Source organism: Synechococcus sp. C9 (genome assembly GCF_022984075.1).
GTDB lineage: Bacteria > Cyanobacteriota > Cyanobacteriia > Gloeomargaritales > Gloeomargaritaceae > Gloeomargarita.
The window spans coordinates 2177104-2232692 of sequence record NZ_JALAAD010000001.1; the positions used below are offsets into that span (position 1 = coordinate 2177104).

62 protein-coding genes, 3 tRNA genes, 2 pseudogenes and 1 riboswitch (2 of these 68 only partly in view) are annotated in these 55589 nt (G+C 52.0%); of the genes and pseudogenes, 31 read left to right on the plus strand and 36 right to left on the minus strand.

The window, feature by feature from the left end:
* Positions 1 to 141, minus strand: the 5' portion of a protein-coding gene (locus MLD66_RS10690) for a DUF456 domain-containing protein (protein WP_247217716.1). The gene continues 849 nt to the left of window position 1, outside the view; the window shows 141 of its 990 coding nt (coding positions 1–141); its start codon is at positions 139 to 141; the stop codon falls past the left edge of the window.
* 169 nt (positions 142 to 310) lie between these two features.
* Between MLD66_RS10690 and MLD66_RS10695 the strand changes: the two genes are divergently transcribed.
* From MLD66_RS10695 to rimI, 3 genes are all read left to right on the plus strand, one after another.
* Positions 311 to 820, plus strand: a complete 510-nt coding sequence (locus MLD66_RS10695; RefSeq protein WP_247217718.1) for a nucleotidyltransferase domain-containing protein — start codon at positions 311 to 313, stop codon at positions 818 to 820.
* Positions 780 to 1250 (plus strand): HEPN domain-containing protein, encoded by a 471-nt coding sequence (locus tag MLD66_RS10700; protein WP_247217720.1) that lies wholly within the window; start codon positions 780 to 782, stop codon positions 1248 to 1250. The genes MLD66_RS10695 and MLD66_RS10700 overlap by 41 nt, the downstream gene beginning before the upstream one ends.
* 389 nt (positions 1251 to 1639) lie before the next feature.
* Positions 1640 to 2089, plus strand: a complete 450-nt coding sequence (rimI, locus tag MLD66_RS10705) for a ribosomal protein S18-alanine N-acetyltransferase (protein WP_247217722.1) — start codon at positions 1640 to 1642, stop codon at positions 2087 to 2089.
* A 209-nt stretch (positions 2090 to 2298) separates the two neighbouring features.
* Here rimI and dprA read toward each other — a convergent pair whose 3' ends face one another.
* Both dprA and MLD66_RS10715 read right to left on the minus strand, forming a co-directional pair.
* The gene (gene dprA / locus MLD66_RS10710) at positions 2299 to 3378 is read right to left on the minus strand and encodes a DNA-processing protein DprA (protein ID WP_247217724.1); all 1080 of its coding nucleotides are present in this window, start codon (positions 3376 to 3378) and stop codon (positions 2299 to 2301) included.
* Entirely contained in the window at positions 3378 to 3917 is a 540-nt protein-coding gene (locus MLD66_RS10715; RefSeq protein ID WP_247217726.1) for a peroxiredoxin, read from the minus strand. Before MLD66_RS10715 ends, dprA begins: the two co-directional genes overlap by 1 nt.
* Positions 3918 to 3976: 59 nt before the next feature.
* Between MLD66_RS10715 and MLD66_RS10720 the strand changes: the two genes are divergently transcribed.
* Positions 3977 to 5539 carry an NAD(P)H-hydrate dehydratase gene (locus MLD66_RS10720; RefSeq protein ID WP_247217728.1) on the plus strand — a complete coding sequence of 521 codons (1563 nt, stop codon included), beginning with the start codon at positions 3977 to 3979 and terminating at the stop codon, positions 5537 to 5539.
* Here the strand turns inward: MLD66_RS10720 and ilvC are convergent.
* Positions 5525 to 6520, minus strand: coding sequence for a ketol-acid reductoisomerase (ilvC, locus tag MLD66_RS10725; protein ID WP_247217730.1), 996 nt, complete (start codon positions 6518 to 6520; stop codon positions 5525 to 5527). The genes MLD66_RS10720 and ilvC overlap by 15 nt on opposite strands.
* 197 nt (positions 6521 to 6717) lie before the next feature.
* Between ilvC and MLD66_RS10730 the strand changes: the two genes are divergently transcribed.
* Entirely contained in the window at positions 6718 to 6924 is a 207-nt protein-coding gene (locus tag MLD66_RS10730) for a hypothetical protein (RefSeq protein ID WP_247217732.1), read from the plus strand.
* Between the two features lie 519 nt (positions 6925 to 7443).
* Here the strand turns inward: MLD66_RS10730 and MLD66_RS10735 are convergent.
* Positions 7444 to 8583 (minus strand): adenylate/guanylate cyclase domain-containing protein, encoded by a 1140-nt coding sequence (locus MLD66_RS10735; protein ID WP_247217734.1) that lies wholly within the window; start codon positions 8581 to 8583, stop codon positions 7444 to 7446.
* 163 nt (positions 8584 to 8746) lie between these two features.
* On the opposite strand from MLD66_RS10735, the gene MLD66_RS10740 reads away from it, so the two are divergent.
* The 7 genes from MLD66_RS10740 to dnaG all read left to right on the plus strand — a co-directional run bounded on the left by MLD66_RS10740 (position 8747) and on the right by dnaG (position 12747).
* On the plus strand, positions 8747 to 9199 hold the full coding sequence (locus MLD66_RS10740; protein WP_247217736.1) for a YbjN domain-containing protein: 453 nt from the start codon (positions 8747 to 8749) through the stop codon (positions 9197 to 9199).
* Between the two features lie 27 nt (positions 9200 to 9226).
* Complete coding sequence (locus tag MLD66_RS10745; RefSeq protein WP_247217738.1) at positions 9227 to 9487, plus strand: NINE protein; 261 nt, start codon at positions 9227 to 9229, stop codon at positions 9485 to 9487.
* A 60-nt stretch (positions 9488 to 9547) separates the two neighbouring features.
* Positions 9548 to 9808, plus strand: coding sequence for a TM2 domain-containing protein (locus MLD66_RS10750; RefSeq protein ID WP_247217740.1), 261 nt, complete (start codon positions 9548 to 9550; stop codon positions 9806 to 9808).
* Positions 9809 to 9819: 11 nt separating this feature from the next.
* A complete protein-coding gene (locus MLD66_RS10755) occupies positions 9820 to 10128 on the plus strand; it encodes a hypothetical protein (RefSeq protein ID WP_247217742.1) in 309 nt (102 codons plus the stop codon).
* 48 nt (positions 10129 to 10176) lie between these two features.
* Complete coding sequence (locus MLD66_RS10760; protein ID WP_247217743.1) at positions 10177 to 10380, plus strand: hypothetical protein; 204 nt, start codon at positions 10177 to 10179, stop codon at positions 10378 to 10380.
* Positions 10381 to 10591: 211 nt separating this feature from the next.
* Entirely contained in the window at positions 10592 to 10717 is a 126-nt protein-coding gene (locus tag MLD66_RS14540) for a hypothetical protein (RefSeq protein ID WP_281438455.1), read from the plus strand.
* A gap of 32 nt (positions 10718 to 10749) precedes the next feature.
* Positions 10750 to 12747, plus strand: coding sequence for a DNA primase (gene dnaG, locus MLD66_RS10765; RefSeq protein ID WP_247217745.1), 1998 nt, complete (start codon positions 10750 to 10752; stop codon positions 12745 to 12747).
* Positions 12748 to 12793: 46 nt separating this feature from the next.
* On the opposite strand, the gene MLD66_RS10770 is transcribed toward dnaG, so the two are convergent.
* Positions 12794 to 13000: a hypothetical protein gene (locus MLD66_RS10770; protein WP_247219171.1), complete on the minus strand. Its 207-nt coding sequence runs from the start codon at positions 12998 to 13000 to the stop codon at positions 12794 to 12796.
* On the opposite strand from MLD66_RS10770, the gene MLD66_RS10775 reads away from it, so the two are divergent.
* Positions 12915 to 14060 (plus strand): type IV pilus twitching motility protein PilT, encoded by a 1146-nt coding sequence (locus MLD66_RS10775; RefSeq protein ID WP_247219084.1) that lies wholly within the window; start codon positions 12915 to 12917, stop codon positions 14058 to 14060. The two genes, MLD66_RS10770 and MLD66_RS10775, sit on opposite strands and share 86 nt — an antisense overlap.
* A 6-nt stretch (positions 14061 to 14066) precedes the next feature.
* Here the strand turns inward: MLD66_RS10775 and MLD66_RS10780 are convergent, their stop codons facing one another.
* Positions 14067 to 14591, minus strand: a complete 525-nt coding sequence (locus MLD66_RS10780) for a dCMP deaminase family protein (RefSeq protein ID WP_247217747.1) — start codon at positions 14589 to 14591, stop codon at positions 14067 to 14069.
* A gap of 6 nt (positions 14592 to 14597) precedes the next feature.
* Positions 14598 to 15284 (minus strand): hypothetical protein, encoded by a 687-nt coding sequence (locus MLD66_RS10785; protein WP_247217749.1) that lies wholly within the window; start codon positions 15282 to 15284, stop codon positions 14598 to 14600.
* A gap of 106 nt (positions 15285 to 15390) precedes the next feature.
* Here MLD66_RS10785 and MLD66_RS10790 point away from each other — a divergent pair.
* From MLD66_RS10790 to MLD66_RS10815, 6 genes are all read left to right on the plus strand, one after another.
* Positions 15391 to 15463 (plus strand) — tRNA-Arg (locus MLD66_RS10790).
* Between the two features lie 397 nt (positions 15464 to 15860).
* Positions 15861 to 16868, plus strand: a complete 1008-nt coding sequence (locus tag MLD66_RS10795) for a stage II sporulation protein M (protein ID WP_247217751.1) — start codon at positions 15861 to 15863, stop codon at positions 16866 to 16868.
* A gap of 26 nt (positions 16869 to 16894) precedes the next feature.
* On the plus strand, positions 16895 to 17779 hold the full coding sequence (locus MLD66_RS10800; RefSeq protein ID WP_247217753.1) for a Tic22 family protein: 885 nt from the start codon (positions 16895 to 16897) through the stop codon (positions 17777 to 17779).
* Entirely contained in the window at positions 17779 to 18621 is an 843-nt protein-coding gene (prmC, locus tag MLD66_RS10805) for a peptide chain release factor N(5)-glutamine methyltransferase (RefSeq protein WP_247217755.1), read from the plus strand. The genes MLD66_RS10800 and prmC overlap by 1 nt, the downstream gene beginning before the upstream one ends.
* Positions 18621 to 19181: an L-threonylcarbamoyladenylate synthase gene (locus tag MLD66_RS10810; RefSeq protein ID WP_247217757.1), complete on the plus strand. Its 561-nt coding sequence runs from the start codon at positions 18621 to 18623 to the stop codon at positions 19179 to 19181. The genes prmC and MLD66_RS10810 overlap by 1 nt, the downstream gene beginning before the upstream one ends.
* A gap of 265 nt (positions 19182 to 19446) precedes the next feature.
* Positions 19447 to 20700 (plus strand): hypothetical protein, encoded by a 1254-nt coding sequence (locus tag MLD66_RS10815; RefSeq protein ID WP_247217759.1) that lies wholly within the window; start codon positions 19447 to 19449, stop codon positions 20698 to 20700.
* Positions 20701 to 20845: 145 nt separating this feature from the next.
* Here MLD66_RS10815 and MLD66_RS10820 read toward each other — a convergent pair whose 3' ends face one another.
* From MLD66_RS10820 to MLD66_RS10835, 4 genes are all read right to left on the minus strand, one after another.
* Entirely contained in the window at positions 20846 to 22582 is a 1737-nt protein-coding gene (locus MLD66_RS10820) for a penicillin-binding protein 2 (RefSeq protein ID WP_247217761.1), read from the minus strand.
* A gap of 2 nt (positions 22583 to 22584) precedes the next feature.
* Complete coding sequence (locus MLD66_RS10825; RefSeq protein WP_247217763.1) at positions 22585 to 23007, minus strand: hypothetical protein; 423 nt, start codon at positions 23005 to 23007, stop codon at positions 22585 to 22587.
* A 365-nt stretch (positions 23008 to 23372) separates the two neighbouring features.
* Positions 23373 to 25115, minus strand: a complete 1743-nt coding sequence (locus MLD66_RS10830; protein WP_247217766.1) for an ABC transporter ATP-binding protein — start codon at positions 25113 to 25115, stop codon at positions 23373 to 23375.
* A 503-nt stretch (positions 25116 to 25618) separates the two neighbouring features.
* The gene (locus MLD66_RS10835; protein WP_247214935.1) at positions 25619 to 26569 is read right to left on the minus strand and encodes a transposase; all 951 of its coding nucleotides are present in this window, start codon (positions 26567 to 26569) and stop codon (positions 25619 to 25621) included.
* 517 nt (positions 26570 to 27086) lie between these two features.
* Here MLD66_RS10835 and MLD66_RS10840 point away from each other — a divergent pair.
* The 7 genes from MLD66_RS10840 to MLD66_RS10870 all read left to right on the plus strand — a co-directional run bounded on the left by MLD66_RS10840 (position 27087) and on the right by MLD66_RS10870 (position 33123).
* Positions 27087 to 27171 (plus strand) — tRNA-Tyr (locus MLD66_RS10840).
* A gap of 5 nt (positions 27172 to 27176) precedes the next feature.
* Positions 27177 to 27248, plus strand: a tRNA-Thr gene (locus MLD66_RS10845).
* A gap of 143 nt (positions 27249 to 27391) precedes the next feature.
* Positions 27392 to 28546, plus strand: coding sequence for a site-specific integrase (locus tag MLD66_RS10850; protein ID WP_247217767.1), 1155 nt, complete (start codon positions 27392 to 27394; stop codon positions 28544 to 28546).
* Between the two features lie 5 nt (positions 28547 to 28551).
* Positions 28552 to 29391 carry a hypothetical protein gene (locus MLD66_RS10855; RefSeq protein ID WP_247217769.1) on the plus strand — a complete coding sequence of 280 codons (840 nt, stop codon included), beginning with the start codon at positions 28552 to 28554 and terminating at the stop codon, positions 29389 to 29391.
* 414 nt (positions 29392 to 29805) lie between these two features.
* Complete coding sequence (locus MLD66_RS10860; protein ID WP_247217772.1) at positions 29806 to 32199, plus strand: DUF3987 domain-containing protein; 2394 nt, start codon at positions 29806 to 29808, stop codon at positions 32197 to 32199.
* A complete protein-coding gene (locus MLD66_RS10865; protein WP_247217774.1) occupies positions 32184 to 32894 on the plus strand; it encodes a hypothetical protein in 711 nt (236 codons plus the stop codon). Before MLD66_RS10860 ends, MLD66_RS10865 begins: the two co-directional genes overlap by 16 nt.
* A gap of 55 nt (positions 32895 to 32949) precedes the next feature.
* Positions 32950 to 33123: a DUF2281 domain-containing protein gene (locus MLD66_RS10870; protein WP_247217775.1), complete on the plus strand. Its 174-nt coding sequence runs from the start codon at positions 32950 to 32952 to the stop codon at positions 33121 to 33123.
* A gap of 985 nt (positions 33124 to 34108) precedes the next feature.
* Here MLD66_RS10870 and MLD66_RS10875 read toward each other — a convergent pair.
* The 6 genes from MLD66_RS10875 to MLD66_RS10895 form a co-directional block, all read right to left on the minus strand.
* Positions 34109 to 34309: a hypothetical protein gene (locus MLD66_RS10875; protein WP_247217777.1), complete on the minus strand. Its 201-nt coding sequence runs from the start codon at positions 34307 to 34309 to the stop codon at positions 34109 to 34111.
* A 66-nt stretch (positions 34310 to 34375) separates the two neighbouring features.
* Positions 34376 to 34762, minus strand: a complete 387-nt coding sequence (locus tag MLD66_RS10880; RefSeq protein WP_247217780.1) for a hypothetical protein — start codon at positions 34760 to 34762, stop codon at positions 34376 to 34378.
* Between the two features lie 112 nt (positions 34763 to 34874).
* Positions 34875 to 35060, minus strand: a complete 186-nt coding sequence (locus tag MLD66_RS10885) for a hypothetical protein (RefSeq protein ID WP_247217782.1) — start codon at positions 35058 to 35060, stop codon at positions 34875 to 34877.
* 13 nt (positions 35061 to 35073) lie between these two features.
* Positions 35074 to 35196 (minus strand): hypothetical protein, encoded by a 123-nt coding sequence (locus tag MLD66_RS14545; protein ID WP_281438456.1) that lies wholly within the window; start codon positions 35194 to 35196, stop codon positions 35074 to 35076.
* Positions 35197 to 35252: 56 nt separating this feature from the next.
* Complete coding sequence (locus MLD66_RS10890; RefSeq protein WP_247217784.1) at positions 35253 to 35735, minus strand: hypothetical protein; 483 nt, start codon at positions 35733 to 35735, stop codon at positions 35253 to 35255.
* A 62-nt stretch (positions 35736 to 35797) separates the two neighbouring features.
* The gene (locus MLD66_RS10895) at positions 35798 to 35983 is read right to left on the minus strand and encodes a hypothetical protein (protein WP_247217786.1); all 186 of its coding nucleotides are present in this window, start codon (positions 35981 to 35983) and stop codon (positions 35798 to 35800) included.
* A gap of 238 nt (positions 35984 to 36221) precedes the next feature.
* Between MLD66_RS10895 and MLD66_RS10900 the strand changes: the two genes are divergently transcribed.
* A complete protein-coding gene (locus tag MLD66_RS10900) occupies positions 36222 to 36629 on the plus strand; it encodes a hypothetical protein (protein WP_247217787.1) in 408 nt (135 codons plus the stop codon).
* Positions 36630 to 36847: 218 nt separating this feature from the next.
* Here the strand turns inward: MLD66_RS10900 and MLD66_RS10905 are convergent.
* The 3 genes and pseudogenes from MLD66_RS10905 to MLD66_RS14550 form a co-directional block, all read right to left on the minus strand.
* Positions 36848 to 36928 (minus strand): annotated as a pseudogene (locus MLD66_RS10905) (IS5/IS1182 family transposase); the annotation flags it as partial.
* A 336-nt stretch (positions 36929 to 37264) separates the two neighbouring features.
* Positions 37265 to 38521, minus strand: a complete 1257-nt coding sequence (locus tag MLD66_RS10910) for an iron uptake porin (protein ID WP_339396984.1) — start codon at positions 38519 to 38521, stop codon at positions 37265 to 37267.
* A 118-nt stretch (positions 38522 to 38639) separates the two neighbouring features.
* A pseudogene (locus MLD66_RS14550) lies at positions 38640 to 39104 on the minus strand (iron uptake porin); the annotation flags it as partial.
* Between the two features lie 667 nt (positions 39105 to 39771).
* Here MLD66_RS14550 and MLD66_RS10915 point away from each other — a divergent pair.
* A complete protein-coding gene (locus MLD66_RS10915; RefSeq protein ID WP_247217789.1) occupies positions 39772 to 40092 on the plus strand; it encodes a DUF1815 family protein in 321 nt (106 codons plus the stop codon).
* Here MLD66_RS10915 and pdxA read toward each other — a convergent pair.
* The 4 genes from pdxA to MLD66_RS10935 form a co-directional block, all read right to left on the minus strand.
* Positions 40089 to 41081, minus strand: a complete 993-nt coding sequence (gene pdxA, locus MLD66_RS10920) for a 4-hydroxythreonine-4-phosphate dehydrogenase PdxA (protein ID WP_247217797.1) — start codon at positions 41079 to 41081, stop codon at positions 40089 to 40091. The two genes, MLD66_RS10915 and pdxA, sit on opposite strands and share 4 nt — an antisense overlap.
* A 51-nt stretch (positions 41082 to 41132) precedes the next feature.
* Entirely contained in the window at positions 41133 to 41537 is a 405-nt protein-coding gene (locus MLD66_RS10925; protein ID WP_247217799.1) for an AbrB family transcriptional regulator, read from the minus strand.
* Between the two features lie 157 nt (positions 41538 to 41694).
* On the minus strand, positions 41695 to 42213 hold the full coding sequence (gene ilvN, locus MLD66_RS10930) for an acetolactate synthase small subunit (RefSeq protein ID WP_247217807.1): 519 nt from the start codon (positions 42211 to 42213) through the stop codon (positions 41695 to 41697).
* An 84-nt stretch (positions 42214 to 42297) separates the two neighbouring features.
* Positions 42298 to 42507: a hypothetical protein gene (locus MLD66_RS10935; protein WP_247217809.1), complete on the minus strand. Its 210-nt coding sequence runs from the start codon at positions 42505 to 42507 to the stop codon at positions 42298 to 42300.
* 188 nt (positions 42508 to 42695) lie between these two features.
* Between MLD66_RS10935 and MLD66_RS10940 the strand changes: the two genes are divergently transcribed.
* Entirely contained in the window at positions 42696 to 44006 is a 1311-nt protein-coding gene (locus MLD66_RS10940; protein WP_247217810.1) for a PP2C family protein-serine/threonine phosphatase, read from the plus strand.
* On the opposite strand, the gene MLD66_RS10945 is transcribed toward MLD66_RS10940, so the two are convergent.
* The 6 genes from MLD66_RS10945 to tgt form a co-directional block, all read right to left on the minus strand.
* Entirely contained in the window at positions 44003 to 44326 is a 324-nt protein-coding gene (locus MLD66_RS10945) for a DUF3007 family protein (RefSeq protein ID WP_247217812.1), read from the minus strand. The genes MLD66_RS10940 and MLD66_RS10945 overlap by 4 nt on opposite strands.
* A gap of 262 nt (positions 44327 to 44588) precedes the next feature.
* Positions 44589 to 45041, minus strand: a complete 453-nt coding sequence (locus MLD66_RS10950) for a type II toxin-antitoxin system VapC family toxin (protein WP_247217814.1) — start codon at positions 45039 to 45041, stop codon at positions 44589 to 44591.
* Positions 45038 to 45406, minus strand: a complete 369-nt coding sequence (locus MLD66_RS10955) for a UPF0175 family protein (RefSeq protein ID WP_247217815.1) — start codon at positions 45404 to 45406, stop codon at positions 45038 to 45040. Before MLD66_RS10955 ends, MLD66_RS10950 begins: the two co-directional genes overlap by 4 nt.
* A gap of 243 nt (positions 45407 to 45649) precedes the next feature.
* Positions 45650 to 46420: an ABC transporter ATP-binding protein gene (locus tag MLD66_RS10960; RefSeq protein WP_247217817.1), complete on the minus strand. Its 771-nt coding sequence runs from the start codon at positions 46418 to 46420 to the stop codon at positions 45650 to 45652.
* Positions 46421 to 46478: 58 nt separating this feature from the next.
* Positions 46479 to 46745, minus strand: coding sequence for a hypothetical protein (locus tag MLD66_RS10965; protein WP_247217819.1), 267 nt, complete (start codon positions 46743 to 46745; stop codon positions 46479 to 46481).
* Positions 46746 to 47236: 491 nt separating this feature from the next.
* Positions 47237 to 48367, minus strand: coding sequence for a tRNA guanosine(34) transglycosylase Tgt (tgt, locus tag MLD66_RS10970; protein WP_247217821.1), 1131 nt, complete (start codon positions 48365 to 48367; stop codon positions 47237 to 47239).
* A 72-nt stretch (positions 48368 to 48439) separates the two neighbouring features.
* Here tgt and typA point away from each other — a divergent pair, with 72 nt between their 5' ends.
* Complete coding sequence (gene typA / locus MLD66_RS10975; RefSeq protein ID WP_247217823.1) at positions 48440 to 50230, plus strand: translational GTPase TypA; 1791 nt, start codon at positions 48440 to 48442, stop codon at positions 50228 to 50230.
* Here typA and MLD66_RS10980 read toward each other — a convergent pair.
* The 4 genes from MLD66_RS10980 to MLD66_RS10995 all read right to left on the minus strand — a co-directional run bounded on the left by MLD66_RS10980 (position 50227) and on the right by MLD66_RS10995 (position 54764).
* Entirely contained in the window at positions 50227 to 51258 is a 1032-nt protein-coding gene (locus tag MLD66_RS10980; RefSeq protein WP_247217826.1) for an aromatic ring-hydroxylating dioxygenase subunit alpha, read from the minus strand. The two genes, typA and MLD66_RS10980, sit on opposite strands and share 4 nt — an antisense overlap.
* A gap of 25 nt (positions 51259 to 51283) precedes the next feature.
* Positions 51284 to 52210 carry a hypothetical protein gene (locus MLD66_RS14555; protein WP_281438459.1) on the minus strand — a complete coding sequence of 309 codons (927 nt, stop codon included), beginning with the start codon at positions 52208 to 52210 and terminating at the stop codon, positions 51284 to 51286.
* Positions 52211 to 52269: 59 nt separating this feature from the next.
* Entirely contained in the window at positions 52270 to 53889 is a 1620-nt protein-coding gene (locus tag MLD66_RS10990; RefSeq protein ID WP_247217828.1) for a cation:proton antiporter, read from the minus strand.
* Between the two features lie 98 nt (positions 53890 to 53987).
* A riboswitch (Fluoride riboswitch) is annotated at positions 53988 to 54075 on the minus strand.
* A 194-nt stretch (positions 54076 to 54269) separates the two neighbouring features.
* Positions 54270 to 54764 carry a YqeG family HAD IIIA-type phosphatase gene (locus tag MLD66_RS10995; protein ID WP_247217830.1) on the minus strand — a complete coding sequence of 165 codons (495 nt, stop codon included), beginning with the start codon at positions 54762 to 54764 and terminating at the stop codon, positions 54270 to 54272.
* A 52-nt stretch (positions 54765 to 54816) separates the two neighbouring features.
* On the opposite strand from MLD66_RS10995, the gene MLD66_RS11000 reads away from it, so the two are divergent.
* On the plus strand, positions 54817 to 55215 hold the full coding sequence (locus tag MLD66_RS11000; protein ID WP_247217832.1) for a diacylglycerol kinase family protein: 399 nt from the start codon (positions 54817 to 54819) through the stop codon (positions 55213 to 55215).
* On the opposite strand, the gene MLD66_RS11005 is transcribed toward MLD66_RS11000, so the two are convergent.
* On the minus strand, positions 55212 to 55589 hold the 3' portion of the coding sequence (locus MLD66_RS11005; protein WP_247217834.1) for a hypothetical protein. Its footprint extends 123 nt past the window's final position; the window shows 378 of its 501 coding nt (coding positions 124–501); its start codon lies off the right edge, out of view; its stop codon occupies positions 55212 to 55214. The two genes, MLD66_RS11000 and MLD66_RS11005, sit on opposite strands and share 4 nt — an antisense overlap.

A 55589-nucleotide genomic window follows, 5' to 3' on the forward strand; every position in this document is an offset into this window, starting at 1 on the left:
TAGGTTGTGTTGCGCCTGGGTCGCCCGCTCCTGTAAGGCATTCATGGTCTCCGCAATCTGCGTTTGGGTCTGCTCGGCGAGCTTTTGCAAATCCTCTAAGGTCTGGTTGAGCCAGGGGAATTCAGGCTTGGGGAACATCATGGCACGTCTAGAAAATATAGTTTAATTCATAATATTTTAGGGAACTAGGCTAGGGACAGCTTTATTTCACGGAAATGCTACAACTTCCACAAAGCGATGAAATAAACCGTGAGATATGCTATGATTAGATTATTATCCATAAGATTGACGTAACTACGACCTATTAAAAATGTTACCTCAGCAAGAATCTACTATTTTTCGGGATAAGGTCAGAACAGGAATATCTACAATCCAAGCTCAACTTATCGAAGAGGAAATTCACGCTTTATTCGGCGCTGATCTATGGGCTATAGTTGTGTACGGTTCCCGTGTTCATCATTTATGGGTCAATAGCTCTGATCTCGATTTATTAGTCATTGCTGAAAATATACCAGATTGCAAAAGCAGAGATGATTTATTGTTGAATACTTGTATGAAGTTGGAAAAATTATTTGGTTTTGAAGTAAATTTTACTTTACTAAAACCAATGGAGTTATGCAGACCAAACAGTTTAACTTACGAAATGGCTATCAATCACTATATAATTTATGAAAAATCCAACTTTATTACTCAGATTAGTGATACAGTAAATCAATTAATTCGTGAAGGTTTAATTAAGCGTAAAATATGTCGAGGGATTCCGTATTGGGTGAATAATAATGAGAAAGAAATTAGCAAGAGATTCCTATCAAAGGGCTAACTATCGCATACAAGCATTGTCATTCTTTTATGATGTTGGTGATTATGCCGATGTGGTTCGGATGTGCCAAGAAATTATTGAATTACTGATCAAGGCTTGTTTAATCATTAAGGGAATTAACTACGGCAAAACCCACGACCCAGGCGGTCAAATCGCCGAAAATAGAGAACGGTTCCCAGAGCTTTCTGATCAGGAAATAACCTTGATAGAAGATATATCGTTTGAGATTCGTAAAGATAGGGAATTGGCTTTCTATGGGGCGGTAGATATTATTCCCTTGGAATACTACAAACGAAAAAATGCAGATAAGGCTATTGCCTATGTTAATCAGATCAAGTCTTTTGTTGAAAAATGTTTTGGTTCAGAGGTGGGAATTGATATTAATCTCGATATGATCAACTTTATGAATGAGAGTGAAGCGATGGAATAGACAATAAATCCTATCTTGGCTTTGGTGTATTAAGATTATGAATTACAGTCTTTTTGTTGATTACAGGGTACAAATCGAATCCTTCCCATCAGTGTATGGACAACTCCCCCATACCCCAAAATCCCTGAAAAGACTGTAATAATAGCATATATAGCAATCCTACTTGATTAGTGAACAGAGATTTCCCAGAACCAAGGATGGGGTTGGTACCCCGGCGACCCCTGTGCTAAATTCATTTAGGATTGCTACAGATAGGAATCATGCTGTAAATTAACAGAAAACTATCGTGTTGGTACACAAGGATTACCAAGAATCAAAAATGAGGGTAGTGCCCCGGCGACCCATTTTTAGAGGTACCCTCGAGAATGTTTCCTGAATACTAATTCCCCATGTTGCGTCGTTTAACCCATCTGGATTTAGAAGCTGTAATTGAGTTGGATCATTTGGCTTTGGGGGGGTGGTGGTCTCCGGGGCAATATGCAGAAGAATTGCAAAAATCTCACACTTTATTTGTTGGTTGCCCCCAGGAATCCACCCTGCTCAGTATGGCAGTCGCCTGGCTCATTTTGGATGAAGCCCATATCGTCCTTTTGTCCGTACATCCTGACCACCGGGGTAAAGGTTTGGGGCGGTTAACCCTCAATTATTTAATAGAACAATTCCCCCCTGAAATTTGCCACATTACCTTGGAAGTGCGGTCGCAAAATAGCATTGCCCTCAATTTGTATCAATCCCTGGGTTTTGCTATTCTGGGTCGTCGTCCCCGCTATTATCAAAACCCTGAAGATGATGCGTTGATTCTGTGGCGGCGGCATGAATCTGGGGTCAGGGAAAATTGAGGTAGTTACCCTTTTTTTATTGGCTGAAATTATTAGCTAAAACTATAATTAGCAATAGAAAATCTCTATTTATGTGAACCAATCATCAATCCCATCGTGGGAATGCCCATCTTACCCAGAACCAAGGACGGGGGCGGTGCCGCTGTGATCCGTATTCTATTCTCATTTAGGATTGCTATAGCCTAATTTTGCGTGGAAATGATCCCCAATCAACGCTGATAACGCAGTCCCGGCAATTGGGTAATGTGACCGCTCAGTTCCAATTCCAAGAGGGCATTCGCCACCTGATCTGTCGGTTGACCAGACTGGGCGACAATTGCATCAAAAGTGATTGGCTCCGAGGAAATCAGGGCGAAAATCCCCGCCAACTCCGGGGGCACCGCTGGTGAAGGCTTTGCTAAAGGGGGTATGGCTCCCAATAGTTCCAGCAAATGTTCCACCCCCAAAAGCATCTGCGCCCCTTGGTTGATCAAATGCAAACACCCCAAAGCGGCGGGATTGTCCAGAGAACCGGGCAGAACATACACATCCCGATTGTACTGACAAGCTAATTCCGCCGTGATCAACGCCCCGGAGTGCAGGGGGGCTTCCGTAATCACAACTGCCCGACACAAACCCGCAATAATCCGATTCCGCCGGGGGAAATGGGTGCGCTCTGGTCCAGTTCCGGCGGGATATTCACTGAGCAAGACCCCCTGGGTAGCAATATCCTGGTGCAGTTGCCGATTCCCCGTCGGGTACACCTGATCCACCCCCGTGCCCAACACCGCCCAGGTGCGTCCCCCAGCCTGCAAACAGGTGCGATGGGCAGTGGTGTCAATGCCTGCCGCCAACCCGGAAACCACCCTCCAGCCCTGACTGACCAAACCTTGCACCAGTTTTTCTGTCCACTTGCGCCCATACGCCGAAGGCTCCCGGGTGCCCACCACCCCAATCATGGGCATTGCCCCGGTGCATTCCCCAGGTTGAGGATGCCCCGCATAGTACAAAATTGGCGGTGGGTCGGGAATTTCCCGCAACAGTTGGGGATAATTCGCATCCGCCGGTGTCCAGAAATGGGGGTTTTTGGCAATACATTGTTCATATAAAATCTGCGGGTCAAGCTGGGGACGGGTCGCCAGAATTGTGGTCACTAATTGCAACCCCAGCCCCGGCACCGCCAGCAATTCCTCCCCGTCAGCCGCCCACGCCCGCTCCAGACTGCCAAATTTTTGCCACAACCGTTGCAGCAACACCGCCCCGATCCCAGGGATTGCCCCCCAGGCGAACCAGTAAGCGGCTTCCGCCATTAACCCACCACGCCCAATTCGTCCAATTGCCGCAGGACTTCCTGGCTGTGGGTGCTGGGGTTGACCTTGACAAACCGTGCCCGCAGAATGCCCTCCGGGTCAATGATGAAGGTGTGCCGCAGGGAAATAAACCCCAACCAGGAACCATAGGCACGACTCACCGCCCCATCCGTATCCGCCAGCAGGGGAAATTTCAAGCCCTCGCTGTCGCAAAACTGCTCGTGGGAATCCACCGAATCCGCACTCACCCCGATAATCTGCACCCCCCGCACCTGGTACTGGGGCAAATCCTGCTGAAACCGGCGGGCTTCCAGGGTACACCCGGACGTAAAATCCTTGGGATAAAAGTACAGCACCACCCATTGCCCCCGCAGGTCGGTCAGGGAAATTTGCCGATTGTCCAGAGTGGGTAAGGTAAATGTCGGTGCCGGTTGACCCAGTGCTGGTAAGGTGCCCCCCAATGCCCACGCCGGTTGTCCCCAGGCGAAGTAGCCCCCCAAAGACACCGCCAAGCCCCCCAATAAAGTGCGCCGTTGCATGGGTGTTACCTTAAAAACAAACGGTTTTATTGTAGCCGATTCCCTGTTGGGGGTTGCAGATGAGGGACAGCCAAGGCTTAATTGACCCGGAAGCCCTGTTGGTGACGGCGGCACAAATGGGTTTGATTGAACAGGAATTGTTTGCCCACGGATTCCCCGTTGCCGCACTGATGGAAAAGGTGGCAGGAAAAATTAGCCAACGGCTCCGGGAATTGCTCCCCCCAGGGCAAAAAATTGGCTTATTGGTGGGACCTGGGCACAATGGCGCTGATACCTTGGTAGTGGCTCGGGAACTGTGGCAAAAGGGTTATTTTTTAATAATTCATCACCCCTTTCGCTCTGCCAAAGAATTGACCCTTGCTCATAAAACTTATGCCCATTATCTGGGGATTCCCGAAGTGGAAAATCTGCAAGAATTAAATACTTGTGATGTGTTGATTGATGGGCTATTTGGATTTGGTTTAGAACGGGAATTAGCTCCAGAATTAGTGGATTTAATCAATACAGTGAATGGGTGGCAAAAACCGGTGATCAGCATTGATCTGCCTTCGGGACTGCACACGGATACGGGACAGCCCCAACCCGTTGCTATTCGTGCCCAGCGCACCCTGTGTTTGGGGCTATGGAAACTGGGATTACTGCAAGATGTTAGCCAAGAATATGTGGGGATTTTAGAACGGATTGATTTTGACATTCCTGCCCCAGCGATTTGTAAAATTCTCGGCACTGCGCCCGCTCTCACCCGGTTAACCCCTAGAGCCATGATCCAGGCGTTACCCATGCCCCGCCCGACCGTGATCCATAAATACCAATGCGGTCATCTGCTGTTGGTCTGTGGTTCCCGTTCCTACCCGGGGGCAGCAGTCCTAGCGGCTTTGGGGGCACGCGCCAGTGGGGTGGGAATGTTGACCATTGCCGTGCCAGCATCCATCAAAGATATTATTACATTAGAAGTACCGGAAGCCATCCTGATCCCCTGCCCAGAAACGGCTGAGGGAGCCATCGCCGACCTACCTGGGGAATTAACCGCCTACGATTTCATTGCCATCGGTCCGGGATTAACCCGTGCTGCCCAGCGTATGGTTCAAACCTTATGTTCCACGCATTTGCCCATACTTTGTGATGCGGATGCCCTAAATATCCTTGCCCCCTGGTCGGGAAAACGCCCTGGATTTACCCTGCTCACGCCTCACGCTGGCGAATTTCACCGTTTGTTCCCCCAATTCAATCTCAGCAACCGTTTGGAGGCGGCACAACAGGCGGCGCAGATTGCCCAGGCGGTGATCCTGCTCAAGGGTGCCCGCACGATAGTCACCACGCCGGATGGTCGTACTGCCATCAACCCCGATAGCACACCAGGTCTGGCACGGGGGGGGAGTGGGGATGTGTTGACCGGTTTGCTCGGCGGGTTGTTGGCGCAGGGAGTGAAGCAAGGACGGGATTTGGTCGCCCTCACCCAGGCGGGGGTGTGGTGGCACGCCCAGACCGGCTTATGGTTGGCGCAACAGGAAGGGGAATTGAGCGTACATCCCCAACGGGTCGCCCAGCATTTGGGACAGGCTTTAGTGCAGATATGTGAGAAATTTAGGGATGAAACAGTACCCTTTCTAATCCGTTTTTAACCAACTGAACATCGCCCGCAAATCCCGCCCCACTTCCTCAATCGGGTGTTCCGCTTCCCGCCGCCGCATGGCTGTAAAGCCCGGTTTTCCCGCTTGGTTTTCCAGGACAAACTCCCGGGCAAATTGACCAGTTTGGATTTCCGTGAGAATTTTCCGCATTTCCGCACGCACCCGCTCATCAATCACCCGTGGACCCCGGGTGTAGTCCCCGTATTCCGCCGTGTTGGAGATGCTATCCCGCATCCGTGCCAAGCCCCCCTCCACGATCAAATCCACGATCAATTTCACCTCATGCAGGCATTCAAAATAAGCCAATTCCGGCTGATAACCCGCCTGCACCAGGGTTTCAAACCCCGCCTTGATCAGGGCAGTCAACCCGCCGCACAGCACCGCCTGTTCTCCAAACAAATCCGTCTCGGTTTCCTCCCGAAACGTGGTTTCCAAAATCCCCGCCCGGGTGCCGCCAATGCCCTTGGCATAGCTCATCGCCCGTTCCCTCGCCTGCCCCGACGCATTTTGATACACCGCAAACAGACAGGGCACCCCCTGACCTTGGACATAGGTCCGCCGCACCAGATGCCCCGGTCCCTTGGGCGCCACCATGATCACATCCACCTCCGGGGGGGGCACAATCTGAGCAAAATGAATGTTAAACCCGTGGGCAAAGGCGAGAATTTTCCCCGGACGCAGATGGGGCTGAATTTCCTGGAGATAAACCGCTTTTTGTACCTCATCGGGAAGCAGGATCATGACCAATTCCGCCTGCGCCGCCGCTTCCGCCACAGGTAACACGGGCAGACCTTCCGCCTGCGCCTTTGCCGCCGATTTACTGCCGGGGTAAAGTCCCACCATGACCTGCAAACCGCTGTCCCGCAGATTCAACGCATGGGCGTGCCCCTGGGAACCATAGCCAATAATGGCAATGGGCTTGGACTGCAAAAGGCTTAAATCCGCATCCGTGTCGTAATACATCCGAGCCATGCGCCACCTCTGGAGCAAAAGTAGTTATGGGTACTAGATCATACCAAGAATCCGGTTCCTGGGGATCATTGACTTAATAATGCCGGTATGATTGAGCATCAGGGGTGGGGTAGTGTCCCGGCAACTTGATGTTTAGAGATGCCCTAGGTGTTAAATATGCTAAATTAATTTTCATGTAGTGTAGCATAGCCAATTCAATGTTATTTAATGATGTCATTGAATCTATTAAAAGTCTCTCGCTCGAAGAAAAGCGGGAAATTCAATTGCTGTTGCATCATTATATCCGTGAAGATAATCGTGAAGAAATACTGAAAAACTTCCAGTCAGCCAAAGTGGAACAGGAGAGAGGAGAACTTGTTTTTTCCGCCGATATTGCTGAACTGAAAAATCTGATTGAACAATAAGGATGGAAGTTAGTTTCAGTTCTTCATTTAAGATTGCTTTTAAGAAACGCATCAAACCAAATCGTAAGCTAGAGGCAAAATTTTGGAAGAAGTTAGAACAATTTATATAAAACCCGTATGAACCAAGTCTTAGAACTCATAAATTGTCTGGAAAGCTCGAAGGTTTATGGAGTTTTAGAGTTGATTACAGTGTGAGGATTGTATTCTATTTCACAGAAGACGGAAAAGCTGTACTTGTGGATATTGGTAACCATGATGAAGTTTACTAAGTTGAGTATTATAAAAAATCACTACACTTCTTTGGTACCAGTAGCAAGTTATCTCGCTAGTAGGCACATATTCTGGAGAACCAAGGGCGGGGGTGTCCCTGCGACCGCTACCTTTGAATTTATAGAGGTGCCCATAAATCACATTCGTGAGGCGATAACACAATCGGTAAAGACCTTGGGCTTGGTCATTAGCCGGTTGCATACTTGTTCGATTTAACGTATTGACTAATGATAAAATTTTAGCTCAAAATTACTTTTTACCCATCAGGTAATACACCCGCATATCCCCCTTACCTTTCACCGGAATTACCCCCCGTTCCTCCAGCACAAAAGCATCTTTCAAATGCTCATAGGTAGCCTCGGAAACTTGAATCGTATTGGGGTTACCCACCATCTGCATCCGGCTGGCCGTATTCACCGTGTCCCCCCACAGGTCATAGATGAATTTTTTGGTGCCAATCACCCCCGCCACCACCGGCCCGGTGTGAATCCCGATCCGCACCCGCAGTAAATGGCTGGTTTGTTCATTCCCCTGCAGTACCCGCAAAATATCCAGGGCAAACGCCGCCACCGCCTGGGCATGATCCGGACGCTCCGTCGGCAGTCCCCCCACCACCATGTAGGCATCCCCAATGGTCTTGATTTTTTCCAGACCATGCCGTTCCGCCAGCCAGTCAAACCGGGAAAATACCGCATTCAACAACGCCACCACATCCTGGGCGGGCATCCGGGCGGCTAAAGAAGTGAAATCCACAATATCGGCAAATAATACGGTCACCGCTGGAAAATCATCGGCGATCACCTGTTGCCCTTGCTTCAACCGTTCCGCCACCGGTTTGGGCAGAATATTGAGCAACAAACGCTCGGATTTTTCCTGTTCCAATCGCAGGAGTTGGTGCTGTTCATCCAAGGATTTCAGGGCTTGGGAGAGGTCAATGGTCATCTGCCGCAACTGCGCTTCCTTCGCTTTGCGTTGATCCATTTCATACTTGAGGCGTAAACTCGCCCGCACCCGTGCCAAGAGTTCAATTTGATGGGGGGGTTTGACAATATAGTCCGTTGCCCCCGCCTCAAAAGCCGCTTCCAGGTCGGAAACCTCCACACTGGCGGTGACCATGATGATGGGAATATCGTGCAAGCTCGGTTGGCTTTTGATCCGCCGACAGGCTTCGATGCCATTGATCCCAGGCATACTCACATCCATGAGGATCAAATCCACTGCCTGCCGGTTGAGTAGGTCAAAGCAGTCCGAGGCATCATCCCCCGTGTGAATGTGGTGAAACCCCGCCGCTTTCAAAATCGCCACCAAAGACAACCGCTGAGCCGGGGAATCGTCCACGATCAAAATGGTCATGTTCTGCAAGTGGCTGGCAGAGAGGCTAGATTCCATACACCTGAAGGCAGATTCCTAAATGTATCCTACGCCAAGTTCTCTGGTGCCCCCGGATTACGTCCATCAATTTAAGCATTTTCTAGGGTTCATTACCGGAATTTAACCTTGGAGTATCAGGGTTGCCGGTACACTAAAGGGCAGTTGTGCGCGAGGAATCCCTATGCTATTCGACAGTGCCCCCCAACGAACCTGTTATGAAAAAATCCGCCCCTGGATGCAGGAACTGTTTGGTGACAAGCTGGAAATCCGGGATGACCTGCCCATTTTTATTATTCCCCGGGGTTCCGCCTACGCCGCTGTGGAAGTTCTGCCCTGGACGGAGGATGATGCGATTGTCTGTACCTGGTCCTACGTGGTCAAAGGGGCGGAGTTAAAACCGGAATTGTTGCAGTACCTTCTGCGGCAGAATACGGAAATTCCCTTTGGTGCCTTTGGCATTGACGAGGATGGGGATATTCGTTTAGAACACGCCATTGTGGGTTCCACCTGCGACCCCAAGGAGTTGGAAACTTCAGCAAAATCCATCATGGAAATGGCGGACCACTACGACGATGAAATTTCTGCCCTCGCCGGGGGACAACGAGCCTCTGACCGTTTGGGCGTACAATCCTAAGTAGCTTAATTTCCGGGAGGTGCGACCATGACGACAACGACGGCGGATGCCAGTGCCAAAATTCCCGCTGGGTTGTGTGGGATTTTCTTCGGTTCCTTGGGCATCCACAAGTTCATCCTAGGTTACACCCCGGAAGGGCTAATCATGCTGGGGATTTCCCTGCTCACGGGTGGGTTGGGTTCGCCGCTGATGGGACTGCTGGGCTTGGTGGAAGGGGTCATTTACCTAACCATGAGCGATGAGGAATTTGTGAATACCTACGTCCTCAACAAGAAAGCCTGGTTGTAATTGGTCTGGATGCACACAATTAATTTAGATAAATTTAGATAATTTTGAGGAGTTTGACCCATGAACACCAGTCCACCGGATGCCAGTAAAAAAATAGCCGCCGGTATTTGCGGTATTTTGTTGGGAGGTTTAGGAGTGCATAAGTTCGTCCTCGGCTACACCACTGAAGGGCTGGTTATGCTCTTGGTATCTCTCCTGACCTGCGGGCTTGCGGCACCAATTATGAGTATTATCGGTTTAATTGAAGGCATTATGTATTTAACCAAAAGCGATGAAGAATTTGTGAATACCTACGTCCTCAACAAAAAGGGTTGGTTCTAGGTTCTGCCCCGATGAGTTTGCCCCCTTTCGTGTGGAATGCGGGTACGGTTGCCGGTGCGAGTTTGTGGGCGATTGCGTTTTACTGGGGCTTTTCCCCCCAAAGTGACCGGATGTTTACTGCTTTGGTGCAACGGCTCCCGGCGGGGCTGGCTTCCCTGGTGGGCATGGTGCCTTGGTTGGGGTTGGGAGTGCTTTGCGAGTACCTGTGCGATTGGTCCTTGGGCAAAAGTTGGGGGGTGAGTTTGGGGCTGTTGTCCGCCTTGGGGTGCGGGGTGTATGAATTGGGTCGCCGCAGTGGTCGTTCCCAAGATGGGGACTAAAATTAATTTCATTAATTAAAATGAAGCAATCAGTCTGATGGAACCCCTATGCTAAAAACGCTTTGGGCTACGGTGCGGCAAGGGCAAATCGAGCTATTGGAGCCTGCCGAATTACCAGAGGGAGTCCGGGTGCTGGTGACCGTTTTCCCGGACAATGAGGCTGTATTTTGGTATGGTGCCAGCGAATCCGCTTTGGCTGGGGTCTGGGACAACGCTGAGGATGATGTCTATGCCCAGCTACTCCAAACATGACGTTATTTTAGTGCGCTATCCCTTTTCAGATGCGTCAAGTTCCAAGGTGAGACCGGCGGTCGTTGTCAGTACATTTCATCCATCCCCAGATATTTTTGTCACCCCTTTGACAAGTAAAACAGGTTGATTGTTGGCTGGGGAATTTGTCCTGTCCGCATAGGCGACCGCCGGATTGAACGTCCCAACCGCAGTCAAAAGGGGTGTCTATACAGTGCATGAACGTTTGGTTATCCAAGGGATTGGTCGGTTGGCACAGGCGGATGCCACACAACTTGAGCAATCCTTACAAACTTGGTTTGGTTGGGAGGGACTAGGGAAATCCGGGGCAACTCGGTAAAATAAAAAAACCAGTCCTTATCCCCCCGCTGGATGGAAACGCCCCGTCTGCACCCGGACACCATCGAACAGGTGCGGCAGAAAGTGGACATCGTGGATGTGGTCTCCACCCGGGTGGTGTTGCGGCACCAGGGGAAGGGGTTGGTGGGCTTGTGTCCGTTCCATGAGGACAAAAAACCCAGCTTTCATGTCAGTCCCCAAAAACAGTTGTACCACTGCTTCAGTTGCGGGGCGGGCGGCGATGCGATCAAATTTCTCATGGAATTGGGGAAAACCTCGTTTCATGAGGTGGTTTTGGATTTAGCCCACCGCTACCAAGTCCCCATTCAAACCCTAGAACCCGCCCACCAGGAACAGTATCAACAACAGCGAACCCGACGGCAACAACTCTACGAAATTTTGGCGGTGGCGGGGCATTTTTATGAGTACGCCCTGGGACAAAAAAATAATCAAATGGTGCGGGATTATTTAATGCAAAAACGGCAATTAACCCCGGAAACCATTCAAAAGTTTCAACTCGGTTATGCCCCCCACGGTTGGCAAACCCTCACCAGTTATTTGGTGGAACATAAGGGGTTTCCCGCTCCTCTGGTGGCGGAAGCTGGGTTGATTGTCAAACGGGATAATGGCGGTTACTACGACCGGTTTCGTAACCGTCTGATGATCCCCATTCGGGATAACCAAGGGCGGATCATTGGCTTTGGGGGACGCAGTTTGGATGGGGAAGAACCCAAGTATCTCAACTCCCCAGAAACCCCTTTGTTTAATAAAAGCCAAACCCTTTTCGCCCTGGATCAGGCGAAGGATGCCATTGCCCGCCAGGATCAGGTGTTGGTGGTGGAAGGGTATTTCGATGCCATCGCCCTGCACCAGGCGGGGTTGACCCACACGGTCGCCGTTTTGGGAACTGCCCTCAATGCCGACCAGGTGCGCCTGCTGTTGCGCTACACGGAATCCAAGCGGGTCATTTTGAATTTTGATGCGGACAAAGCCGGACAAAAGGCGGTGGAACGGGTGATCGGTGAGGTAAAAGACCTGGCTTACAAAGGGGAAGTATCATTACATATTCTGTACTTGCCCGAGGGGAAAGATGCCGCCGAATATCTGCAACAGCATTCCGCCAGCGATTACCAAACCCTGGTACAAGCCGCTCCCCTGTGGTTGGACTGGCAGATCAACCAAATCTTACTGCAACGGGACAGCCAACGCCCGGATGAATTTCAATTGATCCTCAAACAACTCGCCGCCCTGCTCCGGCAAATTCCCAACCCCGCCCTGCGCCTGCGCTACATCAGTTTGGCGGTGAACGACTTGAGCAAGGGCAATTCCCGCCTGGTTCTGCAACTGGAAGCCTATCTGAACCGCCTTCTGCGCTGGCGTGAGGACCACCCCCGCCGTCCGCCCCCCGCCCCCGTCACCAGCACCAACTTACTGGAAGCCGCCGAAGCCCAACTATTACGCATTTATCTGCATTTGCCTGCCCTGCGCCAACGGGTGGTGGATGCCCTGGAGGAGTGGGATTTGGCATTTTGTAGCCGTAGCCATCGGTGGCTCTGGCAACAGATTCGGGACATGGAGCAGAGGGTCGCCCAGACCGGCGGCGTGCCCCACACCCTGGATTTGATTGTGGGTCTGCAACGGCTGTACCAGGAAGCCCCCGAGCCAATGCGCCAGGTGCAGGGGTTATTTCAGTTGGACGAGGTGACGGAATTGGAACTGTGCCAACCCCATTTGGTGATCCAATCGGCGGTGGCAACGATGGCACGCGTGATTTGTGAAAAAAATTGCAAACAATTGCTTTCCCTGTGGCAAGAACGCAGTACCTTACTCGCCCAGACCCAAGAGCAGGAGCAACGCCAAGCCCTGCTCGCCGAACTCCAACGCCTGCAAGACTCCATTCACCTGGAAAAAAGCTACCTGGAAAACCTGGATCGGCAACGCTGTCTGCACCCGGGTCGCCCCGCTGAACCGCCAACCCCAGCCCCCGACTTGGAACCCTGGGAGGAAGCATTCAGTCCCCTGCCCGATTAGCCCCAGCCCACGTTAAGATCAGGGCACAAACTTGGGTACAGTAACATTAAACTGGTCTGGTAAGTGACCTGCCCATCCTGGAGGCTAAACCCGTGAGTACCACCCCCATCCCTCCCCCACCCAGAGGCGGTATCCCCCCCGTTCCCCCGGTGCCCCCCCGCCCCCCCATGCCCACCATGCCGGTCGCCCCTCCAGCACCCAAGGCTCCCGCTCCCCCCGCCCCCAAAAGCACGGGATCCCGGATTCCCTCCATGGAAGAATTGGTCTTTCGTGCCCAGGAGGAGGGGGTTTCGGATATTCACGTGGGGGTGAACGAGCGTCCCCGCTTCCGCAAACGGGGGATCATGGAAATCATCGAAGATTTACCCGTCACGGACCTGGAAACCTACGACCGGTGGGTGGCGGAAATGCTCCAGCCCGACCAGATCGAACAGTTTCGCAAAAACATGGAATTTGACGGTGCCTGCACCTTCCAGGACAAAATCCGGGTGCGGATCAACCTATTTATCTCCCTACGGGGACCGGGGTTGGTGCTACGCTTGATCCCCTTAAAAATCCTCACCCTGGAGCAGTTAAATTTGCCCTCGGTGTTCAAGGATTTGTGCCACTACCACAAGGGCTTGATTTTGGTCACGGGTCCCACCGGTTCTGGGAAATCCACCACCTTGGCGGCGATGGTGGACTACATCAACCAAAATCTCGCCAAACACATCATCTCCATCGAGGACCCAGTGGAATTTGTCCATTTCAGCAAAAAATCCTTCATCCGCCAACGGGAAGTGGGCATCCACACCCTCAAATTTGAAAATGCCCTGAAGGCCTCCCTGCGGGAAGACCCGGACATTATCCTAATTGGGGAAATGCGGGATCGGGAAACGGTGAATATCGCCATGAAAGCCGCCCAAACCGGTCACCTGGTCTTTGGCACCCTGCACACCAACAGCGCCGTGAAAACCATAGACCGGATTCTCAACCTGTACGAACCCTCCGAGCAACCCCCCATGCGGGTGCAGATTGCCGAAACCCTAGTGGCGGTGATTGCCCAAGCCCTGGTGCGGACAACGGATGGGAAACGGGCGGCTATTCACGAAATCATGGTGAACACGGATGCCATCAAGGACTACATCCGCCGGGATGAGGTGGAGGAGATCGAGCAGATCATTCCCCGTTCCAACTTTGATGGGATGTGTACCATGAACCAGTGCCTGCAACGGCTCTACGAGGAGGGTCGGATCACGGAGGAAACCGCCCTGGAAGCCTCCCCGAAACCCAACGAAATGGCGATGATCCTGCGGGGTCGGGCGGGTTACTAAATCCCCTCACAACCTTTGGGGTAAGCAGGAGGTGGGGGCTTGCAAAAACTGCACAGCCCGAGCCATCACCGCAGGCGTAATTTCCACCTGGCGCAGGTGTACCAAACCCTCGGTGATAAAGCCCCCCTGCACCGTATTATCCCCGTGGAACGGCGTTTCATAGACCACCTCCCGTATCCCGGCGGAAATAATCAGCTTCAAGCAGGACAGACAGGGAGCCAGGGTAACGTAAAGCGTCGCCCCTTCCGTGGCAATTCCGTGTCGTGCCGCCTGGGCAATCGCATTCGCCTCCGCATGGATCGCCCGAGAGGGTAGGGTGCGGCTGGCATCACAGCGGGGCAAACCCGGATAACAAAACCCCTGCGCCGTGCAGTGGGGGGAGCCGGAAGGGGGACCATTGTAGCCCGTCGCCAACACCTGCCGTTGCTTGACAATCACCGCCCCCACCGGCAGAGCCAGACAGGTCGAGCGGGTAGCCGCCAACTTCGCCAGCATCAAAAAATACTCATCCCAACTGGGGCGGGTCTCCATCCAGCCTTACCGGGGGGCAGGGGTTGGTTGGGGCGTGGGGGTAGTCGGGGTCGCCGGCCGGGATTGGGTTTGGGCTGGTGCTGTGGGCGTAGCCGGTGTCCCTGTCCGGGGGGTCGTATCCCCAAACCGGGGGAATGGCACATCCACAAAACCAATTTCCAATAACTGTTGGTACGCTTTTTGCCCCAACTCCCGGGTGGGTTGCTGACTGCGAATAATCTGGACTAACAGCGGCACCGCCAAATCCGGCTCCTGTTGCGCCCGATGCACCAAAGCCAGTTGGTACGTCGCCTGGTCCCGCATTTCCGCCGCTTCCCCAGCTTTGCGCCGTTGACTGTCCGCCACCTGATTATCAATCCCCGTAAAACTCGTCACCAACTGGGAGTGGAAAGTGGACACCTGGTTAAACACCTGCCGGGCATCCTGCAATTTGGACACTGCCAATTTGTAGTCCTGGCGGGCAATCGCCTGCGCCGCTTCATCCATGAGCCTACGCCCACCGGGCACGCTCAGCAATTTCGGGGGTGAAACCGTTGCATCCAGGGGGTCAACGCCAATGGGATTAGCCGGTTGACTCGCCGGAGCAGAGGTTTGCGCCGGAGCTAACCCCGTTGCCCCCAAAATCACCAGCCCGGTAATTGCCAACCCCACCAGCAGGGTGCGGAGCCATTGCAGAGAGTGACGAACACGCATGAACGGTAACCCAAAAAACGAATTTATCTGGTATGATAACAGGGCTGTACCGAAAGCATCTAATTGCTACACTAGAAAATGTCCAATAGGTGAAATCGGTTGGTTTGGGCATGTAGCTCAGTGGATAGAGCACCAGATTCCGGTTCTGGGTGTCGGGGGTTCAAATCCCTCCATGCTCGTAAGTCTCAAACTCCCGCCCTAAGCGGGTTTTTTAATATCTACCGTAAATACTTTGCCTTACGCATTGTCAATAAGACGCTACGATCATCCATCTTTTAGAGATGACTTATGGGCACCTCTATTTATATTGTCAGCACTGGAAGATTATTTCGCTGAGATACCCATATTACCCAGAACCAAGGGCGGGGGTGCCCCCCTGCGACCGCTAACTTTGAATTTATAGAGATGCCCTTATGGGATTGACACTCCCCGATCTAAAGATGCAGGGCTTCTTGGCTCAACTGGCGGGGTTTCAAACCCAAGTTCTTTGATAAATAAATGTTAAAAGGCAAAGTTCTGTAGATAACCTGTAGATATGGCAATTCTAATCTGCATGGTTTATGGAGGCAAAGGCAGGTGGACGTGAAACGCTGGCTCAGTCGCCGGGAAGCGGATTGGCAAGAACTGAAAGCCCTTTTGGAACGGCTAGAGCAACGGGGGTTATCCCACCTATCCGCCAGGGAAATCCGGCGTTTGGCCAGCCTGTATCGGGTGGTGTCCGGGGATTTAGCCCGTGCCCGCACTTTTAGGCTGAGTCCCGTCTTGATCCAGGATTTACAAAACTTGACCAGCCGCAGTTACAGCCAGATTTACCAGGGGAGTCGCCGTCAGGAATGGCAGGCGATTGGGCGGTTTTATCGCTGGGGATTGCCCCAAGTCTTGCGGCAAACCTGTCCCTATTGGGCAACGGCGGCCGGAATTTTGGTCTTGGGCGGGCTGATCGGGTGGTGGTACGGTTGGCGGGACAGCAGTTTCTCAGCCCTATTGTTGCCCCAAGATTTAATCACCCAGGTGCGGGAGCGGGGGGAATTGTGGACGGGGAGCATCCTGGGGAATGAACCCTGGGTCGCCAGCAATATCATGGTGAATAACTTGAGCGTTGCCTTTCGTGCCGTCGCCGGGGGCATCACGGGGGGATTCTTGACCAGCTATTTCCTATTTGTGAATGGACTGCTGTTGGGGGTGATTGGCTCCCTGGTGGGGGAATACGGCTTGGCTTACCCCTTTTGGGCGTTTGTGGCTCCCCACGGGGCGTTGGAATTGCCCGCTATCTTTTTCGCTGGCGGCGCAGGACTGTTGATCGGGCGGGCACTGCTGTTTCCGGGGCGATGGGGGCGGGGAACCGCTCTGCAAATTTATGGTGCCCAGGCGGCTCAGTTGGTCTATGGCATCGTGCCCCTATTGGTGATCGCCGGGGTGATTGAGGGCTTTTTTTCCCCCAGCGAAGCCATCCCCGCCGGGTTAAAGTATTTGGTGGGTTTAGCCCTATTGAGCAACTTAGTTTGGTATGGTTTGTGGGAACCTGCCGCCGGTCATTCCCCGTCATCTGAGTCTGGGCAACTGCCCCGGCAATCAGTACAATGAGAGCAAATTTAATGCAAGGAGTAGGGATGAACAGTTTGATTCGGGGTGGTTTGATCGTCAGTCTGTTGTGCGGTGCTGGCATTGGTTTCACCCCCACCCTCGCCCCAGCCATTGCCCAGGGAATTCCGGCGAAGGACATTGCTGAACAATTGAAACAGGTGCCGGTTTTCACCCTCATTGACAGCACTGGTAAACAAAGTTTAACCATCACCATCAAAGACGGCGGCAAGGATAAGGAAATTAGTTTTTTCTTCTTTAGCCCCCAGGATGCCCAAACCGCTCTCCAACGGGTACAAGCCCAAAATCCTGCCATTGCCAAGGGTGCCCAAATTCGTGCCATTGGTCTGGATAAAGCCTACGAATTAGCCAAATCTGTCCAACAAAGCAAAGACCAGAAGTTTGATGTCAGTTTTCAGCCGGAGGGGGCGCAGGTGGATGCGGCTTTGAAAATTCTCCAGGCTAATGGTCAAAAAACTGATAAATTTCCTGGCATTCCCCTGTTTTTCATCACCGGGGGTCCCCAACAAGCCCAACTGACCGTGCAGGTGAGCGACCCGAAAGGGGGCAAAAGCGAGGAAATGGCACCCATGTTTTTCAGCCGTCAAGATGCGGATGCCTTCCTGGCAGAAGTGAAAAAACAGGACCCGAAAATTGGGGAATCAGCCAAAATCCAAGTCAGTAGCCTCGACCGGTTGGTGGCGATCATGGAACAAAAAAATGACCCCCAACTGCGGCAGTTGTACTTCGTTCCCTCCAGTTCCGCCCTGCGGTTTATCCAACAACAACAGGGGAATACGGGCAACCGCCCCCAAACCCAACCGGCTCCTCGTCCCCAAGCCAGTCCTGCCCCCCAACCGCAAACCTCCCCAGCACCCCGTCCCCAAGCCTCCCCTGCCCCCAAACCCCAGTAATGACCCTGCGGGAGTGGTGGCAACAGCAACGCCAACGGGCGCCCGAATTGGCAACGGAATTGGACTGGTTGGTGCGTCAGGTCACGGGCTGGGACACCCTCACCCTGCGCTGGGCGGAGGCAACCGGGGCGGAATTTCTCCCGCAGTTGCAAACCCTTTGGCACACCTACACCCAAACCCGCCAACCCCTGCAATATCTTGTCGGTACAACCCCTTGGCGGGACATGGACTTGCAGGTGGCACCGGGGGTGTTGATTCCCCGCCCGGAAACGGAACGGCTGGTGGATGTGGCGGTTCACTGGGCAAACTGTTGGGGGTTGACGACCGGGGAATGGGTGGACTTAGGGATAGGGAGCGGTGCCATTGCCTTGGGATTACTGCGGGAGTTGCCGGGGATTCATGTGCATGGGGTAGATTGCAGTCCAATAGCATTACAAATAGCTAAAAATAATGCGATGACCCTGGCGTTAAATACCCGGTTAACGCTCTATCAAGGGGATTGGTTTACGCCCTTGGCACATCGGCGGGGACATCTTCAGGCGATGGTTAGCAATCCGCCCTACATTCCCACCCATTTACTTGCCACCCTTGCCCCGGAAGTCCAGTATGAACCCCGTTTAGCCTTGGATGGGGGTGAAAATGGTTTAGTATCTTTGCAATACCTTGTCCAAACGGCTCCCGCTTATTTGGCTCCCGGCGGACTTTGGTGTGTGGAAACCATGAGTGGGCAGACCGGGGCGGTGGTGGCTTTACTCCAAGAACAGGCCGGTTATCAAAACATTCAGGTTTATCGGGACTGGGGCGGGCATGACCGGCTCGTTGTCGCCCGGTGGGGTGGGTAATGTTGGTGAGTTTGCCTAGTTTAATCCTAGGGGCACGGGGGGGGAATGTGGTCAGCTTTCCGACGGACACTGTACCGGCATTAGCAGTACAACCGGCGTACGGCACCAAAATTTACCAATGCAAACAACGTCCCCCGGATAAACCGTTAATTCTCATGGCGGCGAATTTAGGAGCGTTTCTGCCCTGGATTGCGCCCGGCTCAACCATTCCCTGGGAGGATTTGGCACACCAGCATTGGCCGGGGGCATTGACCATTGTTGTACCTGCGAGTGAACGGGTGACGACGGCGATTAACCCCGAAAATACGGGCACGATTGGGCTGAGGATTCCCAAGCATCCCATTGCTTTGAGCGTTTTACAGCAAACGGGTATTTTAGCAACCACCAGTGCCAATTATTCGGGGGCAGACCCTTTGTTGACGGGGGAAGCAATTAACGCCACATTTCCAGATGTTTATGTATGGAATGGGGTTTATCAAGGTTCAGGACAGCCCTCCACCGTCGTAATTTGGCAGGATGGGAGTTGGCACATTCTGCGCCAGGGAGCGGTGCAATTGTAGCAATTTACAGCAAGTTAGAGCAATCCTACTTGATTTACATTAGCTTGCGTGTCATAGGCATACAAAAATTTTCCAGAACCATACACCGCAGGTGCTTCTTTTAGGGGAGCGGTGTCCCTGCGACCTATTTTTAGAGATACCCTTTAGAATAATCACTTTGCTCATGTACTCACAATGTTAATGTTAGGAATATGTAATCTCTATTACATTGACGCTGACTCATAAAGTTTTTATAGTAAAAGCAACCAAAATTAGATAGGTTCTGGTGATGGGCAGTACGCAGATAAAAATCACTGGCTCAGAGTCCGGGAAAAAGTTGACCTTGGTGGGACTTGAACGGATGGATGGTATCGGACGAATATTCGCTACCTTTTGGTTCTTTATCATTGGCTTTATTTTGGCGTATGTGATATTTTTTACTGATTTGGAATATTATTTGAAATATCAGTATTCTGTTTTCATCGGTCAGAGTGATTTGGCGGAAAAACTGGTTACCCCAATCATGGTGATTTTGATCAGTTTGGCTTTCACGCTGATGTTAATCAGTTATCTTATCTGGCAATGGTTGGGAAATTATATTAGTGAACAATTAGGAATCACAGGCTTCGCTAGATTGGCACTTGAAGTATGGCTGTTGGACAAGATTCCAACATTCGGTGGTGTATTGCTCCTACTCCTTTCCTGGCCGCTAAGTAAGTTTATTCTTGCCCCTGTGGGAGCTAGTTTTTTGAAACCACCAACGGGCTTTCCTTTATATGTAATAGGGTATTTTTTGATGTTTTTTCTCCCCGCCGGTCTTTTACTTTTTATCTGCTTTAGCTTGATTGTTTGTGCCTACACGGCAACCTATACCTACGAGTTTGTCAAAGGGGCAGGGGAATTAACTTTTCATTTTCAAGCCTGGTTTCCCGGTCTGGTCAAAATCGAGAAAGACCCCCACCGAGATTACTTCAATTTCGTACCGATTTGGAACTACCGCTCGGAGGTTTATGAATGGTCACTGAGTGCGATTCGTTCGGTGCATGCCTATGGGAATCAACCCACATTGGCATTAGCAATAGGTGGTGAGACGGTGTATCTGCCGCTGGTCAAACATCCCCATCGCCGGGCCTGTGCGGAAACCTTGGCGCAACTGGGGGAATGGCTGGGGGTACCCCAAGGGCAGGATATAGATGGACGCACGGCTAAGGAAAGGGTGCAGGTGCCTGGGGATGCGGTGCAGGGGATTCGTCGCCGGATGCTACCCCAACAGAGTGAGGCAAAGGAGGACAATGTTCTGGCACTGCTGGTGGCTTCCGCCCTGACCATGGGCAATCGCTACTACGAGAAACGGCTCATCAACCAGACGGATGATCCCGCATTGCTCTTCAAAGCCGGGATTGCCAATCTCGCCGCAGAGAAACGGGACAAAGCCATCCAGCAGTTTGAACAAGCCAAAACCTTGAGTGAAAAGAAATTTCATTTGACCCTACAGAATCTGACGCAACGCTGTCTCAAATCCGCCAAACAGCGGCGTTAAGCATAAGGGCACCTCTATCAATTCAAAGTTAGCGGTCGCAGGGGGCACCCCCGCCCTTGGTTCTGGGGAATATGGGTATTCTCACAATGGGATTGATGATTTGTTCAAATAATAAATAGCGGTTCCCATAAGAAGAATTGAAGAATTATTTACGACTGGGGGGTAGCCCATCCAGGGTGATCAACCGTTCAATCACCGCCTTGACCACCGGGGCGGTCACCGTCGAACCAAAGGCATTCCCCGCCTGGGGTTCATCCGCCACCGCCAAAACCACGTACTCCGGGCGCGGGACAGGGAACAGAGCCACAAAGCTGGTAATTTTGCCGCTCCGGTAGCCCCCCACCCCCGCTTTCTGCGCCGTGCCGGTTTTGCCCCCCAACCGATAACCGGGAATCCGAGCCGGTTTGCCTGTACCCCGCTCCACCACCCGCTCCAACATGGGGATCACCGCATCGCAGGTCGCCTGGGAAAACACCCGCACCCGGGGGGGCTGGTGCAAAGGGGTCAATTCCTTGGTCTGGGGGTGCCACAAGCCCGCCACCGCATGGGGACTGACCAGCCAACCGCCATTGCCAATCGCCGCATACAGTTGCGCCAGTTTCAACGGGGTGAGCGCCAAACCCTGACCAAAGGCTGCCGTCGCCGCCTCCACCGGGTAATTGACAAATTCCGTCTCGGATTTGAGGCTAGTGGGGCTGGTAAACGGTAAATCCGTACTCAATTCATCCCCCAACCCCAACCGGCGCAGGGCTTGGTAATAATCCCGCCGGGGCAGTTGCGCCATGATGTGTACCATGCCCACGTTGCTGGACTGCTCCAAAATTTCGCTGACACTCAAACTGCCCCCCGCCCCCGCCTGGTCAAAATTAAAATTCTGAATCGGCCAGCCGCCCACAAAAATCCGCCCTTCATCGTAAAAAACCTGATCCGGGCGCACCCGCTGGCTTTCCAGGGCAATCGCCACATTCACCGGCTTAAAGGTAGAACCGGGTTCGTATAAATCCGTGACCGCCCAGTTTTTGAACCGCTCCAAGGGAAAACGATAAAATTCGTTGGGGTCATAGCCCGGTTCCAGCACCAACGCCCGGATCGCCCCATCCTTGACCCGCAGGACGATCACCGCCCCCCGCTGGGCTTGAAATTTCTGCAAACTCTGGCGCAGGGCTGACTGGGCCCCCCGCTGGAGGCGCACATCCAGGGTCAAACGCAACTGCCGGGGGTCATCCAACAGCCAACTGGTGGGCACGGTGGCACTTTGGTAATGACCTCGCCCGTCCCGTTGCAACAGTGCCGGAATCTGGGGTTGCCGGAGCAGAGCTTCCTGGCTCAATTCCACCCCCGCCTGCCCCCGATGCTCCCGGTTCACATAGCCCACCAATTCCGCCCCCACCCCCTGCTGGGGATAGACCCGCGCAAACCCCCCCACCAATTCCAGCCCATCCAGGTGTAACCGTTCGATCTCCTGCGCCACCCCCGGCAAGAGTCCCCGTGCCAAAATAATGCCGCTCGGTGCCCGTTGCAATTCCTGGGTGAGTGCCGCCACCGGTCGCCCCAAAATCGGTGCCAACGCCTGGGCAATCTGCGGCATGGGTTGCTTGAACAAACGGGGATGGGCGTACAACTCATACACCGGCTGATCCAACGCCAACACCGTTCCCTGGCTGTCCACCACCGTCCGCCGGGGACTCGCCTGGCGAATGAGCGCCTTCTGTTGCGCTGCCGCCCGCTCCCGGAACCACTCCGCCTGCACCCCCTGCAAATACACCAAACGCACTGCCAACCCCAGGGCACCCACACTCAACCCCGCCCACACCAGGCGCAACCGCCACCGCTGGCGTGCCAAATGCACCCGCACCTGACTGGGACGCAGGGTCGTCGCCACCCCTAATACCCTCCCAAGGGCCAGGAACGCACCTGGGGCGATGGCACCGGCCGGGATGCCCGTGGGGGGGCTGGGGCAACAAACAACGTCTGGGCTGGAGTTTGTACCACCCCCCGTCCCCCGGATTCCACCAGATGGTGTTCCAAGGTAGCGGTCATAGTCGTCAGTTCCAAGCGTTGTTGTTGCAATTGCCGGTAATAACTGTATTGTTTTTGCCAGTGCATTTCCCCCCACACGGTTCCGGCATAAAACAGCAGGGTGGTACCGCTAAGCAGGAGCGTCATTCCCTGGGTCAGCCGATAGACGCGCCGCAGGGCTAGGGGCGGCTGGGTACGCTGGGGAAAGGTGACAATGGTATCGGAGTGAGGGCGAAGGTGGGGCTGGTCTAAAACCTCAGGCGGCAAAGGACGCGCAGGTAAGGCCATGATTCACTCCCGAAATCACCTATTTTTCTATCCATAGGATGGGACTCTCCACCCTAAGCACGGTTCCAGTGTAAGCGATTTCATCAAAAAATGGGAATGCTTGGGATAATTATTTCGTATTTGTTTCGTACTATAGCAATCCTACTTGATTAGTGTTAGCTTGCGTGCCGTAGGCATACAGAGATTTTCCAGAACCAAGGACGGGGGCACTGCCCCTGCGACCCCTATTCTATTCTCATTTAGGATGGCTATATCCCCAATTCCCCCCGCTTCACAGATATGGGGATTGCACCCCTGTGACCGCTCAGCATCAGGAATCATCCCATGAATTTGCGACCGGTGACAAATAATTTGAGATTGTATAACTACCGAACGTCCCCCCAGCTATCGGGAAATTGCTGGCTATAAAATTGGGCATACCTGCCCCCTTGGCTGAGTAACGCCTCATGGGTGCCCATTTCCGTGATTTGCCCCTGCTCCAGCACCACAATCCGATCCGCCCGGCGCACCGTGGACAGCCGGTGGGCAATAATCAACACCGTCCGGTTCTGCATCAAACGTTCCAGGGCTTCCTGCACCAACACCTCCGATTCCGAATCCAAGGCGGACGTCGCCTCATCCAAAATCAGAATTTTAGGGTCCAACAAAACCGCCCGGGCAATCGCAATCCGCTGGCGCTGACCCCCGGACAAATTCACCCCCCGCTCCCCCACCAAGGTGTGATACCCCTGGGGCAAATCCGCAATAAACCCGTGGGCATTGGCCACCCGTGCCGCTTGCTCCACCCTCCCCAAATCCCACTCCGTCTGCCCAAAAGCAATATTCTGGGCAATCGTGCCGGAAAAGAGCAAGGTTTCCTGGGGCACCATACCAATTTGACGGCGCAAACTCTTCAGCGTCACCGTGCGAATGTCCACCCCATCAATCCGGATCGCTCCCCCCTGCGGGTCATAAAACCGAGGCAACAACTGCACCAGAGTACTTTTCCCCGCCCCCGAAGGCCCCACCAGCGCCACGGTTTCCCCCGGCAGAATCAGCAAATCAATCCCCCGCAGTACCGGCTGGCCCGCCTGATAATGAAACACCACCTGCTGGTATTCCACCTTCCCCGTGATGGCTGGCAATGGTTGCGCCGTGGGGGATTCCTGCACCTGGGGCACCAGCGCCAAAAGCTCCAAAATCCGCTCCACCGAAGCCTGCCCCTGCTTATACTCGTTGTAATTGCTGGTGGTAATGGTAATCGGGTCGAACAGCAGTGCTACCGCCGCCGCAAATGCCACAAATTCCCCCGCCGTCAGCCAGCCCCGACTGATCTGTACACTGCCCAGCCAAAATAAGAACAACACACTCATGGCTTCCAAAAAACCCACCACCGGGAATTGCACCGCCTTCAACCGTTCTGCCCCCAACCGGGCCCGCCGATTTTGTTCCGCCGCCTGGGTAAACCGTTGCAATTCGTAATCCTCAGCGGCAAACGCCCGCACCAACCGCATTCCCGCCAGCACCTCCGTCAACAAAGCCGCAATATCCGCCACCTTCGCCTGACTTCGTTTGGACAACAGCAGTAACCTCTGCCCAAACCAGCCAATCAACAGGGTCATCAACGGCGCCACCACAATCGTCGCCACGGTCAGCGTCCAATTCAAAAACACCATGTAACTCAGCACCGCAATCAACTGGAGTACACAGGGCAAAAACTGGTGAAAGAGCTTATGCACCATTTCCCCCACCCGGTCCACATCCTCCGTCAGCCGGTAACTCAAATCCCCCGTGCGGGACTGCTCAAAAAAACCAATGTCCAGCTTTTGTAAATGCTGATACACCTGACAACGTAAATCCAAAGTTAAACGCAGTGCCACATCCGCCATCAGGGTATCCTGGCCGTATTGGAATAGACCCCGCACCACAAAAAACAGCATCACCAGCCCACTGGTACGGGTAATCGCCTGCACATCCCCGCTCCCCACCATCGGTGCCAACACCCCCGCCAAATGGGCCAGGGCTGGCATCGACAACACAAACCCCAGGGTACACACCAACGCCTGGAAAATGCGCCAGCGATAGGGATACAGGTACGGCAGAATAGAACGCAGAGAGGTTGCTATCATCGGCATCAACAAGGATTGGACTTACCCTAGCATGGACGCATCCGCCCAACCCAAAAAAAAGAGTGCCGAGCCGCATGGCAGGGACACCCCTGGTCATTCATCCTTCAGGAAAACTCAATACACTTGATACGCCAACCTAGCTAATTGCGCTCCCCAGATCCCGAATCGAGGTAATTCCCGTGTCTGATTGGCTGAGCTATGAACACTCTAAACCTTCTAGTAAGGTACAAGGTCAAGCCCTATTCATCATAAAAACTTCTAATCTTTGGGTATCCAATCATATCAGTATAAACACTGAAAAATGGGGTTACTAAGTCCATACCCCTGGAATTACACGGTAAAAACCAGCAAATTTATTGACATCTCTCAAGTGGGCATCTCTATGTTATTTGAATTAGCAAACATTTCACTCCTAAAATGAAATGCGGAAATTTTGGAAACTAAGTCCGGGGAGGACAGTAGTGTTGAATGTCCGTAATAAAACTTAACATAAGGGGTCAGGGTTATCCTACGAGCGGCTCTACCCCTACGAGTTCCATGAAGCTACAGTGTCGGCCTATTTCTATTTGTAAATATCGCAACTTGTCAATCAATTCATAGGTCTTATTGTGACCTATCTCCAGCAATCTTAAAATTAGATAACCAATCAATACGGCATAAATCTGTAGCCGCACACCATTCTCATTCTTGGTAATGATTCTATCCAATTTCAAGTGCATCTTTAGTGCCTTCCAAAGCAACTCAATTCGCCAGCGCAAACGATAGGCTGAACAAATCTCTTCATCCGTCATCGAAGTCACGTTAGTCGCTAGCCTATATTCTGTGTTTTCCTCTTCATTAAAAAATTGAATTACCCGAATATCCGGATTGTCAGGTTGCAACTTCATATTATTTCTAATCCGCACAATAAACAATGTATTTCGTTTACACATTTCGTCCATTAATTTCCAGGAAGCAAAACCCCTATCCATGATACCAACGGCATTCTCAGGTATCGTCCCAATCACAAGATGCCCAATTTTATGGTCATTAGTCTTTCCAAATATAATTGATTCGTCACCGATATTGCCCTCATTTATATCCAGGCCAAGCGTCAATTTTACCTGCTTGTAGTGCCAGAATAATTTGCTGGTCAGGGTGATAATGGTAGAATCTAATGGGAATAAGTGCTTAAATTCACCTTGATGATGTTTAAGCCGTTTTTGCAGTTCTCTTAGGATCACTTGAAACGGCTCGGTGCTACGATGTTTACACGCCTTAGAAAACGTTGATATGTCAACTTTAAAATTGAGATGATTCAAGAGGAAGAATAAGCCCCGCATGGTGGCGACTCTTGCATCTAAAATGAAGTGCATCCATATGAGTACAAACAAGCGAGTATCCAAGACTGGATAGTCGTTTTTGGGAAGAAGGTTCAGCAAGGGCTTGATAAGTCCCTGAATTTGTCGTCTCATAAAAATACTGTTACTCGTGGTTTCTACCAATCTAAAATACCATTTTTAGTCTCCCTTTTCCACCCTTTCGTTAACATTCAACACTACTGCGGGGAGGATGTTCCTACCACCCCTCATCCCCGACGGCTACTCGTACCCGCTGATAGCGAAAAACAAGACCCCTCATTAGGTCACCTCTATTTTATTTATTTATATTTATTGCCAGCACTGGAAGATGATTTCGCTAAAATGCCCATATTAATGGCTACGCCACGCAGGCTATCGAGAAAGAAGACGGGGACTACGCCCCATTTTTAGAAGTGCCCATTGGATTTTTAGATTTATGGGTATTTCTACGAATTGACTTCAGGAGAGATGAATGAAGGTACCGCCAATCTAGGGGTAGAGTGTCGCCAAGGCAGGCTATGCCCCTATCACCGATGCGTGGTAGCACCAATATTAAGATAAATTTCTACAATTTCTACGAATCCCTATAAGCAGGGATACCCTGTAGTATAATTATGATTCGGTGAGTTTTGGGTCGGTGCCCGAGTGGTTAATGGGGGCGGACTGTAAATCCGCTGGCTCTGCCTACGCTGGTTCAAATCCAGCCCGGCCCACCATCGTTGCCCGTGTAGCTCAGTGGTAGAGCACACCCTTGGTAAGGGTGAGGCCACGAGTTCAATCCTCGTCACGGGCTTACCGATTACAACCCAGTTTCCCCCGCCATAACCCGCATTCAGCCGTTATCCCGTTAGTACACATAGTTTCAGTTGGTAGCAGTTTAGGTGCAGTTAGGGTATGTTGGAAGTGTAAAAACTGGATCAAAACTGGATCAAAGAAATGGAGCTTATACAGGCGGGCGGTAAGGGCAAGGTAGCGATATACAACCGGGATGGTTTGTACTGGTTGCGGTGGAGCTACAAAGGCAAGCGGTACAGTCTAGCGGTGGGGCACTCGCAGGTAAAACCCACACGGGCATTGGCGGGACGGATAGAAATGGATATGGCGGCGGGGCATTTTGACAGTAGCTTGGAATCCTACCGCCCAAAACAGGATCAAAAAGTGGATCAAACTTCTGATCCAGTTTTGGGAGTGCAGGAGTTATGGCAGATGTTTATGGATGCCCGTAGGCTTGCCGGTACAAGTGAGTTTTTTATAAACAACAGGTTTAAGAGCCTAGCCCGGAATCTAGCCCGGTGGGGCAAGGACATTACTTCAGAAGATACCGCCCGTGCGTTTATTGAATATCTGCGTAGCCGTCAGTCCCCCACGACTGCCAACGATAACCTACGGCACCTTAAATCTTTTGGCAGATGGGCTGTGGAGCAGGGGCACTGGCAAGCTAACCATTTTGAGAGACTGCAACACGCTAAGGTGCAGATTGCCCCGAAGCGTGATAACCCGTTTACTGCTGATGAAGTGCGACTATTCCTACAAACCATTAAAACGGACGCTACATATTATAAGTATCACGACTTCTGCTATTGCCTATTCCACCTTGGTACCCGCCCATCAGAATTGATAGGACTGCGGTGGAGTGCCATAGATTTTACCCGTAGGCTGATTACCATAGCGGAATCCCTTAGCAGGGGTGATGATGGCAAGAGTGCTGGTTACGCTAGACAACGCAAGAGTACCAAAACCGGCAATGTACGAGTCCTACCCATGACTGAATCAGTTTATAGCCTGTTAACCGGGCGGTTTCAGGAATCACAACCTAAATCACCTGATGCGTTGGTGTTTACCAGTCCCACCGGGCGGGCGATTGATGATCACAATTTCAGTCAGCGGTGTTGGCGTAGCATTTGCCAGCGGGCGGGCATACCGTACAGGCCGCCATATATTGCCCGGCACACGGCACTTAGCCATATTGTGGAATCCACCGGCTCTCTAGCGCAGGCGGCGGCGGTGGCGGGGCATAGCTCCCTACGGATGGTGAGTCAAACCTACGGGCACCTGGTAAGCCGGGTGCAGATGCCCAGTTATGAAGGTTAGGGAAAATGAATCAGATAACCGTCATTGGCTCCAACCCTAAATATGTGGACAAGGAAACCTATATTAGGGATGTTAATGTTTTTCTAAGAAACCACCCCTACTACCGGGCTGTACGGGTTATCAAAAATGAATTTAACCCGGATGAGGAAACAGTAGAGTATCTGTTTTCCTACCTGCTGGTGGACACCTTAAAAAATACTCAATACCAGGGGAATTTGAGAGCAGAATTAGCTTACAAGTGCTTTCATCTATTGGTGCTTGAGTCATTGTGGCGGTCACTCATTTACCCTAAATTCAGGTTAGATGATCCCGTTTTTAAGCAAAAATTACAACTGAATAAAAAAACTCGCACCATCCTGTCACCCCACGTCAATTTACAAGCTAATGCGTGTTTAAGTATGTGGAAAATGTTGGAGCGTTTACATTCCTTGGGGCGGGTTGGCTACGCTACAACGACGCTATTTCAACTGCTATGGCATGAGCCATCGGGACTTATGTTTCCCGATTGCAATGCTTTTGATAACCTTAGCCATACCACGATCCGCAATTCGCAAAACGAAACCCAAAACTACCTGCGGAATATAGGGGGATTGTCTGTTTATAAGAAACAACACTGGGAGCAGGGGGAAAGCCTACCGCCGTTAAATCCATTCCAAGACTGGCCTGTATCAAATTTGATTCTAAAACTAGCAAGAAATGAAGCAATAAACTCACCAGTGTTTAGAAAGGAATTTTATTGTCCCTTTGTAGATGCCCGCCACAAACTAATCCATTACTTGCAACATACCCAATTGATACTTTTGCACCAATCCCCAAAAGGTGTAATGACAAAAGCTACACGCTAACTCAAGATCCCCCTAAAAATTTTGGCTTTTTATCGGGGTTTGCCGGATTTTTTTAACAAGCACAATGCAGGAATAATCTTTTTTAGACTGCCAATAGTGATTCTATTGGGGGTTTTGAATGCTGTTGAAAATCGAAGAAGCGGCGGAGCTTTGTCGGGTTTCCACTTGGTGTTTCAAGCGATGGGTTAGGGAGGGGCGGATACCGGCAACCGCCATCTTCAAACCATCCCGGCGGTGTGTGCGATACAGATCGGAAATCCTTGATAAATGGATTGCGGGGAAACTGGAATCCCCGGAGCCACGCAGGGTGGGGCGGCCCCGGAGGGAGCGCCATGAGTAACCCAAAAAAACAACCCCCGACACCGTTGCCGGGGGGAATGTCAAAAAAACTTTCAATGATAAGGAGAGACTATCATGACAAGCTTAACCCATGCAAACAATGCGGTACACCATTTAGACAATCGGCACCGACAAGAGTGGCTACAGTCGGCGGTTAGCCCGGATGTAATTGATCTCAATGTTGAAACCCTAAGGGATGCCCAGGCGGTAGCCAAATTACTAAACCTGCCATTGGATGGGCTTCACGGATGGGGGGCAAAGGATTTAACACCGGGCTGGATAGCTTGGAGTGTCGATCCCCTGACGGGCAAACGGGACGGCTCATTCATTTACAAGCCCGACAAGGCACCCTTAGCCCTTGATGACGGCAAACCCAAGATTGGCACTGATGGCACTATCAAACGGTGCAAATACATCCAGCGCAGGGGGGCGGCTACAAAGCCCCTATTTCTACAAGCAGACTGGTTAAATTGGCCTGAGATTTTAGCTGATGAAAGCTACGATTTAGCACTCTGCGAAGGGGGCAAAAAAGCAGGCTCACTTATCAGTCAGTCTATCGCCGCCATTTCCATTCAGGGGATGTGGAATTCCCAGGTTAATTGGGAATTAAAACCCGAATTAAGGATATTTTGCCCAGGGCGGAATATCTATCTTTTCCCTGATGCTGATTGGCGGACTAATGCCAATGTCGCTCAGGGGTGGTTACGCACTGGAGCATTGCTCCAAGATGCGGGGGCAAACATCAAAGTTTGTGTCTGGGATTCAGCACTAGGTAAAGGCGTTGATGATGCCCTAGCTAATGGTGCCATCCTAGAAAAAATCATGGGCAAGGCATTGGATTTATCCCAATGGGCAAAGCAGGTTAAAACAATCAAGACTGAAGCCCCAGAAGTTACACCGGAATTGGTGAATCAGGTATTAGCTGAATCTCAAGCTAGATTTGATGTTTATCAGCTAATTCCCACCGAATTGGCTAATGCAATCACCCGTAAAGCTAAAACCTTTGAATTACCCCCGGAAACCCTGCTATCCGTATTTCTAGCGGTTGCCAGTAGCCTAATTCCCCATAAACTATCCTTGGGGGATGATTACACGATACCCGCCATTTTATGGTTAGGTTTGATGGGGGATAGTGGCACTGGAAAATCACCCGTAATCAACACCTTTACCAAGCCCCTAAGCAAGTTTCAAAGGGAAGCCTATGAGCGTTATGAATCGGCAATGGAAGCCTATAGGCAAGCCTTAGGGGACAAGGAAATTGAAAATAAACCCTCCCCCCCTAATCGCAGGTTTTACTACCTTCAAGACTTCACCTGGGAAGCGATTAGCACAGCCCTAAAAGCCCGTAATCATTGCCTGATTTATTCAGATGAATTAGCAGGCTTTGTGCTAGGGCAAAATCAATATAAACAACGGGGCGGAAACGATAGGCAAAGATGGTTAACCGCCTATGATGGTGGGGCAATTGACGTTTTAAGGACTACCCGGAATTTGCATATTCCTGATGCAAGTCTCAGTGTTTTAGGGGGCATACAACCGTCAATACTGCAACAGTTAATAGGTAGGGATGGCTCAACGGTGGATGGATTTTGGGCACGGTTTTTATGGATTGAAATTCCCAGTCGCAAATTACCTTGTCCTATCGATGCCCCGGTCGTCAATCTGAGTGAGCTACTCGCAGGGGTTTATGAGCGCCTGGATCAACGGGCGGGGGTAAGTAGCACTTTCAGCCTGTGCCCCAGGGGAAAACGCTTATGGGCGCAATGGTGGGATGAAGTCGAAGCCCTTAAGGATTCAGAAGTAAACCCATTCCTAAAGGCAATCTATCCCAAGATGATGGAGCGAGCCGGGCGGGTAGCCCTGGTTGCCCATTGTGTGAATAGTGCATTTAGGAATGATTGCCCAGGCGAAGTCATACCCCCGGAAACCTTGGAATGGGCAATCGCATTTATTAGGTGGACACTTCAACAATCCAGGCTGGTTTATGCCGATTGTGGACACTGCGAAAGCCCCGAAGCGCAACGGATAGCCCGGTTTATCCAAAAATTCCAGGGCAAAACTGTTGACGGTAGGCGGGTGAATGCTTGGTGGACTGGTAATAAAAAACCCCTAGCCAAAGAATGCCGCCAATGGCTTGCCGATCTGGTAGCCCTTGGTTATGCCGAAGTCATCTCCGGCACCCCCGATAAACCCGATTTTGCTGTAAGGATTCTAGGTGCAAAGGTGCATAATCCCCAGAAGTCGCATTATGACGGGGATACAAGCGCACCTACCCCAGGTGCATTTTTAGGTGCAAAGGTGCATTTGCCAAACCCCGATACGAAAAATGCACCTAACGCACCTGTAGATGCACCTACCACAGGTGCGCCGGAAACCACGACTGGGAGCCAATTCCAGGGAAATGCACCTAATGCACCTGATTTTATAGATTCCAATTCAGAGGGGGATGAGCAATGGGAGGACTTCTAACCGCCCCGAAGGTGGGGGAATGCTATGCCGGGGGGATTGTCACTCGCAGGCAACGGACACCCCAGGGGCAAGTACGGCTATTGGTTAATGGGCAATGGATAACCTTTGAGCCATCCCCGCCATTGGATAGATTCAAACCGGGGGACAAAATCAGATTGATTAACCCCACCTGCTGGGAGTGGCAACGGTGGCCGGGGGGCGTTACTGCCAAGGTTGTGGACGTGTTGGATGGGGGTGCAAGGCTAAGAATAAGCACCCCCGAAAGTGAGCGGGGCGGGTTTTATTACGGTGTGGACAGTGAAAACTGGGAATTAGTAGAGACACCTGCACCACCACCGGCACCCCCGCCGCCGCCACCACCGCTGGTAATCTCTGAGCCGGATGCGCCTACTACAGGTACACCGGAAACCCCTGTCCCCCATACTCCGAAACAAATTAATCAGGTGAGTTTGCAGGTCGGGGACTGGGTGCGATACCGGGGGAGCTATCAATCGTTGCGGGTGCAGTGCGAGCATTCCCGCCGGGACGGTGTGAGGATAACCGCCATTGATGGGGATATGGCAACCATCAAAGCCAAAAAATGGATTTATGGTTATACGGTGCCGATTGCCGAATTGGTTTTAGAGCGCAGGGGAAACCCACCGGCAAAAACTATTAGCGCAGTTGGGGGAAATGATGATGACACCCCGTTTTAGCGCAAACAAGTCTGGCTAACCGCCGGAGTAAACCACACCTCAAGGAGTCATCAAAATGATCAGCGAAATTATTGGCATTGTCAAACAATTGCCGCCGGGTGCCCAACGGGACGTTTTAGACTTCTGCCAATTTGTGGCACGTCAACACCGGGGCAAAGTTGAGAAACGGCAACGGGAATGGCAGAAACGTCACACCGATGATCCGCCAATGTACAAGGGCACTCCCTAACACCATCTGGGGGCATCATTCCCGGTGCCCCCTCCCCTGCTGATGAGAATCCACATTCTAAAAAGTGAATCGCAAATTAGGGTGAGCCTAGTCCCCCATCGCCGCCCGGCCACCGCACCCCCAGTAAACAAAAATCAGTACCTTGGTGTGTTGCGTACTCACCCACCCGTGTACGCAAAATTTAAGCCAATTTTGTACTAACAGTCCCCGTAAAATCCCCAGCAATGCCCCCACGAGCAACCGCCCGTATGATTCTATCTGTAGGTGGGGGAAACTCGCTGTAGGGCATTCTAGCGGGCAATCAGATAAAACTAGCCCAAAAACCAAGGCATACCTTTGGCAATCCGATATATTCAACATTGATATACATAAGTTGTACTAATCAATGGCTGTAACTAACAATGTATTTACTCGCAAGGTTACGTTATTACAATGCTTACGCCGGAATAAATCGTTAATGCACCTTCCAAGCGTACTGCAATCGGAGCGGGGAAACTGATTGCCAGTCCAACAGTTTATGACAATCCCCCGACTATATCAGTTTGATACACCTTTTAGGCACCGGGTGGTGGTGGGGATAGGCGGCAAGTAATGGCGGTTGCGGTTGCACCAAAGGCACCACATTACACCGTCGTGTAAAATGGTGAAACCCCGTCTGGGAGGGCTTTTCAGGGTTGATCCTGAAAAATCACCACGTTACCCCGTCGGGTAATCTGGTGAAACGCCGTCTGGGAGGGGGATAGGCGGCAATCCATCCCCCCAGTGAATGCACCATTTTATCTCTAGAGTCAAGGTGGTGAAACGCCGTCAGGGTGGGGGTTAGCGGCAATCAATATGCCACCATCTTATCCGTAGAGATAATGTGGCGAAAACGCATCAGGGCGGGTATTAGCGGCAATCGATCCACCTTAGCTGGCACCAGGCACCAAAGGCACCAAGGGGAATTCCCACCTGGCAGGGGCACCAGGCGGGGGATATAGGCGGGTTACAGTTTGCTGGCAAGCTCAGTCAATTCAGCCAGCCGCAACAGCATAGATTCCCACTCCCGAAGTTGTGTTTCCCCGGGATAGGTTTCTTCTTTAAAACACAAGGAGACTTGCGCCGAAAGTGCCTTCAAGGAATTCGCAACAAACTCCAGCAATTCCGGTTGGTTGGTGAGCAGAGTGGGCAAGTTGTCATTAGTCATGGCTAAAACTCCTAAATCAAGGTACAAGGGACGGGGCAGTTTAACGCCATGCCCCAGGGCGGCAAGCTAGATTTTGCGGGTGAGAGCGATAAACACCGTAATCGCCATATCCTTGATCAGCTCAGGCGGCAATCCTTCCATTTGCCCCGCCATTTCCTGATAGCAGGTTGTCAGCAGGTGGCAGTAATGGCTAACCGTATCAGGGGACGGCATGGTGTTGGCGGGCGTAGTCTTTGGCGGCGGGGGGACAGTCTCACCTTCTGGGGGGACTTCTAGCGGCTTATACTTTCCGCCGTTTGCCATTAAGACAATTTCTTCACCCCTAGAATAAGTGCCAATAATATCGCCCGGTTTCCCCCACAATTTAATCTCTTGTTTGTCGGGCAACTCCACCACGATATTGATCCTCTCGCCGTACTGGGTGTTAAAAACCCGCCCAGCAGGAAATTTCACCTTCCCTTTTACCAACGTGGCCATAATTTTCACACTCCAATTTGCAGGGTTTAACGTTGTCAGTACAATGCAGACAATCCCCGCCAATCAAGGGACGGGCGGGGAATTGTACTTACCAATCGTGTCCTAGTGCTTCCAACTCTTCCCAGGTTTCAACACCCCAGGCGGACAGCATTTCCTCACGGCGCATATCCTCTTGGGCGCATTGCAAGTCGTACTCCTGATCCGGGGTTAATATGGCTTCGCCACGCAAGCTATCGGTAGTGCCGTCAACAATCAAATCAGATTCAAATTCCATTGCAATCCTCCTATTACCATTCAAAACGTTGGATAATTTGCCGCCAATCAGTAGCGGGTTGTTGTTGTGGCTTAGGCATGGGGGTTTTGGATTCCTGTGCCGGTTGCGTTTTCTTAGTCCGTTTTGTGGTTGCCATTGGTGAATCTCCTATTAGGTGAATGCCCCCAGCGGGATTGCCGGGGGCGGTGAATTTTAGGCGTAGTAGGCGTGGTCTTGCGGGTATTCTTTGACGCCGAATTGCTCAGGCTGACGGCGTTTCCGGGGTTTGGGAGCAGGGGAAACCGGGGTGGGGTTATTAACGGTTTCTTTTTGCCGTTTCTTGTCAAGCCGGATAAACAAATCCACCAAGTCGGCGGTGGGGCGGTGGATTTTGATTTCCCACTTGTAAATATCGGAAGGGAAATACTCGCTAGGGCGGGGCAAATTGATACCGCTATCCGACTGGTGGCGGTAGCGGGTGACTTTGCCCTTTTCTAGCAGGTAATTAAAGGTTTCCATTGCCGCTTCCACTGTCTCAAATGCGAGATACAGGAAAAACTTGGAAGCCGGGGGATAAAACCCTAACCGCACACGGGGGGCACCCACCGGGGCACTGATAACCAAACCGCCCTTATCATGAAGCACCTTCTCAATCTTGGAGCGGTGCCCTTGGGGTTGTGTCGCAGTTGTAGTCATGGGAAAATACCTCCAAAGAAATGTTTGTGAATTGCCCCGGAATTTCACCGGGGCTGTTTTGTTTAACGGCGGAGCGCTTGCCGGTATACGCTCCCGGCAAGCTCACTGATCAGTCCGAGTTGCTTCACCGGCTCCAGCGTGGCAAACAGCCGCCGAATTTCCGCCAGCGTTGCAGACTCCTCGTCCGTGAAATCCAAACTGCGAGGTGTCAAGTAGTCGATCACCTTCGAGCGAGTTTTGTCGTCCATTGCTATCTCCAAAAAAAACTACAGATTGGAAGGCTTCAAACTTGGTTGACACCTATGTTGCGCTCAGGGGCGGTTGTTGCCGGGCGTCCGCCTGCCCTATTTGATTGCCTTCCATATCTTTAATATAACCCGGTATACAGCGTTATGTCAATCATTTTAGCAATGATAATTGATAACACTTTTTGCGGTATACAGCGTTATGTGATAAGATAGGCTTATCGCTGTATACAGGATGAGTATGCCTAACCCGTCACCCCGTCAAACTGAAGAATTTAAGAAACACTGCTACCAGCCCAAAGGTGCTGTATACAGTGATTATCCTTTAGCAGATAAGCCTACGCAGGTGCGGTTAGCAGAGGATATTACGGCGGCGGTGGATGCGCTGGGCAACGACAAGACACCTTGGCTACGGCGGGTGATCACTGAAGCAGTCCGTAAGGAATTACTAAGCCAAGCACAGGGGACTGTATCAGCAAACGAAGTGCCATCCCCACCACCGGCTAGTCCCCCCTTGGATGCAGATACCTTGGTGAAGGTGTTGAATGAAGTCTTAGCGGTACCACGACTGCCAGCGGCGGCTAAGAAAAAACTGGAAACCCTGCTAGAAACATTGAGCCAATCCCAGGGGCATTTACCGCTAGGCTAATTGAGAATTGGATCAAAACTGGATCATAAATTCCGGCTAATTCCTGTAAATCCCTGCTGGAGCCAACAGATAACACCCTTGGTAAGGGTGAGGCCACGAGTTCAATCCTCGTCACGGGCTTACCGGTTTACACGCTATAAACCCCGCCATAACCCGCATTCCACCGTTAGCACGTTAGTACAGATAGGGTTTAGATTGGGTACATTCGTGTTGATCTTTTATTTAAGCCAGAAGAGGGCACAGACAAAGTAGAGAAAGCTCAGGAAGTTCCTTGCCAATTTATCACAACGAGAAAATATAGCAATCCTAATTGATTAATAAATAAAAATTCCCCAGAACCAAGGGCGGGGGTGCCCCCTGCGACCGCTAACTTTGAATTTATAGAAGTGCCCTAATTAATTACAGCTTTTTAAGTATAGCAGTCCTATTTGATTAGCGAACAGAAGTTCCCCAGAACTAAAGACGGGGGCGATGCCCCTGCGACCCCTATTCCATTTTCATTTAGGATTGCTATAGTTATGGAATCAAGATTTTTGTACCCTTTAATATTCATCAATACTTCAGCAAAAACGGCTAACCCGTGAGAGCCAGCCGCTTTAATCTCCTCACCCACGTTTGGGAAAAGGGTAAGTTATTTAGAACGCAAATGTCGTCCGAATCGTATAAACTACCAAGGGGTCATTCTCGGACTGACCATTGGGGTTGAACACCACAAAGGCACCGGGGGTAACAGAAAGGAATTTGTTCACCTGGAAACGATAAAAGGCTTCCAAATGCACTGGCACCGAAGTATCCCGCAGGTTCAACTTACGAGGTCCTTGCGTATTCGTAGCACCAGCAACCCCCGCAGGAATATTGTTACCACTTGCCAAAGTACCCCCATTCCACTCACTCGCTGTCACGTATGGCGGAATCCCGACAATCACCCCTCCCAAATCCCCACGACGACCAAATACATCCGGGAAAGCGAATTGTAGAGCGGCCGTTAACAGGTTGGCCCTGCGGGTGCCTTGTTTGACCCCCGGCAGAGGTGCCGTATCCGATTCACCCCGTACCCAGCCATAACCGAACCAACCTGCCAAGGTGAACTGGGGAATCGCCCGCCACTGGAACATCAGGTTCACCGTCTGCATATTCACCGCCGTCCGACCGATTGCAGCCAACCCAGGTGTACCCGTCGGGCTGAAGGGATTGAAGGCAAAGTCCGTCCCGGTAGCACCTGTCAAATCGATACCCGATGCGGCTGTCCCACCAACACGATTCACATTCTCGTTGTACACCTGAGCAAAACCCACCCCAAATCGGAAGTCACGCCGGGGTTGCACATCCAATAAAAAGTTGGCGGTGTAATTGGAACCGAATAACCCCAAATCTGGGTTCCAGGCACTGGATTTCGCTCCTGCTGTTCCTGTGGAACTGGGGTTGGTGGCTTGATAGCTGGCACCAACGGCAAAAATGGGATTGAACTGATAATTCACAAAGAAGGATGAACCGCCGGGATTTCCTGGCCGATAAAACAGGGGATTGAACCGACCAAAGCGGGAAATGGCCGCCGTGCCATCCGAAGCCAAAGGAGCGTAACTAAAAAACTGAGCATCAATACCAGGACTGGCTGGACTGATCTGAATCGTTCCCCGACCTTTATCAAAAGAGAAGCGGTAAAACAATTCATCCAACGTGACATTGCCGCCAGTAGCCGTATCAAAACTCAAACGAGCCTCGTTGGCACCCGTTGCCGCCGCTAAGTTGGCAATATCCGCCGCCTGCAACCGCACCCGCAGGAAGTCATTGCCCGTGAAGCTGGTATCAAAGTTCAACCGTGCCCGGTAGCTAAACGCCAGCTTATCCGCAGTGCTTGCCTTGAGTCCCCGTGGGTTAGCACCAGAAGCCACAACAGCACCCCGACCTGCCCCCGCAGTCAACGCACCCGTATAAGGCCGGTTCCCGCTCAACAGAGCATTCTCAATCCGGTTGTAGGCAACTTCGGTATCATTTCACCCCATAGGGCGCAAAAATGATTTCACTACGGAGCTTCGTCACCGTAGAAAACTGCTGTTGCTCCAACAATGCCGTCCGGGCTTCCAGCGCATCCACCCGCCCCCGGATAATGGACAACTCAGCGGCAAACTCCTCTTGCAACTTTTGCAAAACCAGCAAATCTTCCTTGGTCGCCAGAGGTTCCACAGCGGCGGCAATCAATTCATTAATCCGATCCAAACAGGCATTCAAACCAGCGGCAAACTCAAACCGGGTGGTCGCCCTGCGCCCCTGGTAGGTCGGGGGATTGGTGGGCAGACCAACGATACATCCATACCGCTCCACCAGGGATTGCAGAGCCAAAAACGCCCAGTCCGTCGGCTTTACATCCACAAACTCAGAAACCGAAGTCACCTGCGCCTGATTCATCATCGAAGGGCCGACATAATACTGTTCCGACCGTTGGAGCGTGGGATTGACCGGGTCAGCGGCAGGCACCGCTTGGGCACTGGTGATTCCCCCAAACGCCACCACACCGAAGGCGGCGGGGGCAACCTGGAAAATTTTCCGCAATGTACTACGCATCACAACACCTCACACGCTAACGCCTGGGCACTTGAAGAAAACTCTCAACTACCCAATTTACTTTATTGATTTGCATTATCAGTAAAGTTGAGAATAAAATCAATAAGACAGTGGAGTAAATTTAATTTTTTTGTGCAAATATATTATTATTTTGTTTATACAATTTTTACCTAAAAATCCTGTTTTAACTATAATTTCTGTAATCATTTAATTAAATGACAGATTAATAATTTTAGTACATTAAACTAAAAAAAATTAGTACACTTACTAAGAAGCATTACTACACACTATTGCTTTATTGAGAACAGTGATATAGTTTGGAATGTGACAGTCTGTCCCTATGAGTTTTCGGACGGGCCCACCAGGACTCAGACGACAGCACAACACAAAAAACACCTGAACAGCCCCTTTCCGAGGGGCTTTTTTAGCTTTGGTGGTATAAAATTAGTGCGAAATCAGCGAATTTTTGCGGGGCACAGGTACCCGGAAAACCTGGGTAACACCGGGGTCGTAGGTTACTAAGTCGTCATTTGGCAAACTTTAAGCTAAGATTAAAAAAAGTTAGCCCAGAGTGATTGCTGTGTTTATTCGTTTAGCCAGTCAGCATCGAGAATTTGTCCGGGACTTGGTGATGAATCTCCAAGCCTTGGCGACGGTTTTGGAGCGGCAGGGGCGGTTGGCTTCCTGCTATACCTGTGGCCCGGCGATGAACAGTGCTTCGTTTATGGTCAGCTTGGGGGAAGGGCACCTGATTCGCTTTCTGGTGTCTGATTACGGTATTACCTGGACGGAAATGCGAGATGACCGGGAACTGATGAAGCTGGAAGGGGCAGAAGCCATTGCCCAGTTGCAGGAGTTAGCCAACTTGGTGCGCCAACCCGCTACCCCTGTGGAAGTTTAAGCCCCAAACCGCCGTTCCCACAGCCATTCTGCCCATTGCCACGCACTGATAAAGCTGGCGGGGTCGGCTTTGCCCTGCCCGGCGATGTCAAAGGCGGTGCCGTGATCCGGGGAAGTCCGCACCAAGGGCAACCCCAGGGTGGTGTTCACCGCTTGTGCAAAGGCTAAGGCTTTCACCGGAATCAACCCCTGGTCGTGGTAAAGGGCGATACAGGCATCCCAGGGGGAAGGGGTGTCCCGATGCCACCAGGCTTGGGCAGGGGCGACCCACAGGGTATCCGGGGGCACTGGACCGATGATCGTCACCTGGGGAACTTGCGCCCGCATGGCTTGCATCCAGGGTGCCAAAATGTCCTGCTCTTCCCTGCCCAGATGTCCTTGCTCCCCACTGTGGGGGTTCAGACCCGCTAGGGCAATCCGGGGTTGGGTCAGCCCGAAGTCCTGCTGTAAACTTGCCACCAGTAGCCTAAATTTTTCCGTCAGCAGTGTGGGGGTCAGGTGGGAAGGCACCTGCGCTAGGGGAATATGGGTGGTCGCCAGCACCATCCTCAGTACCCAACCCGTATGGGGGGAGCGGGCAAAAAAAGCCATAGCGGTTGGGTGCGCCCCGACTGCCTGCGCCAAAAATTCCGTCTGCCCCGGGAAGGCATACCCCGCTTTCTGCCAGTAGGCTTTGGCAATGGGGGCAGTGACCAACGCCTGACACCCCAACGCCAGGGCGGTTTGCAGATACTGGACACTCAACGCCCCGGTGAGCGCCGAGGGTTGCCCCGGTTGGATCGGCTCTGGCGTGGGCACATCTACCACCTCCAACCGTGCTGGGTCAGCAACCACCTGTCCCAACGCCCGCAGACGTTCGTAGGTCGCCACCAGTACCGACCCGGAACCCACCACCCGCACGGGACAACGGGGGCGGTAGCGTGAGAATGCCCGCAGGATGATCTCCGACCCGATACCCGCCGGGTCCCCCAAGGTCAGGGTGATGGTCACAAATTAGGTGATCGAAGGGATGCCAAAAATGCCCAAACGTTGAGTCAGTTTCTATTCCTCTTCGCTGGGGACAACCCCATTCAAAGAACGCTCCACTTGGGTCAGGTGGATATGCTTATAACCGGGCTTGATTTCAAACTCATCCCCCGGCTTCAAACCCATTTTTTGGGTGTAGGCGGCACCGATCACAATTTGCCCGTTGCGATGCACACTCACCCGATAGGTTGGTTCCCGACCCCGCCCATCCCGGGCATTATCAATCGCCACACCTTTGGCGAGCAAAACCGCATCCATGAAGTCGGATACGTTAATCCGTATTTTATCCCCTTTGACCCGGTAGTAACCACAGTATTTGGCTTTCTCCCGGCGGGTGAGATGACGCAATTCATCCACCTTTTTCAGGAGGGCTTTTCCCGTGAGTGGCTCCTTGGGTAATTCCAGAGTGGTTTCAGTCATATTGTTTCCTAGAAATTCATCAATTTCTAGCATAGCAGAGTTGGTTTTATCCTCCTAGAGTTAAAAAGAATTTTTTTGGTCAATTTGCGAAACGTTTTGGGGAAATTTTGGGGAAATCGCCCCCATCCTCCCGGGAGAATCTGCCCAGACCATGTCCTCACCCACGAGTGACTAAGGTTTTGAGATATTCGGTGTTCACGCCCGACTCCCGCACCAGGGCAATTTTACCGGTACGTGCTATCTCCCGAATGCCGAATTTCTGCAACATTTGTACAATTGCCACCATTTTCCCTGGGTCACCGGTCACCTCTACGGTGAGGGAATCTTCCGCCAAGTCCACCACCCTCGCCCGAAATACCTGGGCAATTTCGATGATTTCCCGCCGGGTCAGGGGCGTGGCATTGACCTTGATCAACATCAATTCCCGCTCCACGCAGGGCACATGGGTAATATCTTGAACCTTGAGGACGTGGATCAGTTTGTAGAGTTGTTTGGTGAGTTGTTCGATTTCCCGTTCATCGCCGGGGACAACCATGGTGATGCGGGAGATGCCCACCTGTTCGGCGGGACCAACGGCGAGGCTCTCAATATTAAAGCCCCGGCGGGCGAATAATCCGGCAATTCGGGTCAAAACTCCGGCTTCATCTTCCACTAGAACGGAAAGGGTGTGTTTCATGGTCAATGGGTAGGAAAGGTGGTCTTATTATCCCTGGAAATTGTCCCGCTTGGGATGGGGTTGGGTCATTTCTGCCGGTGGCACCTAATGATCCAATTCCGCCGCCGTAAAATCGCCTAATTCCACACGGGCTGGTGGCAGGTTTTTTAGTGCTTGCGGGGCTGGATGGGGGAGTTGGGCAATCGGGCAATAACGCAACTGGGGATGGGGGACAGTGATGTGGATCAAAGATGGGTGCAAATGGCTCTGAATTTGGGGGGGATTTGCCCACCAGGGGGATGAAAACTGCGGCACCCATTCCTCAGTAATTGTAGCGATTGGCGCACATGATTGGTACACATTATAAATAGGAGATAAATCAGCGGGGCTTTGCACCCATGCAGTGCCCAAGGGTCTTGGCTATGGGCATAGGGATTGGGTACTTGACATTGGTAATTCGAGTGTTAAAATAACGCATTACATTTTGGCAGGATAGAGCGGGCATGGCGGATCAGCCCTCGACTTCCACGTTGGCGGGAGTCCTCACCCTCAAGGAATTGGTGGCGCGTTCCCAGCGGGAGCATCGCAAGGTACAGGAATTGCTGAGCTATTTGGGTTCGGCTCTGCGGAATTTGCATAATTTGAACCAATTTCTCCAGTTAATTCCGGTGATTGCCACCCGGGTGTGTGATGGGGAGGGGGCGGCGCTATTGCTTTGGCAGGAACAGAATCGGCGTTTGACCCTGGCGCAGTTTCATTCCCACCGGGAGGACTGGTATGGGCAGGTGGGGGAACGGTTGGCGGACTATGTGCGGCAGTTGCCCGCCGGGTCAGCCCGGGCATTGTTTGCCCAAATTGAGCAAGAATTGCCTTCCGTCTTGCCGGTGGAGGCGGTGGGAACGGCGGTGATTGTGGCGGGTCAGGAGCAGGGGTGGCTGGTGGTGTTCAGCGACCGCCCGGAGTTGTTGCATACGGATGCCCGCAGGCAGTTGTTGAATTTGGTGGCGGATCAGACGGCGGTGGCGATTGAGCAGGAACAGTTGCGGCTGGCACTGCGGGAACGGGAACGGCTGGACCGGGAGTTGCAGTTGGGGGCGGAAATTCAAAAGCACCTGTTGCCGGAAACCCATCCCCAGATTCCGGGGTTGCAGTTGGAATCCCGTTATTTTACGGCGCAGTGGGTGGGCGGGGATTATTACGACTTTATCCCGGTGGCGGGGGGGCAACGCTGGGCGATTGTGATCGGGGATGTGATGGGCAAGGGGGTGCCTGCGGGGTTGATCATGACCATGACCCGGGGGATGTTGCGCTCGGAGGTGTTGCGGGGGCATTCACCGGCGGACATTCTCAGCCATTTGAACCAGGTGATGTACGAGGATTTGACCAATTCCCACCGCTTTGTCACCCTTTTTTACTCGGAATATGACCCGGTTTCCCGCCAGTTGACCTTTTGTAATGCCGCCCACAACCCGCCCTTGCTGTGGCAGTGCGCTTCCCGGCAGATTCTCCAGTTGGACACCCCAGGGATGCTGATCGGTCTGGAACCCCAAAGTCAGTACGAAAACGGTACGGTGACCCTCGCGCCTGGGGATGTGTTGGTGTACTACACGGACGGCTTTACGGATGCGGCGAACCTACAGGGGGCACGGTTTGAGACGGCGGGGTTGCTCCAGGCGGTGCAGGATGCCTGTGGGTTACACACCAGTGCCCAGGATATTTTGGAGTATTTATTTATGCAGGTGAAAGCCTTTGTGGGTGCCCGGGGGACGGCGGGGGATGACATTACCTTAATTGTGGCACGGGTGACGGATTAATCCGGGCTGACCTCGGTTTGCTCCACTTCCTGCTGTAACCGCTCCCATTCCTCCGGGGAAAGTTGTTCAATCTGGCGAGCCAGCCAAGCCCGGTCGTACTGTTCCCGTTGTTGATGGTAGGTCATGTCCTTGCGTACCACCCGCAGGGAGTAGGTGGCGACCCAAACAATTAAACCCACCGTCAGGGTCACTTGGCTCCACAACCCCGCTTGCAAACTATCCAGACCAAACGCTTGGAGGAATAAGTACAGTAATCCGCCCACCCCCAACAGGGCAAACCCCAAACCAATCACATCAATTCGGCGCATGGGTAAAACCATCTCCAATGCTGGCGGTATTCTAAATTTTAACAAATGTAGCAATCCTAAATAAAAATGAAACAGAGGTCGCAGGGGCACCGCCCCCGTTCTTGGTTCTGGAAAATTTCTGTATGCCTACGGCACGCAAGCTAACGTTAATCAAGTAGGATAGCCATAGTTGGGGACAGAATTTCTGGAGGGTTGATGTTTACCAATGACTCCCGCCGGACTGAATTTTCAGTAACCTTAGGATGCCATCAAAGGAATCAATTTTTTTGGACGGTTAGGGGACAGGCGGAATCACGAAATCTGCGAATAGCTGAACATTGAAGTCGTTAGTTGTTAGGATGTCAACAAGACGCTGGTCTTGAGTTAGTAAAGGAGCATTGTTTCTTTGGGATAGAACGACATAGCAAGCATCGTAAGCAGAAATGCTGTGAACTACACTCAGGGAAAGGGCTGCTTGGATGAGATCAACCGTAGGAGTTGAGGTGAAACGGAGGAGTTGAAGATAAGACAAATTTGCCTGAGCTTCGGTACGGTCATACAACCCGGCACGAATATATTTCCAGAAAATGTTGGCACATTCGACATAAAATAAATCTGGAACATAAAAGTGAGCATTCGGATCATTAAGATGCAGAAAAAGCTGATCCACCTTGGGGGTCAAAGGCTCAATAATGAACTTCTTAATCCCCACGCTGGCATCAACTACACATTTGAGAGAAGCTGTCATCGGTTGCGGTCTTGCTGAAGAAAAGTAAGGGTATCAGGCAAATGGTATTGCGCAGGGCAGAAAGTTCGACGCTGTTCAATTCTTTGCAAGATTTCCGCTTGGGAAGGCTGTACTTCTGCCTGATGGACACCATTGGCTTCTAAGTCAGTTAGGTCTTTCCCTAAGTCTGCAACACCGTCATCAATGGGAAGTTTACGACTCCTTAAAATGTGCAAAAACTCCTGTTGATTCATGCCTGCAAACTGGCTGGCAATACCCAAATTAATCTTATCCTGCTGAAATAAAAGAACGGCAATTTCCAGTTTGAGTTCGGCTTCAGAAATATGCGCCGTTTCTAAAAAATCATCGGGGATAACTAAACTCATAGCCTTCACTTCCTATTTTTATTTGGTTGGGGTATTTAGGATATGGGTATGCTCCTCAGAAAACATCCCAAGTGAAACCACACCAGAGACGGGTAGTTTACCAGAAGGAGTATGGTAATTTTAACCCAATTTTAGAAAGGCGTGGCAGGGGTGCAACTCCCGCCGGACTGAATTTTCAGTAACCTTAGGATGCCATCGAGGGAATTTTCTTGCCAATAAGTAATCAATAAAAGTGTTCTGATCTTACTCATCCCCACCGCCCAGGTAGGCGGCTAAAACAATGGGATTGGTTTGAATTTCCTGGGGCGTACCGACCGCTAAATTTTTCCCTTCCGCTAATACCCACACCTGCTCACAGAGGGACATAATCACATCCATATTGTGCTCAATAATTAAAAAAGTCAGCCCCGCCTGATGCCACCGTTGAATGTAATCGCAGATTTGATTGACCAAGGTGGGATTGACCCCAGCGGCGGGTTCATCTAACAACATCAATTGCGGTCGGGTCATCAGTGCCCGTGCCATTTCCAAAAGTTTGCGTTGACCACCGGAGAGGGCCCCTGCGTATTCCTGGGCTTTAGCCGCCAAACCCACAGAATCCAGGATTTCCATCGCCGTCTCCCGCAGTTGCCGTTCCTGTTGGGCCACCCGTTGCGGTTGTAACCATAGGGGCCACACCTGTTCCCCCAGTTGCCCCGGTGCGGCTAGGAGTACGTTGTCCAGCACAGATAAACGGCTAAATACCCGTGCCACCTGGAATGTTCGCACCAAACCCCGCTGGGTAATTTGATGCTGGGGAAGGCCGGTAATGGGTTGATTGCGGAAGAGAATGTGACCACTATCGGGCTTGAGGGAACCGCTCAGCAGGTTGAATAACGTGGTTTTGCCCGCTCCATTCGGGCCAATCAGCCCCGTAATTGTCCCTGGTGCCACCGTGAGGGACACGTGGTTCACCGCCGGTAGTCCCCCGAAACTTTTATGCAAATTGGTGGCGCACAAGAGGGGTTCGGTCACGACAGCGAGGCGGCCAAGGTCACTAGGGGTGAATTAAATCAATTTTGCCACCCTTGGGTCAATCCTGCCGATTAGAACCGACGGAATACAGGTGGTCAAGCACATCCGCCCAGGGTAAATGCACCCAAAAGCTCTGTTCACTGCCTAAGGGGCGCACCCAATAACTGCTGTACCCCGGTGGGTCGGCAGGGACTCGCCCCCATTGCATCCGCACAAGACGGCAACAGGCTCCCGAAAGCAATTCAAAACAGTGGTTTTGACCGGCCAAATAGATGACCGTTCCTGGTGCCGGTAAGCGTTCAATGTCGTACATGGTGGGCACCATTAGGGTTGAAGTTATTTCCTAATACCCCTATTTTAGATTTTTTTTATAATTTCGATCCTTGCGATATGTAAAGGGCATTGGGACGGGCTGGGGGTTGCGCCCTTCGGTGGAAACCCAAAAAGTAAAGAATTGTAAATAGTAGTGGAGGTGACGGTTTTTTGCCCAAAAATTGGCAAGGATGTCCTATCTTCAGGGTTGCGGATTTTAGGATACCTGTAATACAAGCAGAGAATGATCTCGCTGGCATCTGGTCATCTCAGATGATTTATGGGAATAACTTTATGCAAATGACGGGATTACCTTCAGAACTAGGGCAGTTTTATACCCTAAGATCATTGACTTTTTAAGTAGGCACTTTTCTAAATATGATGTGAGATTTGTGTAGCAATTTTAGACGGTCTATGTGAATCATAAAAGTTACTCAGAACCAAAGACGGGGGCGGTGCCCCTGTGACCGCTATGCTCATAACGACAGCATGGTTTAGCCATACTCAGTTAGAATTTTTATATATTGACGATGCAGATGAGCTTAGGATAGATTGGAGTTTTTCTACAAAATTCCCATTGATAATCGCTTGCCGTAAACCCAAACTAAAACGCATCAATTCCGTCAAATTGTGAATGGAAAGCAGGGTATAACCCAGCAATTCCCGGGAACGAAATAAATGGCTGAGATAGGCACGACTGAAATGTTGACAGGTATAACAAGGACAGGTGCTATCCAAAGGCTGTTCATCCCGTTGAAAGGCACGATTTTTCAAATTCCAGCGCTCCCCCCGTACCAACACCGCCCCATGCCGTGCCAACCGGGTGGGAATCACACAGTCAAATAAATCCACCCCGGCACTGATCGCCAAAGCCATTTCCCGGTAGGTGCCCACCCCCATCAAATACCGGGGTTTGTCCTGGGGTAGGTAGGGGGCAACCGTCTTGACAATGTCATGAATTAACTCGCTCGGTTCCCCCACACTCACCCCGCCAATGGCATACCCGGGGAGGTCGTACTCGGTAATTTGTTGGGCGGATAACCGGCGTAATTCGGGATAAACACCCCCCTGGACAATCCCAAACAATGCCTGATCCGAACGGGCGTGGGCGTTGATACAGCGTTTTAACCACTGCGTCGTACGATTCACCGCATTGTTCACTTCGTCATAACTGGCGGGATAGGGGGGACATTCATCAAACGCCATGATCACATCCGCCCCCAACGCATTTTGAATTTGGATGGATTTTTCCGGCGTGAAATGAATGAGGTTCCCATTGCGGGGGGATTGAAAGGTCACACCCTCATCTGTAATCTGTCGCAAGGAACTCAAGCTAAAGACCTGAAACCCACCCGAATCGGTCAGGATGGGTCCCGACCAATTCATGAATCGGTGCAAGCCGCCGCAGTGCTGGACAATTTCCTCCCCCGGTTGCAGATGCAGGTGGTAGGTATTTGCCAAAATCATCTGTGCCCCCGTGTGCGCCAACTGGTCGGGAGCCACCCCTTTCACCGTGCCCAAGGTGCCCACCGGCATGAAAGTTGGGGTCAGCACCGGTCCGTGGGGCGTGTAAAAGATGCCCGCCCGAGCGTGTCCAGCCGTTTTGATCACCCGAAAGGAAAAGGGTTGCGCCACACGTTTGCCCCAAACTCTGCTAAATTTTTAACAAGATTTAATTTTTTTCTGTAGCCCTCATCCCCATTCTGTATGACTGCCCACATCCGCAATGTCGCCATTATCGCCCACGTTGACCACGGCAAAACCACCCTGGTGGATGCCCTATTGAAACAGGCGGGAGCCTTTCGACAAGGGGAGGAGGTGCCCACCTGTGTGATGGATTCCAACGACTTGGAACGGGAGCGGGGGATCACGATTCTGTCCAAAAATACGGCAGTACGATATAAGGACTATTTGATCAACATTGTGGATACGCCGGGACACGCTGACTTTGGGGGTGAGGTGGAGCGAGTGTTGGGCATGGTGGAGGGATGTTTGTTGATTGTGGATGTGAACGAAGGTCCCATGCCCCAGACCCGGTTTGTGTTAAAAAAAGCGTTGGAAAAGGGGTTGCGTCCGATTGTGGTGCTGAATAAAATTGACCGTCTGCGGACTGACCCCCACGTGGCTTTGAATAAGGTTTTGGATTTATTTTTGGAACTGGGCGCGGATGATGACCAATGCGAGTTTCCCTATCTGTTTGCTTCGGGAATGGCGGGTCATGCCCGTTTGCAATTGGCAGATGAACCGGTGGATATGCAACCGTTGTTTGAATCCCTTTTGCACCATGTCCCGCCCCCGGCTGGGGATGAAAATAAGCCCTTACAATTGCAAGTTACGACCCTGGATTATTCCGATTATTTGGGACGGATTGTGATTGGCAAAATCCACAACGGCAAAATTACCAGTGGTCAGCAGGCGGCGTTGATCAATGCGGAGGGCAAAATTACCCGCTCAAAAATCACCAAGCTCCTGGGTTTTGAGGGGTTGAAACGGGTGGAATTGGAGTCGGCAACTGCTGGTCATATCGTGGCGGTGGCGGGTTTTAGTGATGCCAATATCGGGGACACGATTACCTGTCCGGAAAACCCGATGGCTCTGCCTTTGATCAAGGTGGATGAACCCACATTGCAAATGACGTTTTCGGTGAATGATTCCCCTTTTGCGGGTCAAGAGGGCAAGTTTGTCACTTCTCGGCAGTTGCGGGAACGCTTGATGCGGGAACTGGAAACCAATGTGGCATTGCGGGTGGAGGAAGCGGAAACCACCGATAGTTTCCTGGTGTCGGGGCGGGGGGAATTGCACCTGGGGATTTTGATTGAAACCATGCGCCGGGAGGGCTACGAATTTCAGGTTTCCCAGCCCCAAGTAATCTACCGGCAAATTGACGGACAACCCTGCGAACCCTACGAATATCTGGTGCTGGATGTGCCCGATGAGGCGGTGGGGAGTTGCATTGAAAAATTGGGGCAACGGCGGGGGGAAATGCAGGATATGCAAGCCGGGGGGAATGGTCGTACCCAGTTGGAATTTATCATTCCGGCGCGGGGTTTGGTGGGCTTCCGGGGTGAATTTTTGCGCCTCACCCGTGGGGAGGGAATTATGAGCCATAGTTTCCTGGATTACCGTCCCCTGGCTGGGAGTGTGGAGACCCGCCGCAATGGGGTTTTGATTTCCATCGAGGAGGGAGAAGCCACATTTTATGCCCTCAAAAATGCGGAAGACCGGGGGGTGTTTTTCATCAGTCCGGGTACTCGGGTGTACAAGGGCATGATTGTGGGGGAACACAACCGTCCCCAGGATTTGGAACTGAATGTGTGCAAAACCAAACAGTTAACCAATATGCGTTCGGCGGGGGCGGAAGAACTCACCCAATTGCAAACGCCGGTGGATATGAATTTGGAGCGGGCTTTGGAATATATTGGTCCCGATGAATTGGTGGAAGTTACGCCCAAATCCGTGCGCCTACGCAAATTAAATAAAAAGCTCGCCCGCCGTTAACTACGCCAGCGCAATACCTGGGAGGAAAGGGGATTCACAAACGGGCGTTTTTCTAATACGGAACGGGCGTATTCTTGCTTGATTTGGTGATACCAACGGGCTTGGGTATCCGCATCTTTGATTAACATGAGAGCGGGGTTATATTTCAAACCATCCTGTTGCTTGATCACCACCTGACGGTCTTGCTCGAAAAAGGTTCGCATGAACCAACGTAAAATTGGTTTGGCGAGGGTGAACCCCGGATGGCTCCAATAGAACTGGGAAATCACCTGGGTTTGCTGGGCGGAAATCGGGGTAACCGTGGTTAAGTTGGTGACCTGATGCCGGTCGCCCTGGACAATTTCAATCCGCACCCCTGGCAGATGAAATTGGATTTCCGTCTCAGGATTGGCTCCCAATAACCGATAGAAAAAAGAAGTTTTTAACAAACGATGTCGGCGCATCACAAACCCCAAGGGCAGGGGGTCAAATTGCTTGGATTTAACAAACAATTCCCCCCGGGAACGCCACCACCACACCTGATGCACAAACGGGCCGTGAGCCGGGTCCATGAGCCCCACAATCGCATGATCTACATAACAGGGAAAATCAAAGGATTCGCTCAACTGGGGGCGTTGGTTTGGATCACCTGGAACCAGCGGGATGGGGACTTGGGGGTCAGATTCCTCCCCCAAATAAATCCAGAGATTTCCCTGCACCTCCCGCACGGGATAGCTAGGCACGTTAATGCGGGAAATATCCAAATCCGTTGGGTCACACAGGGAGGGAATGTGCGTACATTGACCACCGGGATTAAACCGCCAACCGTGATAGCAACACATCAATTCTTCACCCAGCATTTTCCCATAGGAAAGGGGAATCCCCCGGTGGGGACAAATATCCCGTAGGGCGAAGGCTTTACCGCTAGTGGTACGCCCAAAGAGGATGGGTTCCCCCAGAAACACTCGCCCCAAAACGCTCCCTGGGGGCAACTGCCTGGCAGGTAGGGCGAAATACCAAAGATTGCGCAGGAAAACCGGCGATGCCATGATTACCAAAAGGAAAAGTACTTTGTCAGGATTCCCACCCTTCAAACCACACCCGCACCTGTCCATCGGGAGCCAATTCCAATTGAATTTTGGCGGTTTTGGGGATGGTACCCATGAAGGCTTCCCCCACCAACGGCATCGGGGTTTGATCCAAAAATACCCCCGCTTCTGGGGACAGGGGTATGATCCGGCTCAGGGTGCCCTGGGGCGTGATCACCAAGCGATAGGTGAGGGGTTGTTGCAAACTCTGCGGGGGTTGCCAGCGTTGGCGGAAATAGTTTTGTACCCCTTGTAGTTCCGGGGGAGCCACCGTTTTCGCTGGGGGCGTGGGGGCAGGACGTTCCCCAGGCGAGGGGGGTAAAGGAATGCTCTGAATCGTCCCTGGGGTCAAGGCGGGGGGGGGCGGCGGCAGGGTCGTCACCGTATTCAGGGTTATGGTTGCGCCGGGGGGTGGGGTCGGTGGCGGGCTGGGTAATGGGTTCGCTAACTTTGTCGGGCTACGGGGGATCAGCCGGGTCACCAGCGTCATCTCTACTGGGCGGGGCAACCGGGCTAACATCACCGCCAGTGCCAGCCCAACGCCCAAGGTCAGCCAGCCCAAACCTTGTTGCCACCAGGGAAAGCGGGGGGTTTTCGCCGCCTCCAACACCCAAGCCAGGTCATGCAATTCTTGTAGCGTTAAATTCATCGCCGGTGCCAAGCCCCCAAATTCCAGGGCGTAGCGGTGTGGTACGGGCAGAGATTCCTCCAGCGGTACCAATGCGCCTGGGGTTTCCGTCGGGGCAACCGGGGGGGGCGGTGTCGCCAGGTATGCCAAAACCAGCACCGTCAAGGCGGTCAACTGCTCCCGTTCTCCCCGAATTTCCAGACCATTGGCTAACTTCAGATCAAAATAACGCCACCGCAGGCGCAACTGGCAACTGGGTCGCCGTATATTTTGCCATATCCTCATCACTGGCTATCCCCTGCACAACCCCTTCTACTTTACCCTGGTCACGGACTTGAGGATGCTCATTGCCCTTCCACAATCACAACGGGTTTGGTGCTACTTTCGAGGACGGCTTGAGACACGGAACCCACCAATACCTCATCCAGGGGACGATGCCCCCGTTTGCCGATCACAATTTCCGCCACATCATAATCCTGCGCCGCCCGCACAATTTCTTCTGGCACCGAGCCATTGACGACGATGAACCGGTAGCGAATATCTGCCAAAATTCGTTTTGCCTGCGCCCGCAGTCGCTCAACCCCTGGCGGGTCATCCATCCGCATCACGTGGAGCACGATCACTTCCGCATCACTGCGCCGGGCTAACTCTGCCGTTTTGGTCAACACCGGCACCGCCAAAGGAGAGGTATCCACCGCCGCCAGCAGTACAATCCGTTGGGACACCGCCACCTTAGTCGGGTCAACCTCCCCCCGTGTCAATAGCTTGGGCGCAAAGGTGGGAATTGCCCAGGCTCCCAGGGGTGCTGTGACCAAAATGGAGAGAACCGCCACCGCCAAAATGGTTTCCCCTCCAGGGATGCCTTGCGCCAAGGGAATTGCCCCGAGTGCCGCCTGTACCGTTGCTTTAGCGGAATTTCCCGGCAGTAAAAATAGTCGTTCTTTCCAAGTCCAATTACTTCCTAAAGTAGAAAGATACCAGCCCAAAGAACGCCCAACCAAAGTGCCAATGGCTAATACAACCAATCCCACCCCCAGGGTATTGCCCAACACATCCAACTGAATACTCGCACCCAGCAACACAAACAGCATAATTTCAGCAATCACCCACAAACTATCAAAGCCACCCCGTAACCGCCGTGCCAACGGGGCATCCATCTCCATCAAAAAAAAGCCCGCACTCATCACTGCCAAATAGCCAGAAAAAACGGGGAAATCTGCCGCTAGGACGACCAACAAGAGGGTAAAGCCGGTGGCAACTAAAACATCCTGTACCGCATTTTGTGTCCAATTTTGTTTAGCCAATAATGAGATCAACAGATGCGCCGTCAACCAGCCCAGCCCAACCCCTAACCCAATTTGCCCAAGGATTTGCAACGGCAACAATTGCCAGGGACTCAAGGTGAAACCACCGGGTAAGGTGATCCCGCCTGCTGTACCCTGAGATAAAAACGCCAGCAGTAAACTAAAGACCAGCAACAGCAACACATCTGACAGCGCACTGCCGGTTAAAATGGCATCTGGAATCCCTTTGTTCACGCCCCATCCCAGACTTTTTAGGCGCAACATTCCAGGCACAATCACGGCGGGAGATTCCGCACCAATGACACAACCCAGCAATAGCCCAGTGGCAAAATCAAATTGGAGCAGACCCATCGCAGCCAGCGCAATGGCGACCGCCTCACCAGCCGCCGGCAAAACCCCTAATCGCAAAGCCACAGTGCCTTGCTGAGCCAGTTTTTCCCGGTCCAACCCCAGCCCAGCCTTCATCAAAATCACCATCACAGCGATGGTTCGTAGGGAATCCGCCGCATCCAACACCTCCGGCGCAATCCCATTGCCCAGGGAGGGACCAAGCACAATGCCGACCAATACCATTCCTACCAACGCAGGCATTCGCATTCGGCGTGCGATTTGCCCCACGAAAAAACCCATCAGTACAATCCCAATCATGCTCTTCAACATAACGCTACGTTGCCAACGAGTTGGTTTATCAACCTGACTTGTAGCGCCGGATTTGCTTTAGCCCATACAGACATAGCCCTACCGTTCTGCCACAAGTCGGCACAGTAGGAGCTATCAACCCTAGGAACGTTGTGACAATGCTCAAAACGCTGGGCGGTTTCGGCGAGCTCCATCGCCATCATCTCTTCTTGTAGCATCCCTGTACCCCCGAAGGAAAGAAACTGACAGCAACACTATCAATCATTGGAATTGTGAGTGAAATTTGATACTTAAAAAATCGAGAGTTTCCAGGGAACTTCTGTATTATTGCCACCAAGATTATTTCGCTAAAATGCCTATAATACCCAGAACCAAGGGCGAGGGAACGGCTAACTTTGAACTTATAGAGGTGCCCATCTATCAATCAGCCAATCTTCCAAGTTGCGGAGTTTTTGCCAACGGGGGGTCGCAATCGGTTCCACCAAAACGGTATACATCCCCAGGCGATTCCCCGCTAGGATGTCGGTCAAGCGACGGTCCCCGATCATGGCAGTTTGTTCCGGGGGCAAATTCATCCCCTGCAAGGCTTGGCGGAGTTTGCGGCGGGAGGGTTTCCCGGCACCACAGAGGTAGGGGCAATGTAACTGCTGGGCAATATCCCCAATCCGTGACTCCAGCAGATTGTTGCTCACCAACCAGACCGGGCCCAGGGTTTTGAGTTGCTCCATCCAGCCCCCCACCCCCGGCGGAATCACCTGCCCATGAGCGGGCACCAGGGTATCATCCACGTCCAAAACAATTCCCCGTATCCCCTGGGAACGGAGGAACCCCACATCCAAATTGGTGATTGGGCCCGGGTGGGTGAAGCGGGGACGCAACAGGTCTTGCCAGGGCATTGGGGAAATGGCTTGCTAAACTATAGGCTAACCGAGTGTGAGGATAACACTTATGATGTCATCGGTTGTGCCTGGCACTCCCCCAAGCCCTACCCAACGAAGCAATTTGGTGCAGAGTTTTTTCTATGCGGGACAGGGGTTATACTACGCCGCCAGCACGCAACGCAATTTCCGCATCCACCTGGGGATCGGCGCAGTGGCGTTGATCTGGGCCGCTGGGGTGCATTTACCTTTAACCCAAACCGCCATCATTGTCCTGACCATTGGCTTGGTGTTGGCCTTGGAACTGGTGAATACGGCCCTGGAAGCGGTGGTGGATTTAACCGTGGGGCAAACGTACCATGAACTCGCCCGCATTGCCAAAGACTGTGCCGCCGCCGCCGTTCTGGTCACGGCCCTGGCCGCCGTGGCTGTGGCAGGGTTATTGCTGGTGCCTGCGTCCCTAACCTAATCAGCGGGCAGGAAACGCCATTGCCACCAGAGCAATCCCCCGGCCACCGTTACCTTCAGCAATTCCAAGCCAAAATAACCGCCGTGTAACAGGTTCATCGTGGCAGGGACGGCTATTTCCTGCATATCTTGATCCAACCAGTCCAGGGATAAACCGGTTTCCCCCATCCAGGGGGTCAAAATATAGGTATAGAGCAGAACAATGCCCACCAAAATCCCGGCTAAGGCTAAACCCGGCCAGTAGCGCTGGGGTTGCCCCAGGGTTTGCGCCAACACACTGGTCATCACCAAAGCCGCACAGAGCAGTTCCGCATGGTTGAACCAGCTAAAGAGCAGATAACCAAAACTGGCAAACCCGCTCTGGTGCATCATGCC

Bases quoted from the DNA above. Each gene is read 5' to 3' on its own strand.
- MLD66_RS10885 (WP_247217782.1), bottom strand. From the start codon at position 35,060: ATGGAATTTGAATCTGATTTGATTGTTGACGGCACTACCGATAGCTTG.
- MLD66_RS10865 (WP_247217774.1), top strand. From the start codon at position 32,184: ATGGGAGGACTTCTAACCGCCCCGAAGGTGGGGGAATGCTATGCCGGG.
- MLD66_RS10715 (WP_247217726.1), bottom strand. From the start codon at position 3,917: ATGCAACGGCGCACTTTATTGGGGGGCTTGGCGGTGTCTTTGGGGGGC.
- MLD66_RS10965 (WP_247217819.1), bottom strand. From the start codon at position 46,745: ATGGTGCCCACCATGTACGACATTGAACGCTTACCGGCACCAGGAACG.
- MLD66_RS10720 (WP_247217728.1), top strand. From the start codon at position 3,977: ATGAGGGACAGCCAAGGCTTAATTGACCCGGAAGCCCTGTTGGTGACG.
- MLD66_RS10775 (WP_247219084.1), top strand. From the start codon at position 12,915: ATGCCCACCATGCCGGTCGCCCCTCCAGCACCCAAGGCTCCCGCTCCC.
- MLD66_RS10980 (WP_247217826.1), bottom strand. From the start codon at position 51,258: ATGGCATCGCCGGTTTTCCTGCGCAATCTTTGGTATTTCGCCCTACCT.
- MLD66_RS10770 (WP_247219171.1), bottom strand. From the start codon at position 13,000: ATGGAGGGAATCCGGGATCCCGTGCTTTTGGGGGCGGGGGGAGCGGGA.
- MLD66_RS10810 (WP_247217757.1), top strand. From the start codon at position 18,621: ATGTTGGTGAGTTTGCCTAGTTTAATCCTAGGGGCACGGGGGGGGAAT.
- MLD66_RS10760 (WP_247217743.1), top strand. From the start codon at position 10,177: ATGCTAAAAACGCTTTGGGCTACGGTGCGGCAAGGGCAAATCGAGCTA.
- MLD66_RS10895 (WP_247217786.1), bottom strand. From the start codon at position 35,983: ATGGACGACAAAACTCGCTCGAAGGTGATCGACTACTTGACACCTCGC.
- MLD66_RS10785 (WP_247217749.1), bottom strand. From the start codon at position 15,284: ATGCGTGTTCGTCACTCTCTGCAATGGCTCCGCACCCTGCTGGTGGGG.
- MLD66_RS10800 (WP_247217753.1), top strand. From the start codon at position 16,895: ATGAACAGTTTGATTCGGGGTGGTTTGATCGTCAGTCTGTTGTGCGGT.
- ilvC (WP_247217730.1), bottom strand. From the start codon at position 6,520: ATGGCTCGGATGTATTACGACACGGATGCGGATTTAAGCCTTTTGCAG.
- MLD66_RS10735 (WP_247217734.1), bottom strand. From the start codon at position 8,583: ATGGAATCTAGCCTCTCTGCCAGCCACTTGCAGAACATGACCATTTTG.
- rimI (WP_247217722.1), top strand. From the start codon at position 1,640: ATGTTGCGTCGTTTAACCCATCTGGATTTAGAAGCTGTAATTGAGTTG.
- MLD66_RS10860 (WP_247217772.1), top strand. From the start codon at position 29,806: ATGACAAGCTTAACCCATGCAAACAATGCGGTACACCATTTAGACAAT.
- MLD66_RS10900 (WP_247217787.1), top strand. From the start codon at position 36,222: ATGCCTAACCCGTCACCCCGTCAAACTGAAGAATTTAAGAAACACTGC.
- MLD66_RS10755 (WP_247217742.1), top strand. From the start codon at position 9,820: ATGAGTTTGCCCCCTTTCGTGTGGAATGCGGGTACGGTTGCCGGTGCG.
- MLD66_RS10945 (WP_247217812.1), bottom strand. From the start codon at position 44,326: ATGGTTTTACCCATGCGCCGAATTGATGTGATTGGTTTGGGGTTTGCC.
- MLD66_RS10745 (WP_247217738.1), top strand. From the start codon at position 9,227: ATGACGACAACGACGGCGGATGCCAGTGCCAAAATTCCCGCTGGGTTG.
- dnaG (WP_247217745.1), top strand. From the start codon at position 10,750: ATGGAAACGCCCCGTCTGCACCCGGACACCATCGAACAGGTGCGGCAG.
- MLD66_RS10730 (WP_247217732.1), top strand. From the start codon at position 6,718: ATGTTATTTAATGATGTCATTGAATCTATTAAAAGTCTCTCGCTCGAA.
- MLD66_RS10835 (WP_247214935.1), bottom strand. From the start codon at position 26,569: ATGAGACGACAAATTCAGGGACTTATCAAGCCCTTGCTGAACCTTCTT.
- MLD66_RS10990 (WP_247217828.1), bottom strand. From the start codon at position 53,889: ATGTTGAAGAGCATGATTGGGATTGTACTGATGGGTTTTTTCGTGGGG.
- MLD66_RS10855 (WP_247217769.1), top strand. From the start codon at position 28,552: ATGAATCAGATAACCGTCATTGGCTCCAACCCTAAATATGTGGACAAG.
- MLD66_RS10940 (WP_247217810.1), top strand. From the start codon at position 42,696: ATGGCGGATCAGCCCTCGACTTCCACGTTGGCGGGAGTCCTCACCCTC.
- MLD66_RS10870 (WP_247217775.1), top strand. From the start codon at position 32,950: ATGATCAGCGAAATTATTGGCATTGTCAAACAATTGCCGCCGGGTGCC.
- ilvN (WP_247217807.1), bottom strand. From the start codon at position 42,213: ATGAAACACACCCTTTCCGTTCTAGTGGAAGATGAAGCCGGAGTTTTG.
- MLD66_RS10955 (WP_247217815.1), bottom strand. From the start codon at position 45,406: ATGAGTTTAGTTATCCCCGATGATTTTTTAGAAACGGCGCATATTTCT.
- MLD66_RS10825 (WP_247217763.1), bottom strand. From the start codon at position 23,007: ATGGCCTTACCTGCGCGTCCTTTGCCGCCTGAGGTTTTAGACCAGCCC.
- typA (WP_247217823.1), top strand. From the start codon at position 48,440: ATGACTGCCCACATCCGCAATGTCGCCATTATCGCCCACGTTGACCAC.
- MLD66_RS10780 (WP_247217747.1), bottom strand. From the start codon at position 14,591: ATGGAGACCCGCCCCAGTTGGGATGAGTATTTTTTGATGCTGGCGAAG.
- MLD66_RS10950 (WP_247217814.1), bottom strand. From the start codon at position 45,041: ATGACAGCTTCTCTCAAATGTGTAGTTGATGCCAGCGTGGGGATTAAG.
- MLD66_RS10750 (WP_247217740.1), top strand. From the start codon at position 9,548: ATGAACACCAGTCCACCGGATGCCAGTAAAAAAATAGCCGCCGGTATT.
- MLD66_RS14555 (WP_281438459.1), bottom strand. From the start codon at position 52,210: ATGAGGATATGGCAAAATATACGGCGACCCAGTTGCCAGTTGCGCCTG.
- MLD66_RS10700 (WP_247217720.1), top strand. From the start codon at position 780: ATGAGAAAGAAATTAGCAAGAGATTCCTATCAAAGGGCTAACTATCGC.
- MLD66_RS14545 (WP_281438456.1), bottom strand. From the start codon at position 35,196: ATGGCAACCACAAAACGGACTAAGAAAACGCAACCGGCACAGGAATCC.
- prmC (WP_247217755.1), top strand. From the start codon at position 17,779: ATGACCCTGCGGGAGTGGTGGCAACAGCAACGCCAACGGGCGCCCGAA.
- MLD66_RS10890 (WP_247217784.1), bottom strand. From the start codon at position 35,735: ATGACTACAACTGCGACACAACCCCAAGGGCACCGCTCCAAGATTGAG.
- MLD66_RS10740 (WP_247217736.1), top strand. From the start codon at position 8,747: ATGCTATTCGACAGTGCCCCCCAACGAACCTGTTATGAAAAAATCCGC.
- MLD66_RS10875 (WP_247217777.1), bottom strand. From the start codon at position 34,309: ATGACTAATGACAACTTGCCCACTCTGCTCACCAACCAACCGGAATTG.
- MLD66_RS10695 (WP_247217718.1), top strand. From the start codon at position 311: ATGTTACCTCAGCAAGAATCTACTATTTTTCGGGATAAGGTCAGAACA.
- MLD66_RS10925 (WP_247217799.1), bottom strand. From the start codon at position 41,537: ATGACTGAAACCACTCTGGAATTACCCAAGGAGCCACTCACGGGAAAA.
- MLD66_RS10850 (WP_247217767.1), top strand. From the start codon at position 27,392: ATGGAGCTTATACAGGCGGGCGGTAAGGGCAAGGTAGCGATATACAAC.
- MLD66_RS10995 (WP_247217830.1), bottom strand. From the start codon at position 54,764: ATGCCCTGGCAAGACCTGTTGCGTCCCCGCTTCACCCACCCGGGCCCA.
- MLD66_RS11000 (WP_247217832.1), top strand. From the start codon at position 54,817: ATGATGTCATCGGTTGTGCCTGGCACTCCCCCAAGCCCTACCCAACGA.
- dprA (WP_247217724.1), bottom strand. From the start codon at position 3,378: ATGGCGGAAGCCGCTTACTGGTTCGCCTGGGGGGCAATCCCTGGGATC.
- MLD66_RS10830 (WP_247217766.1), bottom strand. From the start codon at position 25,115: ATGATAGCAACCTCTCTGCGTTCTATTCTGCCGTACCTGTATCCCTAT.